Genomic DNA, 57,671 nt, shown 5'->3' on the forward strand with positions numbered 1-57,671 from the left:
TGCTGGCTGCCTATCTTCTCATCATAGCGTTCGGTAGTGATATCGGTGACGGTCAGATCCTTGAACCGCTCGCTTTGCGGATCCTGCGCCATTTTACCGATCCCCCATGAGAGGCAGGCCTGAGCGTTATCCTGTTCGCTGGCGAGCGCTGCGGCAGGGAACGTCGTTAGCAAAAAAATGATGGGGATTATTTTCATGACTCTTCATTATCCTTAATGAGCGTGACGTATCCGGTGATAATAACCGAATAGCGGAAATAAAAAACCCGCCCCTGACAGGCGGGAAGAACGGCAACTAAACCCTCTCTCTTCGCCATTGTCACCATAACTGCGTTGGCTGCATTCATTCACCCGAATCACTTACTATATGTAAGTGATTCGGGATTCATTCACTTGCCGCCTTGTTCTGGCACCAATGGCTTTGAGATGACTCTTTGATTAAACCCGCTCGAATACCGTCGCGATACCCTGACCTAAACCAATACACATCGTCGCCAGGCCGAACTGCGCGTCTTTGCGCTCCATCTGGTTGATCAATGTGGTACTAATGCGCGCGCCGGAACAGCCGAGCGGATGACCCAGGGCGATCGCGCCGCCGTTGAGGTTGATCTTCTCGTCGATCTGTTCCATCAGTCCCAGATCTTTAATGCACGGCAGGATCTGCGCGGCAAAAGCTTCGTTCATTTCGAACACATCGATATCGCTGGTGGAGAGCCCGGCTTTTTTCAGCGCCAGTTTTGACGCGGGAACCGGACCATAGCCCATTATTGACGGGTCGCAGCCGACGACAGCCATCGAACGCACGCGAGCGCGGGGCTTCAGGCCCAGTTCGCGGGCGCGGCTTTCGCTCATTAACAGCATGGCTGCGGCGCCATCGGAGAGGGCGGATGAGGTTCCCGCCGTCACGGTACCGGTTACCGGATCGAAAGCGGGTCTAAGCGCGGCCAGCGCTTCAACCGTTGTCTCCGGGCGAATCACTTCGTCGTAGCTGTAAGACTTCAGCACGCCGTCGGCGTCGTGACCGCCGGTCGGGACAATTTCCGCTTTGAATGCGCCGGATTGCGTCGCGGCCCAGGCGCGGGCGTGGGAGCGAGCCGCAAACTGGTCCTGCATCTCGCGGCTGATGCCGTGCAGGCGCGCCAGCATTTCTGCCGTCAGCCCCATCATTCCGGCGGCTTTGGCGACGTTACGGCTCAGGCCCGGATGGAAATCTACGCCGTGGCTCATCGGGACGTGGCCCATATGCTCTACGCCGCCAATCAGGCATACGCTGGCGTCGCCGGTCATGATCATGCGTGCCGCGTCGTGAAGCGCCTGCATGGAAGAACCGCACAGCCGATTGACCGTGGTGGCGGGTACCGAATGCGGGATTTCCGCCAGCAGTGCCGCGTTGCGGGCAATATTGAAGCCCTGTTCCAGAGTCTGCTGAACGCAGCCCCAGTAAATATCGTCAATCGTGCTGGCTTCAAGGGATGGGTTGCGTGAAAGCAGGCTACGCATCAGGTGCGCGGAGAGATCTTCTGCGCGCACGTGGCGAAAGGCGCCGCCCTTTGAACGGCCCATCGGGGTACGAACTGCATCGACAATGACAACCTGTTCCATTGTGACTCCTTAAGCCTTTTTCAGGTCGCCTGGCGCACGGGCAGGCTCAACCGGTGGATAGTACGGTTCGTTATGACGCGCTTTGCTGCGCAATCCTTCCGGCACGTCGTATAGCGGGCCGAGATGCTGATACTGCTGGGCCATATCGAGATATTTTGCGCTACCGAGCGTATCCAGCCAGCGGAACGCGCCGCCGTGGAACGGAGGGAAGCCCAGGCCATAAACCAGCGCCATATCGGCTTCTGCCGGGGTGGCGATAATGCCCTCTTCGAGACAGCGCACCACTTCGTTGACCATGGGGATCATCATGCGGGCGATAATCTCTTCATCGCTGAAATCACGCTTCGGCTGGCTGACTTCCGCCAGCAGGCTATCGACTGCGGTATCCTCTTCCTTCTTCGGCTTACCTTTACTGTCTTCTTTGTAGCGCCAGAAGCCGAGGCCATTTTTCTGGCCGAAACGGTTAGCGTCGAACAGCGCATCGATCGCATCGCGATAATCTTTCTGCATCCGCTGCGGGAAGCCCGCCGCCATGACCGCCTGCGCGTGATGCGCGGTATCAATGCCAACGACGTCCAGCAGATAGGCCGGGCCCATCGGCCAGCCAAACTGCTTCTCCATTACTTTATCGACTTTGCGGAAGTCCGCGCCGTCGCGCAGCAGCTGGCTGAAACCGGCGAAGTAGGGGAACAGCACGCGGTTAACAAAGAAACCGGGGCAGTCGTTGACCACAATCGGCGTTTTGCCCATTTTGCCGGCCCAGGCGACCACTTTCGCAATGGTTTCGTCCGAGCTTTTCTCGCCGCGAACGATCTCGACCAGCGGCATCCGGTGCACCGGGTTAAAGAAGTGCATACCGCAGAAGTTTTCCGGGCGCTTCAGTACGCTGGCCAACTCGCTGATGGGAATGGTGGAGGTATTCGAAGCCAGCACGGTATCCGGGCGGACTTTGTCTTCCGTTTCCGCCAGCACCGCTTTTTTCACTTTCGGATTCTCAACAACGGCTTCGACCACGACGTCCACGCGTTCAAAGCCGGCGTAATCCAGGGTTGGCTGAATAGTAGAAATGACGCCAGCCATCTTAAGACCGTCGATTTTGCCGCGCTCAAGCTGTTTATTCAGCAGCTTGGCCGCTTCGGTCATGCCCAGCGTCAGCGATTTGTCGTTGATATCTTTCATGACGACCGGCACGCCTTTCCAGGCTGACTGGTATGCAATGCCGCCGCCCATAATTCCCGCGCCCAGCACGGCCGCGTGTTTTGGCGTGTCGATATCTTTCGTCAGCTTCTTCGCTTTTGCTTTGACGTACTGATCGTTAAGGAAGATACCTACCAGCGCACGCGCCTCGTTGGTATGCGCCAGCGGGACGAAACTTTTATTTTCCAGATCCAGCGCTTCTTCGCGACCAAAGCGGGCGGCGGCTTCGATGGTTTTAACGGCGGTAATCGGGGCCGGGTAGTGCTTCCCGGCGGTTTGCGCCACCATGCCTTTGGCGATGGTAAAACTCATCGCGGCTTCAATTTTACTCAGATGCAGCGGCTCCAGCTTCGGCTGGCGCTTCGCCTTCCAGTCCAGGTCGCCTTTAATAGCCTGACGCAGAATCGCGACCGCGCCATCGATCAGTTTTTCATGCTTAACCACGCCATCGACGAGGCCGATTTTTAAGGCCTGTTCGGCGCCAACGTCTTTACCGGCGGCAATGATTTCCAGCGCGCTGTCCGCGCCAAGCATCCGCGGCATCCGCACCGAGCCGCCAAAGCCCGGCATGATGCCCAGCTTCGTTTCCGGCAGACCAATGCGCAGATCCGGCGTCGCCAGGCGATAATCGGTCGCCAGCACGCATTCGCAGCCGCCGCCCAACGCATAGCCGTTGACGGCGGAGATGGTCGGAACCGGCAAATCTTCCAGGCGATTAAATACGCTATTAGCGAAATGCAGCCACTGGCTGAGCTGTTCTTCGGGAACCAGGAACAGAGAAAGAAATTCGGTGATATCCGCGCCGACAATAAAAGCGGCTTTCTCGGAGCGTAGCAGCAGCCCTTGCAGATCTTTTTGTTTTTCGAGTACGTCCAGCGCTTCACCGAGGCTGGCTACGGTTGCGGTATCGAGCTTGTTGACCGAGCCGGGGGCATCAAATACCAGTTCGGCAATGCCGTCTTCCCGCCAGTCGAGGTACAGGGTGTCGCCTTTGTAGAGCATGTCAGTCTCCTGAATCCAGCAATATGATCTGGTCGTACCAGATGAGACGGAGTGTGGATTTTATGTTAAGAAATTGCAAATAAGACTTTAAATAAATGCTGGTCGGATCACACCCAGTAGAGATCACCCCGTTTGAGGTCATTGTGCTAAGATGCGAAGCATCACGATCTCATAAAATCAAAGGATAAATGATGGAATCCCTTGCCGGTCTCTATAAAAATCATATCGTTACCTTACAAGAACGCACCCGCGATGTTTTGGCCCGCTTTAAGCTGGATGCCCTGCTGATCCACTCCGGTGAACTGGTCAACGTCTTCCTTGACGATCATCCGTATCCGTTCAAGGTCAATCCCCAGTTCAAAGCCTGGGTGCCGGTTACGCAGGTCCCTAACTGCTGGCTGCTGGTGGACGGCGTCAATAAACCCAAACTGTGGTTCTATCTGCCGGTCGACTACTGGCATAACGTGGAACCGCTGCCGACCTCATTCTGGACCGAAGAGGTGGATGTGATTGCCCTGCCGAAAGCGGATGGTATCGGCAGCCAACTGCCCGCCGCGCGCGGCAATATTGCCTATATCGGGCCGGTGCCGGAACGTGCGTTGGGGTTAGATATCGCGGCGGATAAAATCAACCCGAAAGGGGCGATCGATTATCTGCACTACTATCGCTCTTATAAAACTGACTATGAGCTGGCCTGCATGCGCGAAGCGCAGAAGTCAGCGGTTAACGGTCATCAGGCCGCTCATGAAGCGTTCCTCTCCGGGATGAGCGAGTTTGATATCAACCAGGCCTATCTGACCGCGACCGGCCATCGCGACACCGATGTACCGTACAGCAACATTGTGGCGCTGAACGAACATGCCTCCGTGCTGCATTACACGAAGCTGGATCATCGCGCGCCGGCGGAATTGCGCAGCTTCCTGCTGGATGCGGGCGCGGAATATAACGGCTATGCGGCGGATCTGACGCGTACCTGGGCGGTGCATGGCGATAGTGACTATGCTCAACTGATTAAAGACGTTAATGAGGAACAGCTGGCGCTGATTAGCACCATGAAGGCGGGCGTGAGCTACGTGGATTATCATGTCCAGTTCCATCAGCGTATTGCCAAACTGCTGCGCAAACATCAGATAGTCAAAGATATGAGCGAAGAAGCAATGGTGGAAAACGACCTGACCGGACCGTTTATGCCGCACGGCATTGGTCATCCTTTAGGTCTGCAGGTTCATGATGTCGCGGGTTTTATGCAGGATGATTCGGGTACCCATCTGGCCGCGCCGGCAAAATATCCTTACCTGCGCTGCACGCGCGTACTGCAGCCGCGGATGGTATTGACGATTGAACCGGGCATCTACTTTATTGAATCGCTGCTGGCGCCGTGGCGCGAAGGGCAGTTCAGCAAACACTTCAACTGGCAGAAAATTGAAGCGCTGAAACCGTTTGGCGGTATTCGTATTGAAGACAACGTCGTGATCCACGAAAACAGTATTGAAAACATGACGCGCGATCTGAAACTGGCGTAATGGAAAGCTGGTTGATACCGGCCGCGCCGGCCACCTTTGTGGAAGAGATCAAAAAGAGCCGCTTTATCACGCTGTTGGCGCACACCGACGGCGTAGCGGCGGCAAAGGCGTTTGTCGAGTCAGTCAGGGCGGATCACCCGGATGCCCGTCACCACTGCGTGGCGTGGGTCGCCGGGCCTCCGAATGACTCGCAGCAGCTGGGGTTTTCCGACGATGGCGAACCGGCGGGGACGGCGGGTAAACCGATGCTGGCGCAGCTGATGGGTAGCGGCGTCGGCGAGATAACCGCTGTCGTCGTGCGCTACTACGGTGGTATTCTGCTGGGCACCGGCGGCCTGGTCAAAGCGTACGGCGGCGGTGTGCACCAGGCGCTTGCGCTGCTGACAACACAGCGCAAGACGCCGCTGACCGCGTATACTTTGCAGTGTGAATACGGGCAGTTGGCCGGGATTGAAACGCTGTTGGCTCAGTTCTCAGGGAAAATTGTCGAAAGCGAATATCAAGCGTCTGTTCAGCTGCGCGTGGCGCTTCCTCAGGCTGAAGTGGCGCTATTTTCAGCAAAACTGGCTGATTTTAGTCGCGGTTCGTTGCAATTACTGAAGATTGACGAATAATCCCCACCTGATTTTTTTGCATATCAAAGGAAGCGCCAGAGATGCATTTTCGCGCGATAACCCGAATCGTTGGACTGCTGGTCATTTTGTTTTCGGGGACAATGATCCTCCCGGGATTAATAGCCCTGATATATCGCGATGGTGCGGGGCGGGCGTTTACCCAGACCTTTTTTGTTGCCCTGGCGATCGGTTCGCTGCTGTGGTGGCCCAACCGTCATGAGAAGGGTGAACTGAAATCCCGCGAAGGGTTTCTCATCGTCGTGCTGTTCTGGACGGTGCTCGGAAGCGTCGGTTCGCTGCCCTTTATCTTCTCTGAACAGCCCAACCTGAGCATTACGGATGCCTTCTTTGAATCCTTCTCGGGTCTGACAACGACCGGGGCAACCACGCTGGTTGGGTTAGATTCGTTACCCCACGCCATTCTTTTCTATCGTCAGATGCTGCAATGGTTTGGCGGGATGGGGATCATCGTGCTGGCGGTAGCGATACTGCCGATACTGGGCGTCGGGGGGATGCAGCTGTATCGGGCGGAAATGCCCGGGCCGCTGAAAGATAACAAGATGCGGCCGCGCATTGCTGAGACGGCGAAAACGCTGTGGCTTATCTATGTCTTACTGACGGTGGCCTGTGCGCTGGCGCTGTGGTTTGCCGGCATGCCGGCGTTCGACGCCATCGGGCACAGCTTCTCGACGATTGCGATTGGCGGATTCTCCACCCATGACGCCAGCGTGGGCTACTTTAATAGCCCAACGATTAACTCCATTATTGCTATTTTCTTGCTGATATCGGGCTGTAACTACGGCCTGCACTTTTCATTACTCAGCGGGCGTAGCCTGAAAGTGTACTGGCGCGATCCCGAATTCCGCATGTTCATCGGCGTGCAGCTCACGCTGGTGGTGGTATGTACCCTGGTGCTGTGGCTGCATGACGTCTACAGTTCGGCGCTCATGACGGTGAATCAGGCGTTCTTTCAGGTTGTATCGATGGCGACAACGGCGGGCTTCACGACCGACAGCATTGCGCGCTGGCCGCTATTTTTACCGGTCCTCCTCCTCTGTTCGGCTTTTATCGGCGGCTGTGCCGGGTCGACTGGCGGTGGTTTGAAGGTTATCCGTATTCTTCTGCTTTTCAAGCAGGGTAACCGTGAGCTTAAACGGCTGGTACATCCTAACGCGGTATACAGTATTAAACTGGGGAACCGCGCGCTGCCGGAACGTATCCTGGAAGCCGTCTGGGGATTCTTCTCCGCCTATGCGCTGGTGTTTATCATTAGTATGCTGGCGATTATCGCCACCGGCGTGGATGATTTCTCGGCCTTTGCTTCGGTCGTTGCGACGCTGAATAACCTTGGCCCTGGGCTGGGCGTTGTGGCGGATAACTTTGCGACGATGAACCCTGTCGCAAAATGGATCTTGATTGCTAATATGCTGTTTGGTCGTCTGGAAGTGTTCACCTTGCTGGTGCTATTTACTCCGACTTTCTGGCGCGAATAACAGGAGTGCCTGTGAAAACTTTGATTCTCTTTTCTACCCGCGACGGACAGACGCGTGAAATCGCCTCCTATCTGGCATCTGAATTAAAAGAGCAGGGGATTGATGCGGACACGATCGATCTCAACCGCACCAATGAAGTGGAGTGGCCCTTATACGATCGTGTCGTCATCGGCGCATCAATCCGCTATGGTCATTTTCATCCCGCCTTAGAACGGTTTGTAAAAACGCATCTTCAGTCGCTGCAGGCGCTACCGGGCGCCTTTTTCTCGGTCAACCTTGTCGCGCGTAAGCCAGAAAAACGAACGCCGCAGACCAACAGCTACACCCGCAAGTTTCTGCTTAACTCGCCGTGGCAGCCGCAGCACTGCGCGGTGTTTGCCGGCGCGCTCCGCTATCCACGCTATCGTTGGTACGATCGGTTTATGATTCGCCTTATTATGAAGATGACCGGCGGCGAAACGGATGTCACTAAAGAAGTGGTGTATACCGACTGGCAGCAGGTGGGCAGATTTGCGCGGGAAATTGCGCAAATGACCAGCAAATAGCGCGTTAAATCACCCTGGTGATGGAAAGTTGAGCGAACGAAAAGTTTTTTGAAATTTCCCCTTGTCACTTCGGAATTACTCCCTATAATGCGCTCCCACTGACACGGAACAACGGCTTACAGCCCGCCGGGTCAGCGGGATTCAGCGATGAATACCGGCAGAGAAAAGCGAAAATAATCGCTTGACTCTGAATGAGGAAAACGTATTATACGGGACCTCGCGACAGAGCGCTGAAGCGCGTCGCAACTGCTCTTTAACAATTTATCAGACAATCTGTGTGGGCACTCAAAGTGACATGGATTCTTAACGTCCTCGGACGAAAAATGAATACCAAGTCTCAAAGAGTGAACACGTAATTCATTACGAAGTTTAATTCTACGAGCATCAAACTTAAATTGAAGAGTTTGATCATGGCTCAGATTGAACGCTGGCGGCAGGCCTAACACATGCAAGTCGAACGGTAGCACAGAGAGCTTGCTCTCGGGTGACGAGTGGCGGACGGGTGAGTAATGTCTGGGAAACTGCCTGATGGAGGGGGATAACTACTGGAAACGGTAGCTAATACCGCATAACGTCGCAAGACCAAAGAGGGGGACCTTCGGGCCTCTTGCCATCAGATGTGCCCAGATGGGATTAGCTAGTAGGTGGGGTAACGGCTCACCTAGGCGACGATCCCTAGCTGGTCTGAGAGGATGACCAGCCACACTGGAACTGAGACACGGTCCAGACTCCTACGGGAGGCAGCAGTGGGGAATATTGCACAATGGGCGCAAGCCTGATGCAGCCATGCCGCGTGTATGAAGAAGGCCTTCGGGTTGTAAAGTACTTTCAGCGGGGAGGAAGGCGATAAGGTTAATAACCTTGTCGATTGACGTTACCCGCAGAAGAAGCACCGGCTAACTCCGTGCCAGCAGCCGCGGTAATACGGAGGGTGCAAGCGTTAATCGGAATTACTGGGCGTAAAGCGCACGCAGGCGGTCTGTCAAGTCGGATGTGAAATCCCCGGGCTCAACCTGGGAACTGCATTCGAAACTGGCAGGCTGGAGTCTTGTAGAGGGGGGTAGAATTCCAGGTGTAGCGGTGAAATGCGTAGAGATCTGGAGGAATACCGGTGGCGAAGGCGGCCCCCTGGACAAAGACTGACGCTCAGGTGCGAAAGCGTGGGGAGCAAACAGGATTAGATACCCTGGTAGTCCACGCTGTAAACGATGTCGACTTGGAGGTTGTTCCCTTGAGGAGTGGCTTCCGGAGCTAACGCGTTAAGTCGACCGCCTGGGGAGTACGGCCGCAAGGTTAAAACTCAAATGAATTGACGGGGGCCCGCACAAGCGGTGGAGCATGTGGTTTAATTCGATGCAACGCGAAGAACCTTACCTACTCTTGACATCCAGAGAACTTAGCAGAGATGCTTTGGTGCCTTCGGGAACTCTGAGACAGGTGCTGCATGGCTGTCGTCAGCTCGTGTTGTGAAATGTTGGGTTAAGTCCCGCAACGAGCGCAACCCTTATCCTTTGTTGCCAGCGGTCCGGCCGGGAACTCAAAGGAGACTGCCAGTGATAAACTGGAGGAAGGTGGGGATGACGTCAAGTCATCATGGCCCTTACGAGTAGGGCTACACACGTGCTACAATGGCATATACAAAGAGAAGCGACCTCGCGAGAGCAAGCGGACCTCATAAAGTATGTCGTAGTCCGGATTGGAGTCTGCAACTCGACTCCATGAAGTCGGAATCGCTAGTAATCGTGGATCAGAATGCCACGGTGAATACGTTCCCGGGCCTTGTACACACCGCCCGTCACACCATGGGAGTGGGTTGCAAAAGAAGTAGGTAGCTTAACCTTCGGGAGGGCGCTTACCACTTTGTGATTCATGACTGGGGTGAAGTCGTAACAAGGTAACCGTAGGGGAACCTGCGGTTGGATCACCTCCTTACCTTAAAGAACCTGCCTTTGTAGTGCTCACACAGATTGTCTGATGAAAATGTAGCAGTAAAAAATCTCTGCAGGCTTGTAGCTCAGGTGGTTAGAGCGCACCCCTGATAAGGGTGAGGTCGGTGGTTCAAGTCCACTCAGGCCTACCAAATTCGCTCCCGTGCTGCGTTGTGAAATAACTCGCATACTTCAGTATGCTTCGTTCTTCCACGCCTTGCCCGGAATCGAATTACGGTAAATGAGATTAACTACGATGGGGCTATAGCTCAGCTGGGAGAGCGCCTGCTTTGCACGCAGGAGGTCTGCGGTTCGATCCCGCATAGCTCCACCATCTTTACTGCACAACACAAGAAAACTTCAGAGTGTACCTGAAAAGGTTCACTGCGAAGTTTTGCTCTTTAAAAATCTGGATCAAGCTGAAAATTGAAACGACACACTGTTTAAGTGTGTTCGAGTCTCTCAAATTTTCGCGACACGACGATGTTTAACGAAACATCTTCGGGTTGTGAGGTTAAGCGACTAAGCGTACACGGTGGATGCCCTGGCAGTCAGAGGCGATGAAGGACGTGCTAATCTGCGAAAAGCGTCGGTAAGGTGATATGAACCGTTACAGCCGGCGATGTCCGAATGGGGAAACCCAGTGCAATTCGTTGCACTATCGTTTGATGAATACATAGTCAAACGAGGCGAACCGGGGGAACTGAAACATCTAAGTACCCCGAGGAAAAGAAATCAACCGAGATTCCCCCAGTAGCGGCGAGCGAACGGGGAGCAGCCCGGAGTCTGAATCAGCTTGTGTGTTAGTGGAAGCGTCTGGAAAGTCGCAGGGTACAGGGTGATACTCCCGTACACTAAAACGCACAGGTTGTGAACTCGAAGAGTAGGGCGGGACACGTGGTATCCTGTCTGAATATGGGGGGACCATCCTCCAAGGCTAAATACTCCTGACTGACCGATAGTGAACCAGTACCGTGAGGGAAAGGCGAAAAGAACCCCGGCGAGGGGAGTGAAAAAGAACCTGAAACCGTGTACGTACAAGCAGTAGGAGCCCACTTGTTGGGTGACTGCGTACCTTTTGTATAATGGGTCAGCGACTTATATTCTGTAGCAAGGTTAACCGTATAGGGGAGCCGCAGGGAAACCGAGTCTTAACTGGGCGTTAAGTTGCAGGGTATAGACCCGAAACCCGGTGATCTAGCCATGGGCAGGTTGAAGGTTGGGTAACACTAACTGGAGGACCGAACCGACTAATGTTGAAAAATTAGCGGATGACTTGTGGCTGGGGGTGAAAGGCCAATCAAACCGGGAGATAGCTGGTTCTCCCCGAAAGCTATTTAGGTAGCGCCTCGTGAACTCATCTTCGGGGGTAGAGCACTGTTTCGGCTAGGGGGTCATCCGGACTTACCAACCCGATGCAAACTACAAATACCGAAGAATGTTATCACGGGAGACACACGGCGGGTGCTAACGTCCGTCGTGAAGAGGGAAACAACCCAGACCGCCAGCTAAGGTCCCAAAGTCATGGTTAAGTGGGAAACGATGTGGGAAGGCCCAGACAGCCAGGATGTTGGCTTAGAAGCAGCCATCATTTAAAGAAAGCGTAATAGCTCACTGGTCGAGTCGGCCTGCGCGGAAGATGTAACGGGGCTAAACCATGCACCGAAGCTGCGGCAGCGACACTATGTGTTGTTGGGTAGGGGAGCGTTCTGTAAGCCGTTGAAGGTGGCCTGTGAGGGTTGCTGGAGGTATCAGAAGTGCGAATGCTGACATAAGTAACGATAATGCGGGTGAAAAACCCGCACGCCGGAAGACCAAGGGTTCCTGTCCAACGTTAATCGGGGCAGGGTGAGTCGACCCCTAAGGCGAGGCCGAAAGGCGTAGTCGATGGGAAACAGGTTAATATTCCTGTACTCGGTGTTACTGCGAAGGGGGGACGGAGAAGGCTATGTTGGCCGGGCGACGGTTGTCCCGGTTTAAGCATGTAGGCGGATGTTCCAGGTAAATCCGGAACGTCACTAACGCTGAGGTGTGATGACGAGGCACTACGGTGCTGAAGTGACAAATGCCCTGCTTCCAGGAAAAGCCTCTAAGCATCAGGTAACATCAAATCGTACCCCAAACCGACACAGGTGGTCAGGTAGAGAATACCAAGGCGCTTGAGAGAACTCGGGTGAAGGAACTAGGCAAAATGGTGCCGTAACTTCGGGAGAAGGCACGCTGATGGTAGGTGAAGCGACTTGCTCGTGGAGCTGAAATCAGTCGAAGATACCAGCTGGCTGCAACTGTTTATTAAAAACACAGCACTGTGCAAACACGAAAGTGGACGTATACGGTGTGACGCCTGCCCGGTGCCGGAAGGTTAATTGATGGGGTTATCCGTAAGGAGAAGCTCTTGATCGAAGCCCCGGTAAACGGCGGCCGTAACTATAACGGTCCTAAGGTAGCGAAATTCCTTGTCGGGTAAGTTCCGACCTGCACGAATGGCGTAATGATGGCCAGGCTGTCTCCACCCGAGACTCAGTGAAATTGAACTCGCTGTGAAGATGCAGTGTACCCGCGGCAAGACGGAAAGACCCCGTGAACCTTTACTATAGCTTGACACTGAACACTGGTCCTTGATGTGTAGGATAGGTGGGAGGCTTTGAAGTGTGGACGCCAGTCTGCATGGAGCCATCCTTGAAATACCACCCTTTAATGGCTGGTGTTCTAACGTGGGCCCGTAATCCGGGTTGCGGACAGTGTCTGGTGGGTAGTTTGACTGGGGCGGTCTCCTCCTAAAGAGTAACGGAGGAGCACGAAGGTCAGCTAATCCTGGTCGGACATCAGGAGGTTAGTGCAATGGCATAAGCTGGCTTGACTGCGAGCGTGACGGCGCGAGCAGGTGCGAAAGCAGGTCATAGTGATCCGGTGGTTCTGAATGGAAGGGCCATCGCTCAACGGATAAAAGGTACTCCGGGGATAACAGGCTGATACCGCCCAAGAGTTCATATCGACGGCGGTGTTTGGCACCTCGATGTCGGCTCATCACATCCTGGGGCTGAAGTAGGTCCCAAGGGTATGGCTGTTCGCCATTTAAAGTGGTACGCGAGCTGGGTTTAGAACGTCGTGAGACAGTTCGGTCCCTATCTGCCGTGGGCGCTGGAGAATTGAGGGGGGCTGCTCCTAGTACGAGAGGACCGGAGTGGACGCATCACTGGTGTTCGGGTTGTCATGCCAATGGCATTGCCCGGTAGCTAAATGCGGAAGAGATAAGTGCTGAAAGCATCTAAGCACGAAACTTGCCCCGAGATGAGTTCTCCCTGACTCCTTGAGAGTCCTGAAGGAACGTTGAAGACGACGACGTTGATAGGCCGGGTGTGTAAGCGCAGCGATGCGTTGAGCTAACCGGTACTAATGAACCGTGAGGCTTAACCTTACAACGCCGAAGATGTTTTGGCGGACTGAGAAGACAACAATTTCAGCTTAGATTCAGAGTTGAGTACGCGATAAAGAATTGCGTACTGAGCACAAAGAATTTGCCTGGCGGCACTAGCGCGGTGGTCCCACCTGACCCCATGCCGAACTCAGAAGTGAAACGCCGTAGCGCCGATGGTAGTGTGGGGTCTCCCCATGTGAGAGTAGGGAACTGCCAGGCATCAAACAAGTGAAGAGCCCATCCTGACGGATGGGCTTTTTGCGTTTTTGTCGTTTAAAATTGCCAGATTTTAGGCACGGCATGGTACCTTCTCCCCCTGACAATCAGGAAGCCTTCCCTCGCTATATACGGTAAACTAATGCAGATTTTGCATCTGGAAGCCATTATGAGCCACTCACTTAAGCCCTGGAACACCTTCGGTATTGAGCGTTCTGCCAAAGCGATTGTACGCGCCGAAACTGAAAAACAGCTACTGGATGCCTGGCAAAATGCCACCGCAGAGCGCCAGCCAACCCTGATCCTTGGTGAAGGAAGCAATGTTCTGTTCCTGAAGGATTATTCCGGTACGGTCATTATCAACCGTATTATGGGGATAGAAGTGAGTGAAACATCTGACACGTGGCATTTGCATGTTGGTGCAGGAGAAAACTGGCATCAGCTGGTCCAGTTTGCGTTAAATAACGGAATGCCGGGCTTGGAAAATCTTGCTTTGATTCCTGGCTGCGCCGGCTCCTCGCCGATTCAAAATATTGGTGCTTACGGCGTTGAATTACAGAAAGTTTGCCGCTACGTCGACTGCATTGAGTTGGTCACGGGTGTGAAACAGCGTCTTTCCGCTGCTGAATGTCGCTTTGGCTACCGGGACAGTATTTTTAAACATGAATATCAGGACCGCTACGCCATTGTGGCGGTTGGTTTGACGTTGCCAAAAGCCTGGCAACCCGTTTTGACCTACGGTGATTTAACCCGGCTCGATCCGCAAACCGTTACCCCGCAGCAGGTATTTGACGCCGTCTGTCATATGCGCATGACCAAACTCCCCGATCCAAAAGTGAATGGAAATGCGGGGAGCTTCTTTAAGAACCCGGTCGTTAGCGCGGACAAGGCGCAAGCGCTGCTGGCGACCTATCCGGGTATCCCTCACTACCCTCAGCCGGATGGCAGTATGAAACTTGCCGCCGGCTGGCTTATCGATCAATGCCAGCTTAAAGGTAAAGTGATGGGTGGCGCAGCGGTGCATAGCCAGCAGGCGCTGGTATTGATCAATCAGCATCAGGCAACCAGTGAAGACGTGGTTGAGCTGGCTCATTACGTACGCCAGCAGGTTGGTGAGAAGTTTAATATCTGGTTACAGCCGGAAGTGCGCTTTATCGGTGAAACGGGTGAAGTTAATGCCGAGGAGACCATCGCATGAAAGACTACACCGTTCCTTTGACGCTAATATCGATCCTGGCCGACGCTGAATTTCACTCAGGTGAACAGCTTGGCGAGCGTTTAGGGATGAGTCGGGCAGCAATCAACAAGCATATTCAAACGTTACGCGATTGGGGAGTCGACGTATTTACCGTTCCGGGTAAAGGCTACAGTCTCCCTGAGCCTATCCAGCTTCTGGATGAAGAGCAGATCGCCAGGCAGATCGAGCATGGCCGGGTAACCGTACTACCGGTGATTGATTCCACGAACCAGTATCTTCTGGACAGACTTAGCGAACTGCAATCGGGTGATGCCTGCGTGGCTGAGTATCAGCAGGCAGGTCGCGGCCGCCGCGGGCGCAAGTGGTTCTCGCCGTTTGGTTCTAACCTTTACCTTTCAATGTACTGGCGACTGGAGCAGGGCCCTGCTGCGGCTATAGGTTTGAGTCTGGTCATTGGGATCGTCATTGCCGAGGTGCTGCAAAGCCTGGGGGCGGATAAAGTTCGGGTGAAATGGCCAAACGATCTCTATTTACAGGATCGGAAGCTGTCCGGGATCCTGGTGGAACTGACGGGGAAAACCGGCGATGCTGCGCAGATAGTCAGCGGCGCGGGGATCAACCTCATGATGCGCCGGGTGGAGTCTGATGTTGTCAATCAGGGTTGGATCAGCCTCCAGGAGGCAGGGATCTCTATCGATCGTAATACGTTAGCGGCTTGTCTGATTAAAGAGCTGCGGGCGGGGTTTAAACTTTTTGAGAATGAAGGTCTGGCACCCTATCTGACTCGCTGGGAAAAGCTCGATAACTTTATTAATCGACCGGTTAAACTTATTATTGGCGATAAAGAGATCTTTGGTATTTCGCGAGGTATTGATGCTCAAGGCGCATTATTACTGGAGCAGGACGGGGTAGTAAAACCCTGGATTGGCGGTGAGATATCATTGCGCAGCGCTGAATAAAAAAAGGGGAGCTAACGCTCCCTTTTTTATTTTCTTAAACGCACCTGATTCACCGAGTGGTTTGCGCTTTTGGTCATTATAAGGCTGGCTCGCTCACGCGTTGGTAGAATGTTCTCTTTTAAATTCAAAAGATTAATCTCATTCCACAGCGATGTGGCAATATCAATTGCTTCATCTTTAGACAGCTGAGCATAGCTATGAAAATAGGAGTCCGGATCGGTAAACGCGCCTTCGCGGAATTTCAGAAAACGATTGATATACCAGTTTTTTAGCAGTTCTTCAGGCGCATCAACGTAAATTGAAAAATCAACGAAGTCCGAAACAAATACATGATGCGGATCGTGTGGATAATCCATGCCGCTCTGCAGAACATTTAATCCCTCAAGAATTAATATATCAGGCTGCGTGACGGTTTTATCCCCATCAGGAATGACGTCGTAAATCAGATGTGAATAGACCGGCGCCGTAGCGTCAGGAACGCCGGATTTCAGGTCTGAGACGAATTTAACCAGGCGATGCATGTCATAAGACTGCGGGAAGCCCTTCTTCTTCATCAGGCCGCGTTCTTTCAATACCGCGTTAGGGTGCAGAAAACCATCCGTCGTGATTAATTCTACGTGTCGATGTTCAGGCCAGCGGCTCAGCAATGCTTGCAGCACGCGCGCGGTAGTGCTCTTCCCGACCGCCACGCTACCCGCAATGCTAATGATGTAAGGAATACGTTGGCCGTTGGTGCCAAGGAATTGTTCCAGTACAGCCTGGCGGCGCAGATTAGAGCTGATATAGAAATTGAGTAAACGCGACAGCGGCAAATAAATTTCCGCTACTTCTTCCAGGGAAAGATCTTCGTTGATGCCTTTTAACCGCGTGATTTCTTCTTCTGTTAGCGTCATCGGAACGGAATCACGAAGCGCAGCCCATTGGTCGCGGTTAAATTGTAGATACGGTGTCATTAACGTTTGCTCTTTTAGGCTCATAAGCATGCTCTTGCAACCGCCGAATTACATGAAGGCGGGGTGCTTCACACTAGTTAATCAGGACAATGGGCAGGAGGGTAACACCAGATTGCGAGGAATAATAAGAAAAAAACTCATTGAATGATGCTTTCTAAAGGTAGCATCACAGAGATGAATGGTTTGGTAAGGGGATATAAAGTTCTCAGCAGAGACCCGTGGGTTATTCATTGAATCGGGTGGTCAGGTGATGGGGTATCGATGCCGCTTTAGCGACTTCACTCTACTCTTTGCCCTCCTCGGCAACCCTATCCGTGAGGATGATTGGCGTATTTTTGTCCTGCTCTGTTTGAAATTACACCATTTTTTCTCGTTTGAGCACAAAATGTGAGCAATAGAACATTTTCTGCAATTTTTTAGTTGCATGAACTCGCAGGTCTCCCTAGAATGCGCGCTACTTGATGCCGACTTAGCTCAGTAGGTAGAGCAACTGACTTGTAATCAGTAGGTCACCAGTTCGATTCCGGTAGTCGGCACCATCAAGTGCCTGGTGGGGTTCCCGAGCGGCCAAAGGGAGCAGACTGTAAATCTGCCGTCATCGACTTCGAAGGTTCGAATCCTTCCCCCACCACCATCTTTCGGCAACGCTTTGCGGAGCCAGAGTTGATTGGTTAAACTGGTCAGCTCAAACAAAAAAAGAGACGCTTCTCTTTTTTTTGTTATAGAAAGAACTGGGTAGCCGAGTTTCAGGATGCGGGCATCGTATAATGGCTATTACCTCAGCCTTCCAAGCTGATGATGCGGGTTCGATTCCCGCTGCCCGCTCCAAACGTGCTGATATGGCTCAGTTGGTAGAGCGCACCCTTGGTAAGGGTGAGGTCCCCAGTTCGACTCTGGGTATCAGCACCACTTCTTTATCTCTCCTCCCCTGTTTCTCTCTTGTTTATTGCATTCAACAAGTCGGGCATGTTGCCCGGTTGATGTGGTGATATCACCGATTTATCCGTGTCTTAGAGGGACAATCGATGTCTAAAGAAAAGTTTGAACGTACAAAACCGCACGTTAACGTCGGTACTATCGGCCACGTTGACCATGGTAAAACAACGCTGACCGCTGCAATCACTACCGTTCTGGCTAAAACCTACGGTGGTTCTGCTCGCGCATTCGACCAGATCGATAACGCGCCGGAAGAAAAAGCTCGTGGTATCACCATCAACACTTCTCACGTTGAATATGACACCCCGACTCGCCACTACGCGCACGTAGACTGCCCGGGCCACGCCGACTATGTTAAAAACATGATCACCGGTGCTGCGCAGATGGACGGCGCGATCCTGGTTGTTGCTGCGACTGACGGCCCGATGCCGCAGACTCGTGAGCACATCCTGCTGGGTCGTCAGGTAGGCGTTCCGTACATCATCGTGTTCCTGAACAAATGCGACATGGTTGATGACGAAGAGCTGCTGGAACTGGTTGAAATGGAAGTTCGTGAACTTCTGTCTCAGTACGATTTCCCGGGCGACGACACTCCGATCGTTCGCGGTTCCGCTCTGAAAGCGCTGGAAGGCGACGCAGACTGGGAAGCGAAAATCATCGAACTGGCTGGCTACCTGGATTCTTACATCCCGGAACCAGAGCGTGCGATTGACAAGCCGTTCCTGCTGCCGATCGAAGACGTATTCTCCATCTCCGGTCGTGGTACCGTTGTTACCGGTCGTGTAGAGCGCGGTATCATCAAAGTTGGCGAAGAAGTTGAAATCGTTGGTATCAAAGAGACTGCGAAGTCTACCTGTACTGGCGTTGAAATGTTCCGCAAACTGCTGGACGAAGGCCGTGCTGGTGAGAACGTCGGTGTTCTGCTGCGTGGTATCAAGCGTGAAGAAATCGAACGTGGTCAGGTACTGGCTAAGCCGGGCTCTATCAAGCCGCACACCAAGTTCGAATCTGAAGTGTACATTCTGTCCAAAGACGAAGGCGGCCGTCATACTCCGTTCTTCAAAGGCTACCGTCCGCAGTTCTACTTCCGTACAACTGACGTGACTGGCACCATCGAACTGCCGGAAGGCGTAGAGATGGTAATGCCGGGCGACAACATCAAAATGGTTGTTACCCTGATCCACCCAATCGCGATGGACGACGGTCTGCGTTTCGCAATCCGTGAAGGTGGCCGTACCGTTGGCGCGGGCGTGGTTGCTAAAGTTCTCGGCTAATTGCTGATAACATTTGACGCAATGCGCAATAAAAGGGCATCATTTGATGCCCTTTTTGCACGCTTTCACACCAGAACCTGGCTCATCAGTGATTTTTTGGGTCATAATCATTGCTGAGACAGGCTCTGAAGAGGGCGTTAAGTCCGAAACGCAGCAGAGCATTTCGGTTTGGTCGCCTCGCATTTCATGCGGGGTGAAGTTATTTGTCTGAATTCTTGTGACAGGTTGGTTTATGAGTGCGAATACCGAAGCTCAAGGGAGCGGGCGCGGCCTCGAAGCGATGAAGTGGACAATCGTAGTCGTGCTGCTGGTTGTGGCCATCGTCGGCAACTTCCTTTATCGTGACATTATGCTGGCAGTGCGTGCGCTGGCTGTAGTGATTCTGATCGCTGCAGCGGGCGGTGTCGCGCTGTTAACGACAAAAGGTAAGGCGACAGTCGCCTTCGCTCGTGAAGCGAGAACCGAAGTCCGCAAGGTGATCTGGCCGACTCGCCAGGAAACGTTGCATACCACGCTGATTGTTGCCGCAGTGACTGCCGTAATGTCACTGATCCTGTGGGGACTGGATGGTATTCTGGTTCGCCTGGTATCCTTTATCACTGGCCTGAGGTTCTGAGATGTCTGAAGCTCCTAAAAAACGCTGGTACGTCGTTCAGGCGTTTTCCGGTTTTGAAGGTCGCGTAGCTACCTCGTTGCGTGAACATATCAAATTACACAATATGGAAGAGTTGTTTGGCGAAGTCATGGTGCCGACCGAAGAAGTGGTCGAAATCCGCGGCGGCCAGCGTCGTAAAAGCGAACGCAAATTCTTCCCGGGCTACGTGCTGGTCCAGATGGTGATGAACGACGCGAGCTGGCACCTGGTGCGCAGCGTACCGCGTGTGATGGGTTTCATTGGCGGTACATCTGACCGTCCGGCACCGATCAGCGACAAAGAAGTCGACGCGATCATGAACCGTCTGCAGCAGGTTGGCGATAAGCCGCGGCCGAAAACGCTGTTTGAGCCGGGTGAAATGGTTCGCGTTAGCGACGGTCCATTTGCCGACTTTAACGGTGTGGTTGAAGAAGTGGACTACGAGAAGTCTCGTCTGAAAGTGTCCGTTTCTATCTTCGGTCGTGCAACGCCGGTTGAGCTGGACTTCGCTCAGGTAGAAAAAGCCTAACAGCCGATCAAAAAAGCAACGTTTTAATCGTTGCATGAGGCGCGGAATTGACATACAATTTCGCGCCTTTTGTTTTTATGGGTCTGATTCCCATAAAGCGATATTTATCACGGGGAGCCTTTTTAGGCGCTACACCCAAACGAGGAAATTTACATGGCTAAGAAAGTACAAGCCTATGTCAAGCTGCAGGTTGCAGCTGGTATGGCAAACCCGAGTCCGCCGGTTGGTCCAGCACTGGGTCAGCAGGGTGTGAACATCATGGAATTCTGCAAAGCGTTCAACGCAAAAACTGAATCCCTGGAAAAAGGTCTGCCGATCCCGGTTGTTATTACCGTTTACGCTGACCGTTCTTTCACCTTCGTTACCAAAACTCCGCCGGCAGCAGTTCTGCTGAAAAAAGCGGCTGGTATCAAGTCTGGTTCCGGTAAACCGAACAAAGACAAAGTAGGTAAAATTTCCCGCGCTCAGCTGCAGGAAATCGCGCAGACCAAAGCTGCCGACATGACTGGTTCCGACATTGAAGCGATGACTCGCTCCATTGAAGGTACTGCACGTTCCATGGGCCTGGTAGTGGAGGACTAAGAAATGGCTAAACTGACCAAGCGCATGTCCGTGATTCGTGACAAAGTTGATGCGACCAAACAGTACGACATCAACGAAGCCATCTCTCTGCTGAAAGAACTGGCTACTGCTAAGTTCGTTGAAAGCGTTGATGTTGCCGTTAACCTCGGCATCGACGCGCGTAAATCTGACCAGAACGTCCGCGGCGCGACCGTACTGCCGCACGGTACTGGCCGTTCAGTTCGCGTAGCCGTATTTGCCCAGGGCCCGAACGCTGAAGCAGCTAAAGCTGCTGGCGCAGAGCTGGTAGGTATGGAAGATCTGGCTGACCAGATCAAAAAAGGCGAAATGAACTTTGACGTTGTTATTGCTTCCCCGGATGCAATGCGCGTTGTTGGCCAGCTGGGCCAGGTTCTGGGTCCGCGCGGCCTGATGCCAAACCCGAAAGTGGGTACCGTAACGCCGAACGTTGCTGAAGCGGTTAAGAACGCTAAAGCAGGTCAGGTTCGTTACCGTAACGACAAAAACGGCATCATCCACACCACCATCGGTAAAGTGGATTTTGACGCTGATAAACTGAAAGAAAACCTGGAAGCTCTGCTGGTTGCGCTGAAAAAAGCAAAACCGACTCAGGCTAAAGGCGTGTACATCAAGAAAATCAGCATCTCCACCACCATGGGTGCTGGCGTTGCCGTTGATCAGGCTGGTCTGAGCGCTTCTGCGAACTAAGATTAGCTTTACGTGGGCGGTGAATTTGTCTACAATCTTACCCCCACGTATTCTGCTTATAGCAGACGTATAGCCGAGATATTCAGGCTGTGGCAAGGCGACAACTGAGTGAATCGCCTGGAGCATAGTTAACTATGTGACTGGTGTGAACGAAGGTAGTCAATGCCGCCACAGATTGAATAGCGACGGATAGACAAGATTTGTTCGTTGGAGCCTGGCCTATCCAGGCCTCCGTCGAAGACCGCAGGTGTTTCGCAAGAGACTTAATGCCCTGCGTAGACGGTGACAGAACGCTAAGATTATTTTTGGATACTCTGGCTTGTTTCTGCTCACCGTATTAAGACGCTCTTCTCTTTGAGTCGAGTGAAGTGAGTTCCGGAGCATGAGCTCTGGCAAACATCCAGGAGCAAAGCTAATGGCTTTAAATCTTCAAGACAAACAAGCGATTGTTGCTGAAGTCAGCGAAGTAGCCAAAGGCGCGCTGTCTGCAGTAGTTGCGGATTCCCGTGGCGTGACTGTAGACAAAATGACTGAACTGCGTAAAGCAGGTCGTGAAGCTGGCGTATACATGCGTGTTGTTCGTAACACCCTGCTGCGCCGCGTCGTTGAAGGTACTCCTTTCGAGTGCCTGAAAGACACGTTTGTTGGTCCGACCCTGATTGCATACTCTATGGAACACCCGGGCGCTGCCGCTCGTCTGTTCAAAGAGTTCGCGAAAGCGAATGCAAAATTTGAGGTCAAAGCCGCAGCCTTTGAAGGTGAGCTGATCCCGGCGTCGCAAATCGACCGCCTGGCAACTCTGCCGACCTACGAAGAAGCAATTGCACGCCTGATGGCAACCATGAAAGAAGCTTCGGCTGGCAAACTGGTTCGCACTCTGGCTGCTGTACGCGATGCGAAAGAAGCTGCTTAATCGCAGTTGTCTTTGTAAAGCATTCGCTTACGTATAAACTTATTCTGATATTCAGGAACAATTTAAATGTCTATCACTAAAGATCAAATCATTGAAGCAGTATCCGCTATGTCCGTAATGGACGTTGTTGAGCTGATCTCTGCAATGGAAGAAAAATTCGGTGTTTCCGCTGCTGCTGCTGTAGCTGTAGCTGCTGGCCCGGTTGAAGCTGCTGAAGAAAAAACTGAATTCGACGTAATTCTGAAAGGTATCGGCGCTAACAAAGTTGCCGTTATCAAAGCAGTACGTGGCGCAACTGGCCTGGGTCTGAAAGAAGCTAAAGACCTGGTAGAATCTGCTCCGGCCGCTCTGAAAGAAGGCGTGAGCAAAGATGACGCTGAAGCACTGAAAAAATCTCTGGAAGAAGCTGGCGCTGAAGTTGAAGTTAAATAAGCCAACCTTTCCGGTTGCAGCCTGAGAAATCAGGCTGATGGCTGGTGACTTTTTAGTCACCAGCCTTTTTGCGCTGTAAGGCGCCAGTAGAATTTCACACTGTTTGACTACTGGTTGTCCTGACAATGCTTGTTTCTATAGACGACTTAATATACTGCGACAGGTTAGGGCTCCTGAGCTGTGTAAATCGCAATGAAATGGTTTAAGCGTGATAGAAACAGGTATTGCGGAAAGTGTTCCATTTTCCGGTCAACAAAATAGTGTTGCATAAAAAACTGCCTTATGTGGGCAGATGGGTCGACTTGTCAGCGAGCTGAGGAACCCTATGGTTTACTCCTATACCGAGAAAAAACGTATTCGTAAGGATTTTGGTAAACGTCCGCAGGTTCTGGACATACCTTATCTCCTTTCTATCCAGCTTGACTCGTTTCAGAAGTTCATCGAGCAAGATCCTGAAGGGCAGTATGGTCTGGAAGCAGCTTTCCGTTCCGTATTCCCGATTAAAAGCTACAGCGGTAACTCTGAGCTGCAGTACGTCAGCTACCGTCTGGGCGAACCGGTTTTTGACGTTAAAGAATGTCAGATCCGTGGCGTGACCTACTCGGCACCGCTGCGCGTCAAACTGCGTCTGGTGATCTACGAGCGCGAAGCGCCGGAAGGCACCGTTAAAGACATTAAAGAGCAAGAAGTCTACATGGGCGAAATTCCGCTCATGACCGACAACGGTACCTTCGTTATCAACGGTACCGAGCGCGTTATCGTTTCTCAGCTGCACCGTAGCCCGGGCGTCTTCTTTGACAGTGACAAAGGTAAGACCCACTCTTCCGGTAAGGTCCTGTATAACGCACGTATCATTCCTTACCGTGGCTCCTGGCTGGACTTCGAGTTCGACCCGAAAGACAACCTGTTTGTCCGTATCGACCGTCGTCGTAAGCTGCCGGCTACCATCATCCTGCGCGCGCTGAATTACACCACTGAGCAGATCCTTGACCTGTTCTTCGAGAAAGTGGTCTTTGAAATTCGCGATAACAAGCTGCAGATGGAACTGGTACCGGAGCGTCTGCGCGGCGAAACGGCCTCCTTCGACATCGAAGCGAACGGTAAAGTGTACGTTGAGAAAGGGCGTCGCATCACCGCACGTCACATTCGCCAGCTGGAAAAAGACGATATCAAACATATCGAAGTTCCGGTTGAGTACATCGCTGGCAAAGTTGCCTCTAAAGACTATGTTGATGAATCTACTGGCGAGCTGATCTGCCCGGCGAACATGGAGCTGAGCCTGGATCTGCTAGCCAAGCTGAGCCAGTCTGGCCATAAGCGTATCGAAACGCTGTTCACCAACGATCTGGATCACGGTCCGTACATCTCTGAGACTGTACGCGTCGACCCGACCAACGACCGTCTGAGCGCGCTGGTAGAAATCTACCGCATGATGCGCCCAGGTGAGCCGCCGACTCGTGAAGCGGCTGAAAGCCTGTTCGAGAACCTGTTCTTCTCCGAAGACCGCTACGATCTGTCCGCGGTAGGTCGTATGAAGTTCAACCGTTCTCTGCTGCGCGACGAAATCGAAGGTTCCGGTATCCTGAGCAAAGAAGACATCATCGAAGTGATGAAGAAGCTCATCGATATCCGTAACGGTAAAGGCGAAGTCGATGATATCGACCACCTCGGCAACCGTCGTATCCGTTCCGTTGGCGAAATGGCGGAAAACCAGTTCCGCGTTGGCCTGGTCCGCGTAGAGCGTGCGGTGAAAGAGCGTCTGTCTCTGGGCGATCTGGATACCCTGATGCCTCAGGATATGATCAACGCCAAGCCGATTTCTGCGGCAGTGAAAGAGTTCTTTGGCTCCAGCCAGCTGTCTCAGTTTATGGACCAGAACAACCCGCTGTCTGAGATTACGCACAAACGTCGTATCTCCGCACTCGGCCCGGGCGGTCTGACCCGTGAACGCGCAGGCTTTGAAGTTCGAGACGTACACCCGACCCACTACGGTCGCGTATGTCCAATCGAAACGCCTGAAGGTCCGAACATCGGTCTGATCAACTCCCTGTCCGTGTACGCACAGACGAACGAATACGGTTTCCTCGAGACCCCGTACCGTAAAGTGACTGACGGTGTTGTAACCGACGAAATTCATTACCTGTCTGCTATCGAAGAAGGCAACTACGTTATTGCTCAGGCGAACTCCAACCTGGATGACGAAGGCCACTTTGTAGAAGATCTGGTTACCTGCCGTAGTAAAGGCGAATCCAGCTTGTTCAGCCGCGACCAGGTTGACTACATGGACGTATCCACCCAGCAGGTGGTATCCGTCGGTGCGTCCCTGATCCCGTTCCTGGAACACGATGACGCCAACCGTGCATTGATGGGTGCGAACATGCAACGTCAGGCCGTTCCGACTCTGCGCGCTGATAAGCCGCTGGTTGGTACCGGTATGGAACGTGCTGTTGCCGTTGACTCCGGTGTAACTGCGGTCGCTAAACGTGGCGGTACCGTTCAGTACGTGGATGCTTCCCGTATCGTTATCAAAGTTAACGAAGACGAGATGTACCCGGGCGAAGCCGGTATCGACATCTATAACCTGACCAAGTACACCCGTTCTAACCAGAACACCTGCATCAACCAGATGCCGTGTGTCTCTCTGGGTGAGCCGATTGAGCGCGGTGACGTGCTGGCTGACGGCCCGTCTACCGACCTCGGTGAACTGGCGCTCGGTCAGAACATGCGCGTCGCGTTCATGCCGTGGAACGGTTACAACTTCGAAGACTCCATCCTCGTTTCCGAGCGCGTTGTCCAGGAAGACCGTTTTACCACCATCCACATTCAGGAACTGGCGTGCGTGTCTCGTGACACCAAGCTGGGGCCGGAAGAGATCACCGCCGACATCCCGAACGTGGGTGAAGCTGCGCTCTCTAAACTGGATGAATCCGGTATCGTTTATATCGGCGCGGAAGTGACCGGTGGCGATATTCTGGTTGGTAAGGTAACGCCGAAAGGTGAAACCCAGCTGACGCCGGAAGAGAAACTGCTGCGTGCGATCTTCGGTGAGAAAGCGTCTGACGTTAAAGACTCTTCCCTGCGCGTACCAAACGGTGTCTCCGGTACCATTATCGACGTTCAGGTCTTTACCCGCGACGGCGTAGAAAAAGACAAACGCGCGCTGGAAATCGAAGAGATGCAGCTCAAACAGGCGAAGAAAGACCTGTCTGAAGAACTGCAGATCCTCGAAGCTGGCCTGTTTGGTCGTATCTACGCGGTGCTGGTCTCCGGCGGTATCGAAGCTGAGAAGCTTGATAAGCTGCCGCGCGATCGCTGGCTGGAACTGGGCCTGACCGACGAAGAGAAACAGAATCAGCTGGAACAGCTGGCTGAGCAGTACGACGAACTGAAACACGAGTTCGAGAAAAAACTCGAAGCGAAACGCCGCAAAATCACTCAGGGCGACGATCTGGCACCGGGCGTGCTGAAGATTGTCAAAGTGTATCTGGCCGTTAAACGTCAGATTCAGCCTGGTGACAAAATGGCAGGCCGTCACGGTAACAAGGGTGTTATCTCTAAGATCAACCCGATCGAAGATATGCCTTACGATGAAAACGGCACGCCGGTTGACATCGTACTGAACCCGCTGGGCGTACCGTCTCGTATGAACATCGGTCAGATCCTGGAAACTCACCTGGGTATGGCTGCGAAAGGTATTGGCGAGAAAATCAACGCCATGCTGAAACAGCAGCAGGAAGTCGCCAAACTGCGCGAATTCATCCAGCGTGCCTACGATCTGGGCACCGACGTGCGTCAGAAGGTTGATCTGAATACCTTCACTGACGAAGAAGTTATGCGTCTCGCTGAAAACCTGAAAAAAGGTATGCCGATCGCAACGCCGGTCTTCGACGGTGCGAAAGAGTCTGAAATCAAGGAACTGTTACAGCTTGGTGGCCTGCCGACTTCCGGCCAGATCACCCTGTTCGATGGTCGTACCGGTGAGCAATTCGAGCGCCAGGTTACCGTTGGCTACATGTACATGCTGAAACTGAACCACCTGGTTGATGACAAGATGCATGCGCGTTCTACCGGTTCTTACAGCCTGGTTACTCAGCAGCCGCTGGGTGGTAAGGCGCAGTTCGGTGGTCAGCGCTTCGGGGAGATGGAAGTGTGGGCGCTGGAAGCATATGGCGCAGCATACACCCTGCAGGAAATGCTCACCGTTAAGTCTGATGACGTGAACGGCCGTACTAAGATGTATAAGAACATCGTGGACGGCAACCATCAGATGGAACCGGGCATGCCGGAATCCTTCAACGTATTGTTGAAAGAGATTCGCTCGCTGGGCATCAACATCGAACTGGAAGACGAGTAACTCTCGCTCAAACAGGTCACTGGTGCCGGGGTAAGACCCGGCGCCAGATTGTGCTAACTCCGACGGGAGCAAATCCGTGAAAGACTTATTAAAGTTTCTGAAAGCGCAAACTAAAACCGAAGAGTTTGATGCGATCAAAATTGCTCTGGCATCGCCAGACATGATCCGTTCATGGTCTTTTGGTGAAGTTAAAAAGCCGGAAACCATTAACTACCGTACGTTCAAACCTGAGCGTGACGGCCTTTTCTGTGCGCGTATTTTCGGGCCAGTAAAAGACTACGAGTGCCTGTGCGGTAAGTACAAGCGCCTGAAACACCGCGGTGTGATCTGTGAGAAGTGCGGCGTTGAAGTGACCCAGACTAAAGTGCGCCGTGAGCGTATGGGCCACATCGAGCTGGCGTCTCCGACCGCCCACATCTGGTTCCTGAAGTCTCTGCCGTCCCGTATCGGCCTGCTGCTCGATATGCCGCTGCGCGATATCGAACGCGTGCTGTACTTCGAATCCTATGTGGTTATCGAAGGCGGTATGACCAACCTGGAACGCCAGCAGATCCTGACTGAAGAACAGTATCTGGATGCGCTGGAAGAGTTCGGTGACGAATTTGACGCGAAGATGGGTGCGGAAGCTATCCAGGCCCTGCTGAAGAGCATGGATCTGGAGCAAGAGTGCGAAACTCTGCGCGAAGAGCTGAACGAAACCAACTCCGAAACCAAGCGTAAGAAGCTGACCAAGCGTATCAAACTGCTGGAAGCGTTCGTACAGTCTGGCAACAAGCCGGAGTGGATGATCCTGACCGTTCTGCCGGTTCTGCCGCCAGATCTGCGTCCGCTGGTTCCGCTGGATGGCGGTCGTTTCGCGACTTCTGACCTGAACGATCTGTATCGTCGCGTCATTAACCGTAACAACCGTCTGAAACGTCTGCTGGATCTGGCTGCGCCGGACATCATCGTACGCAACGAAAAACGTATGCTGCAGGAAGCGGTCGACGCCCTGCTGGATAACGGTCGTCGCGGTCGTGCGATCACCGGTTCTAACAAACGTCCTCTGAAATCTTTGGCCGATATGATCAAAGGTAAGCAGGGTCGTTTCCGTCAGAACCTGCTCGGTAAGCGCGTTGACTACTCCGGTCGTTCTGTTATCACCGTAGGTCCATACCTGCGTCTGCATCAGTGCGGTCTGCCGAAGAAAATGGCGCTGGAGCTGTTCAAACCGTTCATCTACGGCAAGCTGGAACTGCGTGGCCTCGCCACCACCATTAAAGCCGCTAAGAAAATGGTTGAGCGTGAAGAAGCTGTCGTTTGGGATATCCTGGACGAAGTGATCCGCGAACACCCGGTACTGCTGAACCGTGCACCAACCCTGCACCGTCTGGGTATCCAGGCATTTGAGCCGGTACTGATCGAAGGTAAAGCTATTCAGCTGCACCCGCTGGTTTGTGCGGCATACAACGCCGACTTCGATGGTGACCAGATGGCTGTTCACGTACCGCTGACGCTGGAAGCCCAGCTCGAAGCGCGTGCGCTGATGATGTCTACCAACAACATCCTGTCTCCGGCGAACGGCGAACCAATCATCGTTCCGTCTCAGGACGTTGTACTGGGTCTGTACTACATGACCCGTGACTGTGTTAACGCCAAAGGCGAAGGCATGGTGCTGACTGGCCCGAAAGAAGCTGAGCGTATTTATCGCGCTGGCCTGGCCTCTCTGCATGCGCGCGTTAAAGTGCGTATCACCGAATACGAAAAAGATGAAAACGGCGAGTTCGTTGCGAAAACCAGCCTGAAAGATACGACCGTTGGTCGTGCCATTCTGTGGATGATCGTACCGAAAGGTCTGCCTTTCTCCATCGTCAACCAGGCGCTGGGTAAGAAAGCCATCTCTAAGATGCTCAATACCTGCTACCGTATTCTGGGCCTGAAACCGACCGTTATTTTTGCGGACCAGACGATGTACACCGGCTTTGCTTATGCAGCGCGCTCAGGTGCATCCGTTGGTATCGATGACATGGTCATCCCGGAGAAAAAATACGAGATCATCAGCGAAGCGGAAGCGGAAGTTGCTGAGATTCAGGAGCAGTTCCAGTCGGGTCTGGTTACCGCTGGCGAACGCTACAACAAAGTTATCGATATCTGGGCCGCGGCGAACGATCGTGTATCCAAAGCGATGATGGACAACCTGCAAACTGAAACCGTTATTAACCGTAACGGCGAAGAAGAGCAGCAGGTCTCCTTCAACAGCATTTACATGATGGCCGACTCCGGTGCGCGTGGTTCTGCTGCACAGATTCGTCAGCTTGCCGGTATGCGTGGTCTGATGGCGAAGCCGGATGGCTCCATCATCGAAACGCCAATCACCGCGAACTTCCGTGAAGGTCTGAACGTACTCCAGTACTTCATCTCCACGCACGGTGCGCGTAAAGGTCTGGCGGATACCGCACTGAAAACGGCGAACTCCGGTTACCTGACTCGTCGTCTGGTTGACGTTGCGCAGGACCTGGTCGTGACTGAAGACGACTGTGGCACCCTGGAAGGCATCACCATGACCCCGGTTATCGAGGGTGGCGATGTTAAAGAGCCGCTGCGCGATCGCGTACTGGGTCGTGTGACCGCTGAAGACGTTCTGAAGCCGGGTACGGCGGACATTCTGGTTCCACGCAACACGCTGCTGCACGAGCACTGGTGCGATCTGCTGGAAGAGAACTCCGTTGACTCCGTCAAAGTGCGTTCCGTTGTATCCTGTGACACCGACTTTGGTGTATGTGCGCACTGCTACGGTCGTGACCTGGCGCGTGGCCACATCATCAACAAAGGTGAGGCTATCGGCGTTATCGCGGCACAGTCCATCGGTGAGCCGGGTACACAGCTGACGATGCGTACGTTCCACATCGGTGGTGCGGCATCTCGTGCGGCTGCTGAGTCCAGCATCCAGGTGAAAAACAAAGGTAGCATCCGTCTGAGCAATGCGAAGTCGGTTGTGAACTCCAGCGGTAAGCTGGTTATTACTTCCCGTAATACCGAGCTGAAGCTGATCGACGAATTCGGTCGTACCAAAGAGAGCTATAAAGTGCCTTACGGCTCCGTTATGGCGAAAGGTGATGGCGAGCAGGTTGCCGGCGGTGAAACCGTAGCAAACTGGGATCCGCACACCATGCCGGTTATCACCGAAGTGAGTGGTTTTGTCCGCTTCACTGACATGATTGACGGCCAGACCATTACTCGTCAGACCGACGAGCTGACCGGTCTGTCTTCTCTGGTGGTTCTGGATTCTGCAGAGCGTACCACTGGCGGTAAAGATCTGCGTCCGGCGCTGAAAATCGTTGATGCTCAGGGCAATGACGTTCTGATCCCTGGCACCGATATGCCTGCGCAGTACTTCCTGCCGGGTAAAGCGATTGTTCAGCTGGAAGATGGCGTCCAGATCAGTTCTGGTGACACCCTGGCGCGTGTACCGCAGGAATCCGGCGGTACCAAGGACATCACCGGTGGTCTGCCGCGCGTTGCCGACCTGTTCGAAGCGCGTCGTCCGAAAGAGCCGGCAATCCTGGCTGAAATCAGCGGCATCATTTCCTTCGGCAAAGAAACCAAAGGGAAACGTCGTCTGGTTATCACCCCGGTAGACGGTAGCGATCCGTACGAAGAGATGATTCCTAAGTGGCGTCAGCTCAACGTGTTCGAAGGTGAACGCGTAGAACGTGGTGACGTGGTTTCCGACGGTCCGGAAGCGCCGCACGACATTCTGCGTCTGCGTGGCGTGCATGCTGTGACTCGTTACATCGTTAACGAAGTTCAGGACGTGTACCGTCTGCAGGGCGTTAAGATTAACGATAAGCACATCGAAGTTATCGTTCGTCAGATGCTGCGTAAAGCGACCATCGAAAGCGCCGGTAGCTCCGACTTCCTGGAAGGCGAACAGGTTGAATACTCTCGCGTTAAGATTGCTAACCGCGATCTGGAAGCGAACGGCAAAGTGGGTGCAACATTCTCCCGCGATCTGCTGGGTATCACCAAAGCGTCCCTGGCAACCGAATCGTTCATCTCTGCCGCATCGTTCCAGGAGACCACCCGTGTCCTGACCGAAGCAGCCGTTGCGGGTAAACGCGACGAACTGCGTGGCCTGAAAGAGAACGTTATCGTGGGTCGTCTGATCCCGGCCGGTACCGGTTATGCGTACCACCAGGATCGTATGCGCCGTCGCGCAGCGGGCGAACTGCCAGCAGCGCCGCAGGTCAGCGTGGAAGAAGCTTCTGCTAACCTGGCAGAACTGCTGAACGCGGGTCTGGGCGGTTCTGACAACGATTAATCGTTGATTCGCTAAACGCTCAAAAAGCCAGTCAGGTCACCTGACTGGCTTTTTTATTGCCTGCCAGTTTATTCCGTCTACTTTTTTATTACATTTTATTGATGTAATAGCTGCAATTAATTAGCAAATATAAACCACTCCTATAATGATTTATTTCCATGACTGTTTTTCATCTTCAATGAAAGGGTGAAAATTCTACGCGTGTCAAAAAATAAGCACCGCAAACGCTATATAGTCAAAAAACTAAAATAATCATGTGATTACTTTCCCGGTTCTTTTCGGTTTACCGCAGCCGAGGGGATTGTTACGCCTGTTAAAAGGCGATGGAGGAGGTGAACTAATAAAAACAAAGCGGAGAGTATTGTCGTTATTTAATGGATAGCTTCTGGGGGATGTATGGAATTTGCTATACAACTTATCATTATCTTAATGTGTTTGTTCTATGGTGCGAGAAAGGGCGGCATTGCGCTCGGTCTTTTAGGCGGCATTGGGCTAGTTATCCTGGTCTTTGTTTTTCACCTGAAGCCTGGAAAACCGCCCGTCGATGTCATGCTGGTCATTATCGCCGTCGTGGCGGCATCGGCGACGCTGCAGGCTTCTGGTGGTTTAGACGTGATGCTGCAGATTGCCGAGAAACTCCTGCGGCGAAACCCGAAATATGTCTCGATCGTCGCGCCATTCGTCACCTGTACGCTGACGATTCTTTGCGGCACGGGGCACGTGGTATATACCATTCTGCCGATTATTTATGATGTCGCTATCAAAAATAACATCCGTCCGGAGCGACCCATGGCCGCCAGCTCGATCGGCGCGCAGATGGGGATTATCGCCAGCCCGGTTTCCGTGGCGGTTGTCTCGCTGGTGGCAATGCTTGGCAACTTTACCTTTAACGGCAAGCACCTTGAATTTCTCGACCTGCTGGCGATAACCATTCCGTCCACGCTGCTGGGGATTCTGGCCATTGGTATCTTCAGCTGGTTTCGCGGCAAAGACCTCGATAAAGACGAAACCTTCCAGGCCTTTATTGCGGTACCGGAAAACCGTCACTACGTGTACGGGGACACGGCCACGCTGCTGGATAGAAAGCTTCCGACCAGCAACTGGATTGCGATGTGGATTTTTCTGGCCTCAATCGCGGTTGTCGCCCTGCTCGGCGCCTTCTCCGAACTGCGTCCGGCATTCGACGGTAAGCCGCTGTCGATGGTGCTGGTGATCCAGATGTTTATGCTGCTCTCTGGGGCGCTCATCATCATCATTACGAAAACGAATCCGGCTTCGATCTCCAAAAATGAGGTGTTCCGTTCCGGGATGATCGCTATCGTTGCCGTGTACGGCATCGCGTGGATGGCGGAAACGATGTTCGGCGCGCACATGACCGAGATTAAAGGCGTGCTCGGGGAGATGGTGAAGGAGTACCCGTGGGCCTACGCTATCGTTCTGCTGCTGGTATCGAAGTTTGTCAACTCCCAGGCGGCTGCGCTGGCGGCGATCGTTCCGGTGGCGTTGGCGATCGGCGTCGATCCGGCCTACATCGTCGCTTCCGCGCCCGCCTGCTACGGCTATTACATTCTGCCGACCTACCCAAGCGATCTGGCGGCGATTCAGTTCGACCGCTCAGGTACCACGCATATCGGCCGCTTTGTGATTAACCATAGCTTTATTCTGCCAGGGCTCATCGGTGTCAGCGTCTCTTGCGTCTTTGGCTGGGTATTTGCGGCGATGTACGGATTTCTTTAAGAGGATACGGGCGCCGGTAGCGGCGCCTGTTAAGTCGTTGACGTTATTGTGCGAGCGGAATTCGGCGATAGAGCTCAATCATGTCGGTAGCCAGATCCTGAATGACCATCGCGTTCATCAGGTGGTCCTGAGAGTGTACGGTAATCAGGTTAACCGGAAGCTTGCCGCTGCCTTCATCCATGCCAATCAGCTGGGTCTGGATTTTATGCGCATGCTTGACGAATTCATGGGATTCCGCCATTGCCTGTTCGGCCGCAGCAAAATCGCCTTTACGCGCCAGCTGCAGAGCGGTTAACGCCGAGCTGCGCGCAGAACCGGCGTTAACCAGCAGCTCCATGATGATTGTTTCTAAATCTTCCATCTCTTACTCCATCAGCTTCAGGGCTTTATCAAGCACGGCATCGCCTTTCATCATGCCGTAATCCATCATATCGATGACGGCGACTTTTTTACCAAACGGGTCGGCCATTGCCTGTAGCTTGGCCTGCTCGTACTTCACCTGAGGGCCGAGCAGGATAATATCGGCAGCGGCAAGATTATCTTTAAACTCGGCAACCGGTACGGCTTTGATGGAGACTTCCACGCCTTTTTGTTGCGCAGCGGCCTGCATACGTTGAACCAGCATGCTGGTGGACATTCCTGCGGCACAGCATAAAACGATATTCTTCATAATTGTTGGCCCTTATGTTCCTTGATGTACCATCTTTATCGCGGGCAGGCGGGCGGGACAACCGCTTTACGGTGATTGTGTGTAAGTCATCACAAAATAATGAAACCGGTTTCGGTTCTGGGGGAGAAAACGCTAAAAGCCGCGTCCGACAGGCCTGAAACGGTGGGCTCTGTTAAGCGCGGACGATGCGATTCTTGCCCTGCTGCTTGGCTTTATACAGCGCTTCATCAACGCGTACGACAAGCTGCTCCAGGGGCTCCATATTCCATTCCCCCAGTCCCGCGCTGAAGGTGACCGTTAGCCCTTCTTCACGCCAGGAGCGCAGCGCAACGCGGGCCCGCCAGCTCTCCAGCAGCATCAGGGCGTCATCGCTATGTCCGGTGGTAAAGATCACCGCAAACTCTTCGCCGCCGTAGCGGTAAAGCGAAATTTGCAGGGGCTGGAGGATTTGCAGCCCTTCCCGGGCGACATTGCGCAGCACGATATCGCCGTTGAGGTGACCCCAGGTGTCGTTTATCGTTTTGAAGTTATCAATATCAACCAGCGCAAGAGAGAAGGGCTGATGATCGTTCATCAGCGCGGCGATTCTTGCAGCCGGTTAGCGCGTCGATGGTCGCCTGGCGAACGTAGGTTAACTCACGCTGCTTATTGCTCTCGATGGCTTTGCTGAGCATCGCTTCCAGCCGCGGGGCGCGCTGAACATCCCCGGTTTTAATCGCATTAATGATGTTCATCAACACCGTACGTGAAGCATGGCGCAGATACAGCCCAAACAGCACGATAACGATCGCGGCCAGGGCAAAGCTCCAGGCGACGATATCCGTTTCATGGCGCGTTAAGTTGACCAGCGTCGAGTTATCGACCCGATAAATAACAAACCAGTCGGGGTTGGTAAAGGAGTAGTAATAGTACCAGGTGTCCGTATTGGTATCGTAAAGCTGGCCTTCGCCGCTGGTCATTCTGTCCATCAAGGCTTCACTGACGTAGGGTTTAAATAAAGCGCCGGGGTCGGGATGGAGAACGACTTTACCATCGCGTTGCACCACAAAAAATTCCCCCTGGACGGGTGCAACCATCTGCCGTAACGCGTAGCCCATTGAGGTGAGATCGAGATGAAACGCGAGACTGCCCTTTAGCCGTCCCTCCGGAGAAATTATGGGTTTGTAGACGGTAATCGTCGGATGATGCGTGAAGTAGTCGTTGTACGGGCTGGTATACAGACTGAAGGTACTGGCTTCCGCTTGCTTAATAAACCACGGCCTTGTTTTGGCATCGAAGGACTGGCTGTCTTCGGTTTCCAGAACCTCGGGCGCGCGCAGATAGTGCCCATTGGTATCCGCCAGCGAGATGGACGAAACGGTCTGCATCATATTTTGCAACTGCATAAGCTGCATCAACCCTTTTTCCGGATTGACGTTAACTGCCTCATTCAGCGCATCGTTGCGGGCAAAGAAAGTGGCGGCACGGGTGAGGATAAAGTCGTTGCCCTGCAGCAGCGTCTCCGTGTAGTTGGTCGCCATATTGTGGGTAAAATTGCGATTAATATGATGATAATCTTCGAGAAAATCGTTCCTCTGCGTCGTCGTGGCAAACACCGCTATCAGCAAGAAGCTGAATAAAATACCCGCAAATCCGATGATAATCGGCGTGGTGAAAGAGAGCTTTCTATTATGACGAGCCATGAGTCGTAAATCGTTCCAGAAGCGTTAAACCGTGGGTGGAGACGCAGGTTTAGCCAGCATGCCTGCTGAGCGAATCAGATAAAACTCCGGTAATTATAACGCTGACGTTGTGATATGGACTGATTAATATTCGATATTGATGGAATTACCGTTGCCGCAAAGAGGCGGGAGCAGGGCGAAAAGGAGGAAGAGTGAATATTCGCCCTGGTCAGCGTCCGCTGCTGACAGGGGCAGAATAGAGAAACGGGAACAGGGCCACAATCTCCCGTTTCTCTTATTACGATCGTGCATGAAGAACGTTTAAGAAATTACATTCGTTATCATGACGATTGGGAGGCGCGTCCCAGCCAGCTGTCCCAATCCTTCCATACCGGCTGTAGACCGCTGGCCACCAGCGCGCTGGCGACCTCTTCCGGACGGCGGTCATCGTGAGGCGCGAACTGCTCCAGCTCCGGATGGTTATCGGCATACCCGCCGGGCTGGGTTTTCGAAAAGGCGCTGACGTTGTTGATGGCCAGCGGGATCACCCGATCGCGGAACCAGGGGGATTCGCGGGTGGAGAGCGAGAGTTCCACTTCCGGAGCCAGCAGGCGGAAGGCGCAAATAGTTTGCACCAGCTGCCGTTCATCCATTAATGAGGCGGGCTCGATACCCCCCGCGCAAGGCCGCAGTCGTGGGAAGGAGATGGAGTAGCGGCTGCGCCAGTAATGCTGCTGGAGCCACAGCAGATGCTCCGCCACCATAAAGCAGTCCACCCGCCAGCTGTCGGAAAGGCCAATAAGTGCGCCAAGGCCAATTTTATCAATCCCCGCCTGCCCAAGCCTGTCCGGCGTATCCAGCCGCCAGAAGAAGTCCTGCTTTTTCCCTTTCAGATGGTGTTTCGCATACATGCTTTCATGATAGGTCTCCTGATAGACCATCACCCCGTCCAGACCGAGGGTTTTCAGCTCGGCGTACTCTTCCATCGCCAGCGGCTGGACCTCCATATGCAGCGAGGCGAACTGGCGGCGAATCGCGGGCAGATGTTGACGAAAGTAGTCCATGCCGACCTTGCCCTGATGTTCGCCGGTCACCAGCAGCAGATGCTCAAAGCCCATTTCGCGGATCGCCGCGCATTCACGGGCTATTTCCGCCTCATCCAGAGTCTTGCGCTTGATGCGGTTACTCATTGAGAAACCGCAGTAGGTACAGTCGTTGGCGCAGAGATTAGAGAGATACAGCGGGACATAAAAGCTGACGGTATTACCAAAACGCTGGCGAGTCAGGCGCTGAGCGCGCTGGGCCTGAGGCTCCAGATAGTCCGCGGCGGCGGGGGAGAGCAGGGCCATCATATCGTCACGGCTGAGCTGTTTTGCCGCCAGGGCGCGTTCAACGTCGGCGGGGGTTTTCCCGTTGATTCGCAGGCGAATATCATCCCAGTCCAGCTGTCGCCAACGGTCAGTGAAGGTGTTCATATCCGCGCCTCCAGAAAGCCGGTAAGCGGGCTGGTGGCCTGCGCCTGCGCGCTGCGCGCGCCCGGGCCTGCCTGTTGGGCCAGCAAGCCGGCATCGATCGCTAAACGGAAGGCCCGCGCCATGGTTACCGGATCGTCGGCAACGGCGATGGCGGTATTCACCAGTACCGCGTCAGCACCCATTTCCAGCGCCTGCGCCGCGTGGCTCGGCACGCCAATACCCGCGTCAACGACTACCGGCACCGTGGCCTGCGCGATAATAATCTCCAGCATCGCTTTAGTTTCCAGCCCCTGATTGGAGCCGATGGGCGCGCCGAGCGGCATCACCGCCGCGCAGCCCGCTTCTTCAAGGCGCTTGCACAGCACCGGGTCGGCGCCGCAGTAGGGCAGCACCACGAAGCCTTCCCGTACCAGAATCTCCGCCGCTTTCAGCGTTTCGATCGGATCGGGGAGCAGCCAGCGGGCGTCCGGATGAATTTCCAGCTTCAGCCAGTGGGTGCCCAGCGCCTCCCGCGCCAGGCGGGCGGCAAATACCGCCTCTTCCGCCGTTTTAGCGCCGGAGGTGTTGGGCAGCAGGCTGACGCCGGCCGCCAGCAGCGGCGCGAGGATCGCGTCATTATGCTGACGGAGATCGACGCGCTTCATCGCCAGCGTCACCAGCTGGCTGCCGGAGGCGCGAATGGCCTCCACCATGACGTCGGGGGCGGCGAATTTACCGGTGCCGGTGAAAAGATGTGACTCAAAGGTTTTATCCGCAATACGTAACATGTCAGCCTCCAGCGATAACCTGAAAAAGCAGGATTTGATCGCCTTCCTGTAAGAGATGATCTTCCCACCGTTCACGCGGCAGGATGCGTTGATTGAGCGCCAGCGCGACGCCCGGCTGCTGCTGTTCCAGCTGCGTGAGCAGATCGGCGACGGAGGTCGCTTCGGCGCACTGCAACGGTTCATCGTTAAACCATATCCGCATGCTGCCCTCCGCATACCGGACAGCCCTGAGCCCGCTGGAGCGCGAGAGTACGCCAGCTGCTGGTTCGGGCATCGAACAGGCGCAGCGTGTTCCGCGGGGCCATCATGCCGGCGAGCAGCTTGATGGCCTCCAGCGCCTGTAGGGTACCCATCATGCCAACCACCGGACCGATAATGCCCGCCGTACGGCAGTTGCGCTCAGGCTCGTTAGCGTCCGGCCACAGACAGCGATAGCAGCCCTGCTCCCACGGCGGCGTCAGTACCATCAGCTGCCCCCCAAGCCCGACGGCGCTGGCGGTAATCAGCGGCGTTTTAAGCGCGACGCAGGCGGCGTTGATCGCCTGTCGGGTCGCCATGTTATCGGTGCAATCCAGTACCACATCGGCCTTCGCCACTTCATCCCGCAGGGCCTTTCCGCCTAACCGCTGCTTCAGCGCAATCAGTTCAATCTGCGGATTTAACTGAGCCAGCCGGGCCCTGGCGGCCGTGGTTTTAGGCTGAGCGATATCCTCGCTGGTGAACAAAATTTGTCGCTGCAGGTTACTGACGTGCACGTCGTCGTCATCGACCAGCACCAACGTGCCGACGCCAGCGCCGGCAAGATAGAGCGCGGCGGGAGAGCCCAGCCCGCCGAGACCCACGATCAACACCCGGCTGGCCAGCAGCATTTGCTGGCCTTCAATGGCGATATCCTCCAGCAGCAGCTGGCGGCTATAGCGCATAAAATCGCTGTCATTCATCACCGGCTCCCGCTATCTCGAGCAGCCGGGCCGTTGCCTGTCGCCAGTCGGCCGCCTGAGTAATGGCGCTGACCACCGCAACGCTGCCGACGCCGGTCGCCAGTACCGCCGGGGCGCGCTCAAGGCTGATGCCGCCAATCGCCACGGTTGGATAATCCCCGAGTCGCTGAATATGCTGCGCCAGCTGATCCAGCCCCTGAGGGGCGGAAGGCATCTGCTTGGTTTGCGTTGGAAAAACGTGCCCAAGCGCGATGTAAGAGGGACGCGCCGCCAGCGCGATATCAATTTCCATATCGTCATGCGTCGAAACGCCAAGACGCAGCCCGGCGTTGCGGATGGCGCTGAGGTCGGTCGTTTCCAGATCCTCCTGGCCTAAATGCACGCCGTAAGCCTGATGTTTGATGGCCAGGCGCCAGTAATCGTTAATAAACAGCCGCGCATGGTATTTGCGTCCCAGGGCGATAGCGGCAACGACATGCTCTTCAACCTCACTATCGCGTTTATCCTTGATGCGCAGCTGGAGAGTGCGAACGCCCGCGACCAGCAGGCGTTCGATCCACGCGACGCTATCGACGACTGGATAAAGCCCCAGGCGGAAAGGGACGGATGGAAAATCGGGTTGATACATCAGGCTTCCTCCTTACGTAGATAGATTTCACCGCCGCGGGCGCGAAAGTTATCCGACATATCGGCCATCCCCACTTCGATGGTCTGCGCGGCGGCGTAGTCGCGAACTTCCTGGCTTATCTTCATTGAGCAGAATTTAGGGCCGCACATGGAGCAGAAGTGGGCCACTTTGCCTGACTCCTGCGGCAGGGTTTCGTCGTGGTAAGCGCGTGCGGTGAACGGGTCGAGCGCCAGATTAAACTGATCTTCCCAGCGGAACTCGAAGCGCGCTTTCGACATGGCGTTATCGCGGATCTGCGCGCCGGGGTGGCCTTTGGCGAGATCGGCGGCGTGGGCGGCAATTTTGTAGGTAATCAGACCCTGCTTAACGTCTTCTTTATTCGGCAGGCCGAGGTGCTCTTTTGGCGTCACGTAGCAGAGCATCGCGCAGCCGAACCAGCCGATCATGGCGGCGCCAATTCCCGAGGTGAAATGGTCATAGCCCGGCGCGATATCGGTGGTTAGCGGCCCTAAGGTGTAGAACGGCGCTTCGTGGCAGTGCTCCAGCTCTTCGGTCATATTGCGCTGAATCATCTGCATCGGCACGTGGCCCGGGCCCTCGATCATCACCTGTACGTCGTACTCCCAGGCGATTTTGGTCAGTTCGCCCAGGGTGTGCAGTTCGGCGAACTGCGCTTCGTCGTTGGCATCCTGAATCGAGCCGGGACGCAGACCGTCGCCCAATGACAGCGAGACGTCATAGGCGGCGCAGATTTCGCAGATTTCGCGGAAATGCTGGTAGAGGAAATTCTCTTTGTGATGGGACAGGCACCATTTCGCCATGATTGAGCCGCCGCGGGAGACGATGCCGGTCAGGCGCCTGGCGGTCATCGGCACGTAGCGCAGCAGCACGCCCGCATGGATGGTGAAGTAGTCCACCCCCTGTTCCGCCTGCTCGAGCAGCGTATCGCGGAAGGCTTCCCAGGTGAGATCTTCGGCGATCCCGTTGACCTTCTCCAGCGCCTGGTAGATCGGCACCGTACCGATCGGTACCGGACTATTGCGCAGGATCCACTCGCGGGTCTCGTGAATATAGCGGCCGGTGGAGAGGTCCATGACCGTATCCGCTCCCCAGCGCGTCGCCCACACCAGCTTCTCGACCTCTTCTTCAATCGACGAAGTGACCGCCGAGTTGCCGATATTGGCGTTAACCTTCACGAGGAAGTTGCGGCCAATAATCATCGGTTCGGATTCCGGATGATTAATATTGGCCGGGATAATCGCGCGCCCGGCGGCGACTTCAGCGCGCACAAACTCCGGGGTGATATTCTCCGGCAGCCGCGCGCCAAACCCAACGCCCGGATGCTGCTGGCGCAGCACTTCGCCACGAATACGCTCGCGGCCCATATTCTCGCGAATGGCGATGAACTCCATTTCCGGGGTGACAATCCCCTGACGGGCGTAGTGCAGCTGCGTCACGCATTTCCCGACGATGGCGCGCCTGGGCGTGAGCAGGCCGGTAAAGCGCAGTTCGTTGAGGCCATCATCCGCCAGCCGCTCTCTGGTATAGGCCGAGCTGCGATCGCTGAGTGCTTCGCAGTCGCGGCGCGCATCAATCCACGGCTGACGCAGTTTTGCCAGACCCTGCTGAACGTTAATCGCGACGTGCGGATCGCCATAGGGGCCGGAGGTGTCATAGACCGGAATAGCTTCGTTCGCTTCGTACTGAGGATTATCTTTGCTGCCGCCGATAAGCGTCGGGCTCAGCTGAATTTCGCGCATCGGTACGCGAATATCTTCCTGCAAACCGGGGATATAGATGCGCTGCGAATTGGGAAATGCGGTACCTTCCAGGGTGTCGATAAAGCGCTGGGCGCGTTCGCGTTGCTCTCGACGCGTGAGTTTGGTTGTAGACATAGCTCATTCCAGTTAAACAGGATATGGCTTGCCAGACGACGGATGGAGTAACAGATGCGATCGGCCCTGAAGAGGCAGATGCTAAACGCAGTTTACTCTTGTTCCCTTCGCAGGTATTAGCCTGATCAGGTTCCGCGGATCCCGAATTAACGGTCTCAGCCTTTTCCAGTGTGGAAAATGGGCACTCCGACAAGATGACATCCCCTCTCCGTGAGGGGGAATGTATGTAAACTACGCGTTAATGGCTCACAACTCAAGCGGTCGGCGCGATATTGTCGCTGACGTTGTCTTTGCGGCTGTGGGCGACGGCGAGGGCGATCAGGTTATCTTCCAGCGCAAAGCGCGCTTCCAGCGCTTCGCCGATATCCGACAGCGCCTGCTGGAACTCAAGGTAGTTATCGTGATCGATGGCGTTTTCGAGGCAGGAGTCGTAATAATCCATGATCTGCTGGGTATTGGCCTGCAGCTGTGGATAAATCTTAGTGGCGGCTAAAAGTGGCGTATCGCCTTCCAATTCGCCGATAAAGCGTTCATAAATATTAAAATGGCCGGAGGAGAGGTAGTCCACCAGGCTTTGACAAAAATCATCCAGCGCTTTCTCATTAAGCCGCATAAATGATTCTTTGCCGGGCTTCAGGCCAACCAGGTTGTAGTAAGCCACAAGCAAATGCTTACGTACTTGTAGCCAGCGATCGACCAGTTTATTGCTGCCTCCAACACGTTCCGTCAGGTTTTCCAGCTGGTTTAACATGGTTGACTCCGCAAGGTTTTAAGAGAAATACGTTGCTCACCAAAATGTAAATTTAATGTTAAAAGTGCCAGTAAAATAAAGGTAGTGCAATAGATATGGATCGTATTATTGAAAAATTAGATCGCGGCTGGTGGATCGTCAGCCACGAACAGAAATTATGGTTGCCCGACGGAGAATTGCCCTACGGCGAAGCGGTAAATTTTAATCTTGCGGGGCAGCCCGCGCTGCGAATCGGAGAATGGCAGGGCGATCCGGTGTGGCTGGTACGCCAGGATCGCCGGCATGAGATGGGATCGCTGCGCCAGGTGCTCGATCAGGATGCTGGCCTTTTTCAACTGGCAGGACGCGGGATCCAGCTGGCGGAGTTCTACCGCTCGCATAAATTCTGCGGCTACTGCGGCCATCCGATGCACCCAAGCAAAACCGAGTGGGCAATGCTGTGCAGCCACTGCCGCGAACGCTACTACCCGCAAATCGCCCCGTGCATTATCGTCGCCATCCGTCGGGATGATTCTATCCTGCTGGCGCAGCATACTCGCCATCGTAATGGCGTGCATACGGTGCTGGCCGGGTTTGTCGAAGTCGGCGAAACCCTGGAGCAGACCGTTGCCCGCGAGGTGATGGAGGAGAGCGGCATTAAGGTGAAAAACCTGCGCTACGTGACCTCTCAGCCCTGGCCGTTCCCACAATCGCTGATGACCGCGTTTATGGCCGAGTACGATAGCGGCGAGATTGTCATCGACAAGAAAGAGCTGCTGGAGGCGGGATGGTATCGCTATGACAATCTGCCGCTTTTGCCGCCGCCGGGCACCGTGGCGCGCCGTCTGATTGAAGATACCGTGGCGATGTGTCGGGCAGAGTATGAGTGACATGTTACATACACTTTATCCTTCAAATTGCCTCTTTGTTGGCTGCTTTCACTTGCCCCAGTCACTTACTTGAGTAAGCTCCTGGGGTTCATTCAATTGCCGCCTCGATCCACTTTGAATGATTTTGTGTATAAACTTGGCGCATCAACGCTAAAGGAATGTAAAAATGACCGAACTGAAGAACGATCGCTACCTGCGCGCGCTGCTACGCCAGCCGGTTGATGTCACCCCGGTATGGATGATGCGTCAGGCGGGCCGCTATTTACCGGAATATAAGGCCACCCGCGCCGAGGCGGGCGATTTTATGTCGCTGTGTAAAAACGCCGAGCTTGCCTGTGAAGTGACGCTGCAGCCGCTGCGCCGCTATAAGCTGGATGCGGCTATCCTCTTCTCGGACATTCTCACCATCCCGGATGCGATGGGGCTGGGGCTCTATTTCGAAGCCGGGGAGGGCCCGCGTTTTACCTCACCCATTACCGGCAAAGCGGATGTCGATAAATTACCCGTCCCCGACCCGGAAGATGAGCTTGGCTACGTGATGAACGCCGTGCGCACCATCCGCCGTGAGCTGAAGGGAGAAGTGCCGCTGATTGGCTTTTCCGGCAGCCCGTGGACGCTGGCGACCTACATGGTGGAAGGCGGCAGCAGCAAAGCGTTTACGGTGATCAAAAAGATGATGTACGCCGAGCCGCAGGCCCTGCACGCGCTGCTCGATAAGCTGGCGAAAAGCGTCACGCTGTATCTGAATGCGCAAATCAAAGCGGGCGCGCAGTCGGTGATGATCTTTGATACCTGGGGCGGGGTGCTGACCGGCCGGGATTATCAGCAGTTCTCGCTCTATTACATGCATAAAATCGTTGATGGGCTGCTGCGTGAGAATGATGGCCGCCGCGTGCCGGTGACGCTGTTTACCAAAGGCGGCGGGCAGTGGCTGGAAGCGATGGCGGAAACCGGCTGCGATGCGCTGGGGCTCGACTGGACGACCGATATCGCCGATGCGCGGCGTCGAGTCGGCCATAAAGTCGCCCTGCAGGGCAATATGGATCCCTCGATGCTCTATGCCCCTCCGGCGCGCATCGAAGAAGAGGTGGCGACCATTCTCGCCGGATTTGGCCAGGGCGAAGGCCATGTCTTTAACCTTGGGCACGGCATTCATCAGGACGTCGACCCGGAACATGCGGGCGTATTTGTGGAGGCAGTGCACCGGTTGTCGGCGCCATACCACCGTTAAGGAGTGAATATGGATTTGTCATCGCTACGCACCCAGCAGCTCAGCCTGGCGGCATCGGTTGAACGAGGCGATCGGCTGGACCAGGATCCGCCGACGCTGATCGGCGGAGCGGATGTTGGATTTGAGCAAGAGGGAGAGGTGACCCGGGCGGCGATGGTGCTGCTGAGCTATCCATCCCTGGTGCTGGTGGAGTATCAGGTCGCGCGCGTCGCGACCACGATGCCCTATATCCCCGGCTTCCTCTCCTTTCGCGAAACCCCCGCGCTGCTGGCGGCCTGGGAGCAGCTTTCGCAGAAGCCAAATCTCTTATTTGTTGATGGCCACGGTATTTCCCACCCGCGCCGCCTCGGCGTCGCCAGCCATTTTGGTCTGCTGGTGGATGTGCCGACCATCGGCGTGGCGAAAAAACGGCTGTGCGGTAAGTTCGAGCCGCTGGGCGATGAGCCCGGCGCGCTGGCGCCGTTGTTAGATAAAGGCGAGCAGCTGGCGTGGGTTTTGCGCAGTAAAACGCGCTGTAATCCCCTGTTTGTGAGTACCGGGCACCGCGTGGGCCTGGATAGCGCGCTGATGTGGGTGGAGCGCTGCCTGAAAGGCTACCGCCTGCCTGAACCGACGCGCTGGGCTGATGCCGTGGCGTCCCGGCGTCCGGCGTTTGTGCGTTGGCAAGCAAATCACGACTGATTCAGGTACACTGCGGCTAATTTCTGACTTCGAGATTTCATCATGTTACAAAACCCGATTCATCTGCGTCTGGAGAAGCTGGAAAGCTGGCAGCACGTGACCTTTATGGCCTGCCTGTGCGAGCGGATGTACCCCAACTACGCCATGTTCTGTCAGCAAACTGAGTTCGCCGATGGCCAGCTTTATCGCCGTATTCTCGATCTGATCTGGGAAACGCTGACGGTAAAAGATGCGAAGGTGAATTTCGACAGCCAGCTGGAAAAGCTGGAAGAGGCGATTCCGGCCGCTGATGATTACGACCTGTACGGCGTCTATCCGGCCATTGATGCATGCGTGGCCTTGAGTGAGCTGATTCATTCGCGGCTGAGCGGCGAAACGCTCGAACATGCTATTGAAGTCAGCAAGAGCTCGATCACCACCGTTGCGATGCTGGAAATGACCCAGGCTGGTCGCGAAATGACCGACGAAGAGCTCAAGGAAAACCCGGCAGTCGAACAAGAATGGGATATTCAGTGGGAAATTTTCCGTCTTCTGGCCGACTGCGAAGAACGCGATATTGAACTGATCAAAGGGCTGCGTGCAGACCTTCGCGAGGCCGGTGAGAGCAATATTGGTATAAATTTTCAGCAATGAGACCAGAAAACGTGATTTACCGCCTGAATTGTAGCGTCTGAAGGCTTCCATTCCGCCCCCCGTCTGGTCTACATTTGGGGGGCGAAAAAACGTGGCTATCGGTGCGTGTATGCAGGAGAGTGCTTTTCAGGCATTTCCGTCGCACTCGATGCTTAGCAAGCGATAAACACATTGTAAGGATAACTTATGAACAAGACTCAACTGATTGATGTAATTGCGGACAAAGCTGACCTGTCCAAAGCACAGGCGAAAGCTGCCCTGGAATCTACCCTGGCTGCAATTACCGAGTCTCTGAAAGAAGGTGATGCTGTTCAACTGGTTGGTTTCGGTACCTTCAAAGTGAACCACCGCGCTGAGCGTACTGGCCGCAACCCGCAGACCGGTAATGAAATCAAAATCGCCGCAGCAAACGTACCGGCATTTGTTTCTGGTAAAGCTCTGAAAGACGCAGTTAAGTAAGACCGCGTGGCAGTGTACAGTTTTATCGAAGGGGCTTGTCGGCCCCTTTTGTCTACCTGGCGCCGCACGCTGGCGCTGGTAGGCGTATTGCTGCTCACTGCCTGCAGCCATGATTCCTCTCTCCCGCCGTTTACCGCCAGCGGATATGCGGATAACCAGGGGGCGATGCGTATCTGGCGCAAAGATTCTAACGGCGAGGTCCATCTCCTTGCCGCCTTCAGTCCATGGCGTCATGGTAATACTTCGACCAGCGAGTACCGCTGGCAGGATGGCCAGCTCGCGCTGATTGAACTCAACGTCTACGGTAAACCGCCGGAACATATTCGCGCCCGGTTTGATGCGCAGGGCGAACTCAGCTTTATGCAGCGTGAAATCGATGGGCAGAAGCAGCAGCTTTCCAGCGATCAGGTCGCGCTATACCGCTATCGCGCTGAGCAAATACGCCAGACCAGCGACGCTCTGCGTCAGGGACGCGTTATGCTGCGCCAGGGGCGCTGGCATGCCAACAGGACGGTGACCACCTGTGAAGGTCAGACCGTGAAGCCTGACCTCGATACGCAGGCGCTGGCGCATATTGAGCGACGTCAGAATCACTCATCTATTGAGGTCAGCGTGGCGTGGCTGGAAGCGCCTGAAGGCTCTCAGCTGCTGCTGGTGGCAAACGAAGATTTCTGCACCTGGCAGCCGACCGAAAAAAGCTTCTGAGCCTTACCAGTGGCTCATCCCCATATGACCGCGGCCTCCGCCGCAGCTCCCTGGTCCCATACCCACACCGCGAGAAATACCCGCCTGCGCTAACGCGAGATCGAACTTCACCCGCTGCTGGGCCAGCTGTTGACCGAGAACCTCCATCTCCTGGGCAATGGATTCGACTTTCGCGCTGTCAGGCTTATCCGCGGTTAACAGCGCATGGTATTCGTAGCGTTTTGATTGAAGCTGCTGACGTAAAACGCGGGTTTGTTCATAGAAATCGTTATGCAGCTTCCGGGCAGTGGCCTGCTGATCGGCGGTGAGCTGGCTGTAGCCCTGGGGGCCCATTCCGCTGCCGTTATTCCAGTGGTGCCTTGCCCAGGCTGAACTGCTGCCGAAAGTCAGCGCGGCGAGGGCAATCAGCGTCAGCGTCATTTTTTTGTTCCGTTTCATAGTTTATTCTCCTGGCTTATGGTTTCTCAATGATTTGCATCTTCTGTGCCAGAATGGAAAGGCCGCAGGATATCGGGCATTGAGCGCCTTCCAGCCAGACGAGAGCGAGTAAAAATGACTCGCGGTCAAGGAGGCTGCGGGTCATTTTTACTCGATCGCCTTCCCGGTTTGCGCATGAGAAGCGGTTAGACGGGACGGAAAAATGGCATGATTTCTGCTGAGCGATACGGTGTCTGAGGAAAGGGAGTTGTCATGAACGCGATGCGGTTGTCTAAGGATTCCGTCGCCGTCTGGCTGAGCTGGTTGTTAACCGGCCTTATCTTGCTGCTGGTGTGCCTGTTCTCTGCGTTAATCGTGCGTGATTATGGCCGTGAAAATGAAGCCGCGCGCCAGACTATCCAGGAAAAGGGCAGCGTGCTGATTCGCGCCCTTGAGTCCGGCGCCCGGGTGGGCATGGGAATGCGTATGCATCATTCCCAACTGCAGGCGTTGCTGGAGGAGATGGCCTGGCAGCCAGGCGTGCTGTGGTTCGCTGTGACGGATGAGAGCGGTAAAATCATTGCCCATAGCGACCCGCAGCGGGTTGGTGAGTCGCTCTACCCTGCCAACACTCTGCGTGAGCTGAATATTGGGAGCGAGGAGCGCTGGCGCCGGCTCGAAAAACCGGAACCGGCGCTGGAGATTTATCGTCAATTTCGCCCGCTTAACGGCGGCGGGCATCATATGCGCATGATGATGCGTCGCGAAGCTGCCGGGCTACGTACCCAGGCTCCCCAGGTTATTTTTATTGCTTTTGATACCCGCGAGCTGGATGCCGACCATGCCCGTAGCCTGCGTAATATGGTTATCATGCTCTGCGCGGCGGGCGTAGTGATGGCGGCAACGTTGCTGGCGCAGTTCTGGTTCCGCCGCTATCAACGTTCGCGCAAGCAGCTGCAGGAGGCGACGGCGCGTAAAGAAAAGCTGGTGGCGCTTGGTCATCTGGCCGCGGGCGTCGCCCATGAGATCCGCAACCCGCTGTCATCTATAAAAGGGCTGGCAAAGTATTTTGCCGAGCGAACCCCAGCCGATGGCGAAGCGCATCAGCTGGCCCAGGTGATGGCGAAGGAAGCCGATCGCCTGAACAGGGTCGTCAGCGAGCTGCTGGAACTGGTGCGTCCGGCGCATTTAACGTATCAATCGGTTGATTTGAATGACGTGATTATGCACTCGCTTCAGCTAATTAGCCAGGATGCCGCCAGCCGGGCAATAACGCTCGCGTTCACCGCGCAGCCCGCGCTATGCCGCATTCAGGCCGATCCGGATCGTTTGAAACAGGTGCTGCTGAACCTTTATCTCAATGCCGTCCACGCTATTGGCCGCGATGGCGTGATTACGGTGGCGGTGAGGGAATGCGGCGACGGGCGAGTAAAGGTGAGCGTTGCGGACAGCGGCAAGGGGATGACGGCGGAACAGCTACAGGCCATTTTTACCCCGTACTTCACGACCAAGGCCGACGGCACCGGGCTGGGCCTGGCGGTGGTGCAGAACATTGTCGAGCAGCACGGCGGAACGATTCACGCCGAGAGCGCCCCCGGCGAAGGCGCGCTATTTACTCTCTATTTGCCGGTCAACGGGCAACAAAAGGATGAACAAGGATGAGTGGCGAGCAGATCGATATTCTGGTGGTGGACGATGACATCAGCCACTGCACTATCTTACAGGCGCTGTTGCGGGGCTGGGGATACCGGGTTGCGCTGGCCTACAACGGTGTACAGGCGCTGGAACAGGTGCGCCAGACGGTGTTTGATCTGGTGCTTTGCGATATCCGCATGGCCGAGATGGACGGCATCGAAACGCTGAAAGAGATCAAAACCTGGAATCCGTCGATTCCGGTATTGATCATGACCGCATACTCCAGCGTCGATACCGCCGTGGAGGCGCTGAAATCCGGTGCGCTGGACTACCTGATTAAGCCGCTGGACTTTGACAAGCTGCAGCAGACGCTGTCTGAGGCGTTGGCCCATACGCGGCTGAGCGAGTCACCCGTCGCGGGTAGTCCCCCCGCGGCCCAGTTTGGCATGGTGGGCGATAGCCCGGCGATGCGGGCGCTGCTGAATAATATTGCCCTGGTTGCCCCCTCTGATGCGACGGTATTAATTCACGGCGAGTCGGGCACCGGGAAAGAGCTGGTCGCGCGGGCGCTGCACGCCAGCAGCGCCCGCAGCCGCAGGCCGCTGGTGATCCTCAACTGTGCCGCACTCAACGAGTCGTTGCTGGAGTCGGAGCTGTTTGGTCACGAGAAAGGCGCCTTTACCGGCGCGGACAAACGGCGAGAAGGGCGTTTTGTTGAAGCGGACGGCGGTACGCTCTTTCTCGATGAGATTGGCGATATTTCACCGCTGATGCAGGTGCGCCTGCTGCGGGCGATTCAGGAGCGTGAAGTGCAGCGCGTGGGCAGCAATCAGACCCTTTCGGTAGATGTACGGCTAATTGCCGCCACCCACCGGGATTTAGCTGAAGAGGTCAGCGCCGGACGTTTTCGTCAGGATCTCTACTATCGCCTGAACGTCGTGACTATCGATATGCCGCCGCTGCGTCAGCGCAAGGAGGATATCCCTCAGCTGGCGCGCTATTTCCTGCAGCGTTATGCCGAGCGTAACCGCAAAGCGGTGCAGGGGTTTACGCCGCAGGCGATGGACTTACTGATTCACTACGCATGGCCGGGGAATATTCGCGAACTGGAAAATGCGGTAGAGCGGGCGGTGGTCCTGCTGACCGGAGAGTATATCTCGGAACGCGAGCTGCCGCTGGCGATTGCCGGTACGTCGGTTTCGGACGCGCCGCACGGCGAGGATATTATTCAGCCGCTGGTGGAAGTCGAGAAAGAAGCGATCCTGGTGGCGCTCGAAAAAACGGGCGGCAACAAAACTGAAGCCGCCCGTCAGCTGGGCATTACGCGCAAAACGCTGCTGGCAAAGCTCAGCCGTTAGCTGTTTTGCTCACGCTCAATAGCGCGCCAGCCGATGTCGTTACGGCTAAAGCTGCCGTCCCAGCGGATATCGCTCATCAGGGCGTAAGCGCGCTTTTGCGCTTCAGCGACGGTGTGACCCAGCGCGGTAGCGCAGAGCACCCGGCCGCCGCTGGTCAGCACGCGATCGTCATCAGCGAGTCTGGTACCGGCGTGGAAGACCTTGCCGTCAGCCGCTTCTTCCAGCGGCAGGCCGTGGATCTCATCACCGGTGCTGTAGTTGCCCGGATAGCCACCGGCGGCGATCACCACGCCCAGCGAGGCGCGTTCGTCCCACTCGGAGGTTTTCTCATTCAGCTTGCCGTCGCAGGCGGCGAGGCACAGATCTACCAGATCCGATTTCATGCGCAGCATGATCGGCTGGGTTTCCGGATCGCCAAAGCGGCAGTTGAACTCGATAACCTTCGGGTTTCCCTGTTTATCGATCATCAGGCCCGCATAGAGGAAACCGGTGTAGGTGTTCCCTTCCGCTGCCATACCTTTTACGGTTGGCCAGATAATGCGTTCCATGGTGCGCTGGTGAACCTCATCGGTTACCACCGGCGCCGGTGAGTAAGCGCCCATACCGCCCGTGTTCGGGCCGGTATCGCCATTGCCCACGCGTTTGTGATCCTGGCTGGTGGCCATCGGCAGGACGTGCTCGCCGTCGACCATCACGATAAAGCTCGCCTCTTCGCCGTCGAGGAACTCTTCAATGACGATGCGGTGTCCGGCGTCGCCAAAGGCGTTACCTGCCAGCATGTCGTGAACGGCGGCTTCCGCTTCTTCCTGCGTCATGGCAACAATCACGCCCTTGCCGGCGGCCAGGCCGTCGGCCTTGATGACGATCGGCGCGCCTTTCTCACGCAGGTACGCCAGCGCGGGCTCGACTTCGGTGAAGTTCTGGTATTCCGCCGTCGGGATGTTATGACGCGCGAGGAAATCTTTGGTGAAGGCTTTGGAGCCTTCAAGCTGCGCCGCGCCTTCCGTTGGGCCGAAGATTTTCAGCCCTGCGGCACGGAACGCATCGACAACGCCAATTACCAGCGGCGCTTCCGGGCCAACGATGGTCAGGTCAATCTTCTCGCTCTGCGCAAAGCTCAGCAGCGCCGGAATATCGGTGACGCCGATAGCCACGTTCTGCAGCGCCGGTTCCAGCGCGGTGCCCGCGTTACCCGGGGCGACAAAAACGGTATCAACCTGCGGTGACTGTGCGGCCTTCCAGGCCAGCGCGTGTTCGCGTCCGCCGTTGCCAATAACTAATACTTTCATCGTCTGCTCCGTGAATTAATGGCGGAAGTGGCGCATGTCGGTGAAGATCATCGCGATGCCGTGCTCATCGGCGGCGGCAATCACCTCTTCGTCGCGAATAGAACCACCGGGCTGAATGACGCAGCTCACGCCAACGGCAGCAGCGGCATCAATACCGTCGCGGAACGGGAAGAAAGCGTCGGACGCCATAGCCGAACCTTTCACTTCCAGACCTTCATCACCGGCTTTAATCCCGGCGATTTTGGCGGAGTAAACGCGGCTCATCTGGCCTGCGCCTATCCCGATGGTCATATTCTCTTTGGCGTACACAATGGCGTTGGATTTAACGAATTTCGCCACTTTCCAGCAGAACAGCGCATCGCGCAGTTCCTGCTCGGTCGGCTGGCGTTTGGAAACCACGCGCAGTTCGCCTTCCGTAACCATACCCAGATCGCGATCCTGAACCAGCAGGCCGCCGTTAACGCGTTTGAAGTCCAGACCAGGTACGCGCTGCGTCCACTGACCGCAGGTCAGGACGCGGACATTCTGTTTCGCGGCAGTGATCTTCAGGGCTTCTTCCGTCGCAGACGGCGCGATGATCACTTCAACAAACTGGCGGGAGATGATCGCCTGCGCGGTTTCGGCATCCAGTTCGCGGTTAAACGCGATAATGCCGCCGAAGGCAGAGGTCGGGTCAGTTTTGTACGCGCGGTCGTAGGCTTCCAGAATAGAGGTGCTTACCGCTACGCCACATGGGTTGGCGTGCTTCACAATAACGCAGGCCGGCTCGCTGAATTCTTTGACGCATTCCAGCGCGGCATCGGTGTCAGCGATATTGTTATAGGAGAGCGCTTTACCCTGAACCTGCTGTGCAGTGGCGACAGAGGCTTCTTTGACTTCTTCTTCTATATAGAAGGCCGCCTGCTGGTGGCTGTTTTCACCATAGCGCATATCCTGCTTCTTAATGAAGTTCAGATTCAGGGTGCGCGGGAAGCGACCCGCGGCTTCTTTGCTCTCGCCGTGATAGGCCGGAACCATGCTGCCGAAGTAGTTGGCAATCATGCTGTCGTAGGCGGCGGTGTGTTCGAATGCCTTAATGGCGAGGTCGAAGCGGGTGTCGAGGGTCAGGGAGCCTTCGTTGGCATCCATCTCTTTAATAATGGCATCGTAGTCGCTGCTCTTCACCACGATGGCGACGTCTTTATGGTTCTTCGCCGCTGAGCGAACCATGGTTGGGCCGCCGATATCAATGTTTTCTACCGCATCTTCCAGCGAGCAGCCCTCGCGGGCAACGGTTTGAGCAAACGGATACAGGTTAACCACCACCATATCAATAGGCGCGATACCGTGTTGTTCCATAATACCGTCATCCTGGCCGCGGCGACCGAGAATACCGCCGTGAACTTTCGGATGCAGGGTCTTCACGCGTCCGTCCATCATTTCCGGGAAACCGGTGTAGTCAGAGACTTCGGTAACCGGCAGACCTTTCTCAGCCAGCAGGCGTGCGGTACCACCCGTAGACAGTAGCTCGACACCACGAGCGGAAAGCGCCTGCGCGAATTCGACGATACCGGCCTTGTCAGAAACACTGAGCAGGGCGCGGCGGACTGGACGACGTTGTTGCATGGTATTAAATCCCCAGGATTTGAATATTACAGAGAGCGTTAGGTGAATTTTTGTCTAAAAACTCACCTAACGCACCCAACCGGGCATCCTTGTTATAGCGCGGCATTGTAACGAAAACGTTTGCGCAACGCTCGCGAATTTTTATCTTTCTCTTTTTAGCCCAGGATCGCGCCCTATAGAGAGAAGAGAGCGGGCCTTTATAAGAGGGTATCGGCCGCCACCTGTGGATAATTCTGTGCGTAACAGGGTATAAAGCGGGGTTTTGCTGGGGAATGCAGCAGTCAGTCATTTTTCTGCAATTTTACTATTGCGGATGCTCGGGAACTCCCTATAATGCGCCTCCATCGACACGGCAGATGTGAATCACTTCACAAACAACCCGGTCGGTTGAAGAGAAAAAATCCTGAAATAACGGGTTGACTCTGAAAGAGGAAAGCGTAATATACGCCACCTCGCAACGGTGAGCGAAAGCCGCGTTGCACTGCTCTTTAACAATTTATCAGACAATCTGTGTGGGCACTCAAAGTGACATGGATTCTTAACGTCGCAAGACGAAAAATGAATACCAAGTCTCAAAGAGTGAACACGTAATTCATTACGAAGTTTAATTCTACGAGCATCAAACTTAAATTGAAGAGTTTGATCATGGCTCAGATTGAACGCTGGCGGCAGGCCTAACACATGCAAGTCGAACGGTAGCACAGAGAGCTTGCTCTCGGGTGACGAGTGGCGGACGGGTGAGTAATGTCTGGGAAACTGCCTGATGGAGGGGGATAACTACTGGAAACGGTAGCTAATACCGCATAACGTCGCAAGACCAAAGAGGGGGACCTTCGGGCCTCTTGCCATCAGATGTGCCCAGATGGGATTAGCTAGTAGGTGGGGTAACGGCTCACCTAGGCGACGATCCCTAGCTGGTCTGAGAGGATGACCAGCCACACTGGAACTGAGACACGGTCCAGACTCCTACGGGAGGCAGCAGTGGGGAATATTGCACAATGGGCGCAAGCCTGATGCAGCCATGCCGCGTGTATGAAGAAGGCCTTCGGGTTGTAAAGTACTTTCAGCGGGGAGGAAGGCGATAAGGTTAATAACCTTGTCGATTGACGTTACCCGCAGAAGAAGCACCGGCTAACTCCGTGCCAGCAGCCGCGGTAATACGGAGGGTGCAAGCGTTAATCGGAATTACTGGGCGTAAAGCGCACGCAGGCGGTCTGTCAAGTCGGATGTGAAATCCCCGGGCTCAACCTGGGAACTGCATTCGAAACTGGCAGGCTGGAGTCTTGTAGAGGGGGGTAGAATTCCAGGTGTAGCGGTGAAATGCGTAGAGATCTGGAGGAATACCGGTGGCGAAGGCGGCCCCCTGGACAAAGACTGACGCTCAGGTGCGAAAGCGTGGGGAGCAAACAGGATTAGATACCCTGGTAGTCCACGCTGTAAACGATGTCGACTTGGAGGTTGTTCCCTTGAGGAGTGGCTTCCGGAGCTAACGCGTTAAGTCGACCGCCTGGGGAGTACGGCCGCAAGGTTAAAACTCAAATGAATTGACGGGGGCCCGCACAAGCGGTGGAGCATGTGGTTTAATTCGATGCAACGCGAAGAACCTTACCTACTCTTGACATCCAGAGAACTTAGCAGAGATGCTTTGGTGCCTTCGGGAACTCTGAGACAGGTGCTGCATGGCTGTCGTCAGCTCGTGTTGTGAAATGTTGGGTTAAGTCCCGCAACGAGCGCAACCCTTATCCTTTGTTGCCAGCGATTCGGTCGGGAACTCAAAGGAGACTGCCAGTGATAAACTGGAGGAAGGTGGGGATGACGTCAAGTCATCATGGCCCTTACGAGTAGGGCTACACACGTGCTACAATGGCATATACAAAGAGAAGCGACCTCGCGAGAGCAAGCGGACCTCATAAAGTATGTCGTAGTCCGGATTGGAGTCTGCAACTCGACTCCATGAAGTCGGAATCGCTAGTAATCGTGGATCAGAATGCCACGGTGAATACGTTCCCGGGCCTTGTACACACCGCCCGTCACACCATGGGAGTGGGTTGCAAAAGAAGTAGGTAGCTTAACCTTCGGGAGGGCGCTTACCACTTTGTGATTCATGACTGGGGTGAAGTCGTAACAAGGTAACCGTAGGGGAACCTGCGGTTGGATCACCTCCTTACCTTAAAGAACCTGCCTTTGTAGTGCTCACACAGATTGTCTGATAGATGTAAAGAAGCAAGACGGCTGCGAAGTCGCGACACCTCGTGTCCCCTTCGTCTAGCGGTTAGGACTCCGCCCTTTCACGGCGGCAACAGGGGTTCGAATCCCCTAGGGGACGCCACTTGCTGGCTGTGAGTGAAAGGCACAACCAACCGATATCTCAAAACTCATCTTCAGGTGATGTTTGAGATATTTGCTCTTTAAAAATCTGGATCAAGCTGAAAATTGAAACGACACATTTTAAGTGTGTTCGAGTCTCTCAAATTTTCGCGACACGACGATGTTTTACGAAACATCTTCGGGTTGTGAGGTTAAGCGACTAAGCGTACACGGTGGATGCCCTGGCAGTCAGAGGCGATGAAGGACGTGCTAATCTGCGAAAAGCGTCGGTAAGGTGATATGAACCGTTACAGCCGGCGATGTCCGAATGGGGAAACCCAGTGCAATTCGTTGCACTATCGTTTGATGAATACATAGTCAAACGAGGCGAACCGGGGGAACTGAAACATCTAAGTACCCCGAGGAAAAGAAATCAACCGAGATTCCCCCAGTAGCGGCGAGCGAACGGGGAGCAGCCCGGAGTCTGAATCAGCTTGTGTGTTAGTGGAAGCGTCTGGAAAGTCGCAGGGTACAGGGTGATACTCCCGTACACTAAAACACACAGGTTGTGAACTCGAAGAGTAGGGCGGGACACGTGGTATCCTGTCTGAATATGGGGGGACCATCCTCCAAGGCTAAATACTCCTGACTGACCGATAGTGAACCAGTACCGTGAGGGAAAGGCGAAAAGAACCCCGGCGAGGGGAGTGAAAAAGAACCTGAAACCGTGTACGTACAAGCAGTAGGAGCCCCACCACCAAAGCGTTTCGCTTTGCGTGGTACGCAAAATGCGTAACGACAGTGCGATGGACGGTTAACGGAGCGTAAGCGACGTTCAACATCAAAATCAGGCAGTGGAGCGTTTTGGGGTGGGGTGACTGCGTACCTTTTGTATAATGGGTCAGCGACTTATATTCTGTAGCAAGGTTAACCGTATAGGGGAGCCGCAGGGAAACCGAGTCTTAACTGGGCGTTAAGTTGCAGGGTATAGACCCGAAACCCGGTGATCTAGCCATGGGCAGGTTGAAGGTTGGGTAACACTAACTGGAGGACCGAACCGACTAATGTTGAAAAATTAGCGGATGACTTGTGGCTGGGGGTGAAAGGCCAATCAAACCGGGAGATAGCTGGTTCTCCCCGAAAGCTATTTAGGTAGCGCCTCGTGAACTCATCTTCGGGGGTAGAGCACTGTTTCGGCTAGGGGGTCATCCCGACTTACCAACCCGATGCAAACTACGAATACCGAAGAATGTTATCACGGGAGACACACGGCGGGTGCTAACGTCCGTCGTGAAGAGGGAAACAACCCAGACCGCCAGCTAAGGTCCCAAAGTCATGGTTAAGTGGGAAACGATGTGGGAAGGCCCAGACAGCCAGGATGTTGGCTTAGAAGCAGCCATCATTTAAAGAAAGCGTAATAGCTCACTGGTCGAGTCGGCCTGCGCGGAAGATGTAACGGGGCTAAACCATGCACCGAAGCTGCGGCAGCGACACTATGTGTTGTTGGGTAGGGGAGCGTTCTGTAAGCCGTTGAAGGTGGCCTGTGAGGGTTGCTGGAGGTATCAGAAGTGCGAATGCTGACATAAGTAACGATAATGCGGGTGAAAAACCCGCACGCCGGAAGACCAAGGGTTCCTGTCCAACGTTAATCGGGGCAGGGTGAGTCGACCCCTAAGGCGAGGCCGAAAGGCGTAGTCGATGGGAAACAGGTTAATATTCCTGTACTCGGTGTTACTGCGAAGGGGGGACGGAGAAGGCTATGTTGGCCGGGCGACGGTTGTCCCGGTTTAAGCATGTAGGCGGATGTTCCAGGTAAATCCGGAACGTTATCAACGCTGAGGTGTGATGACGAGGCACTACGGTGCTGAAGTGACAAATGCCCTGCTTCCAGGAAAAGCCTCTAAGCATCAGGTAACATCAAATCGTACCCCAAACCGACACAGGTGGTCAGGTAGAGAATACCAAGGCGCTTGAGAGAACTCGGGTGAAGGAACTAGGCAAAATGGTGCCGTAACTTCGGGAGAAGGCACGCTGATGGTAGGTGAAGTGACTTGCTCATGGAGCTGAAATCAGTCGAAGATACCAGCTGGCTGCAACTGTTTATTAAAAACACAGCACTGTGCAAACACGAAAGTGGACGTATACGGTGTGACGCCTGCCCGGTGCCGGAAGGTTAATTGATGGGGTTATCCGTAAGGAGAAGCTCTTGATCGAAGCCCCGGTAAACGGCGGCCGTAACTATAACGGTCCTAAGGTAGCGAAATTCCTTGTCGGGTAAGTTCCGACCTGCACGAATGGCGTAATGATGGCCAGGCTGTCTCCACCCGAGACTCAGTGAAATTGAACTCGCTGTGAAGATGCAGTGTACCCGCGGCAAGACGGAAAGACCCCGTGAACCTTTACTATAGCTTGACACTGAACACTGGTCCTTGATGTGTAGGATAGGTGGGAGGCTTTGAAGTGTGGACGCCAGTCTGCATGGAGCCATCCTTGAAATACCACCCTTTAATGGCTGGTGTTCTAACGTGGGCCCGTAATCCGGGTTGCGGACAGTGTCTGGTGGGTAGTTTGACTGGGGCGGTCTCCTCCTAAAGAGTAACGGAGGAGCACGAAGGTCAGCTAATCCTGGTCGGACATCAGGAGGTTAG

Annotated in this window: 40 protein-coding genes, 7 tRNA genes, 5 rRNA genes, 1 pseudogene and 1 riboswitch (2 of these 54 only partly in view); of the genes and pseudogenes, 36 read left to right on the plus strand and 17 right to left on the minus strand. The window is 54.6% G+C overall.

Features of this window, described 5'->3' with window-relative positions:
- The 3 genes from MKleb_RS01330 to fadB all read right to left on the minus strand — a co-directional run.
- On the minus strand, positions 1 to 197 hold the 5' portion of the coding sequence (locus MKleb_RS01330) for a hypothetical protein (RefSeq protein WP_025108389.1). The gene continues 115 nt to the left of window position 1, outside the view; the window shows 197 of its 312 coding nt (coding positions 1-197); its start codon is at positions 195 to 197; its stop codon lies beyond the left edge, outside the window.
- A gap of 240 nt (positions 198 to 437) precedes the next feature.
- Positions 438 to 1,601, minus strand: coding sequence for an acetyl-CoA C-acyltransferase FadA (gene fadA, locus MKleb_RS01335; RefSeq protein ID WP_004097616.1), 1,164 nt, complete (start codon positions 1,599 to 1,601; stop codon positions 438 to 440).
- Between the two features lie 9 nt (positions 1,602 to 1,610).
- A complete protein-coding gene (fadB, locus tag MKleb_RS01340; protein WP_025108388.1) occupies positions 1,611 to 3,800 on the minus strand; it encodes a fatty acid oxidation complex subunit alpha FadB in 2,190 nt (729 codons plus the stop codon).
- Between the two features lie 191 nt (positions 3,801 to 3,991).
- Between fadB and pepQ the strand changes: the two genes are divergently transcribed.
- The 11 genes from pepQ to birA all read left to right on the plus strand — a co-directional run bounded on the left by pepQ (position 3,992) and on the right by birA (position 15,694).
- Complete coding sequence (gene pepQ, locus MKleb_RS01345; protein WP_025108387.1) at positions 3,992 to 5,323, plus strand: Xaa-Pro dipeptidase; 1,332 nt, start codon at positions 3,992 to 3,994, stop codon at positions 5,321 to 5,323.
- A complete protein-coding gene (locus MKleb_RS01350; protein ID WP_014227487.1) occupies positions 5,323 to 5,937 on the plus strand; it encodes an IMPACT family protein in 615 nt (204 codons plus the stop codon). The genes pepQ and MKleb_RS01350 overlap by 1 nt, the downstream gene beginning before the upstream one ends.
- Before the next feature lie 41 nt (positions 5,938 to 5,978).
- On the plus strand, positions 5,979 to 7,430 hold the full coding sequence (trkH, locus tag MKleb_RS01355; RefSeq protein ID WP_025108386.1) for a Trk system potassium transporter TrkH: 1,452 nt from the start codon (positions 5,979 to 5,981) through the stop codon (positions 7,428 to 7,430).
- 11 nt (positions 7,431 to 7,441) lie between these two features.
- Positions 7,442 to 7,975, plus strand: coding sequence for a menaquinone-dependent protoporphyrinogen IX dehydrogenase (hemG, locus tag MKleb_RS01360; RefSeq protein WP_025108385.1), 534 nt, complete (start codon positions 7,442 to 7,444; stop codon positions 7,973 to 7,975).
- Between the two features lie 392 nt (positions 7,976 to 8,367).
- Positions 8,368 to 9,907, plus strand: a 16S ribosomal RNA gene (locus MKleb_RS01365).
- A 71-nt stretch (positions 9,908 to 9,978) separates the two neighbouring features.
- A tRNA-Ile gene (locus MKleb_RS01370) sits at positions 9,979 to 10,055 on the plus strand.
- Between the two features lie 106 nt (positions 10,056 to 10,161).
- A tRNA-Ala gene (locus MKleb_RS01375) sits at positions 10,162 to 10,237 on the plus strand.
- A gap of 178 nt (positions 10,238 to 10,415) precedes the next feature.
- Positions 10,416 to 13,321: ribosomal RNA gene (locus MKleb_RS01380) — 23S ribosomal RNA — on the plus strand.
- Between the two features lie 103 nt (positions 13,322 to 13,424).
- Positions 13,425 to 13,540 (plus strand): 5S ribosomal RNA (gene rrf / locus MKleb_RS01385).
- Together the 16S, 23S and 5S rRNA genes with 2 tRNA genes alongside form the textbook arrangement of a ribosomal RNA operon.
- Before the next feature lie 166 nt (positions 13,541 to 13,706).
- Positions 13,707 to 14,735: a UDP-N-acetylmuramate dehydrogenase gene (gene murB, locus MKleb_RS01390; RefSeq protein ID WP_025108459.1), complete on the plus strand. Its 1,029-nt coding sequence runs from the start codon at positions 13,707 to 13,709 to the stop codon at positions 14,733 to 14,735.
- Positions 14,732 to 15,694 (plus strand): bifunctional biotin--[acetyl-CoA-carboxylase] ligase/biotin operon repressor BirA, encoded by a 963-nt coding sequence (gene birA / locus MKleb_RS01395; protein WP_004097632.1) that lies wholly within the window; start codon positions 14,732 to 14,734, stop codon positions 15,692 to 15,694. The genes murB and birA overlap by 4 nt, the downstream gene beginning before the upstream one ends.
- Before the next feature lie 26 nt (positions 15,695 to 15,720).
- Here the strand turns inward: birA and coaA are convergent, their stop codons facing one another.
- Entirely contained in the window at positions 15,721 to 16,671 is a 951-nt protein-coding gene (coaA, locus tag MKleb_RS01400) for a type I pantothenate kinase (protein WP_014227490.1), read from the minus strand.
- Between the two features lie 439 nt (positions 16,672 to 17,110).
- Between coaA and MKleb_RS01405 the strand changes: the two genes are divergently transcribed.
- The 14 genes from MKleb_RS01405 to dcuB all read left to right on the plus strand — a co-directional run bounded on the left by MKleb_RS01405 (position 17,111) and on the right by dcuB (position 33,046).
- A tRNA-Thr gene (locus MKleb_RS01405) sits at positions 17,111 to 17,186 on the plus strand.
- A gap of 10 nt (positions 17,187 to 17,196) precedes the next feature.
- A tRNA-Tyr gene (locus MKleb_RS01410) sits at positions 17,197 to 17,281 on the plus strand.
- Positions 17,282 to 17,400: 119 nt separating this feature from the next.
- Positions 17,401 to 17,475, plus strand: a tRNA-Gly gene (locus MKleb_RS01415).
- Positions 17,476 to 17,480: 5 nt separating this feature from the next.
- Positions 17,481 to 17,556, plus strand: a tRNA-Thr gene (locus tag MKleb_RS01420).
- A 116-nt stretch (positions 17,557 to 17,672) separates the two neighbouring features.
- On the plus strand, positions 17,673 to 18,857 hold the full coding sequence (gene tuf / locus MKleb_RS01425) for an elongation factor Tu (protein WP_004097636.1): 1,185 nt from the start codon (positions 17,673 to 17,675) through the stop codon (positions 18,855 to 18,857).
- A 232-nt stretch (positions 18,858 to 19,089) separates the two neighbouring features.
- Positions 19,090 to 19,473 (plus strand): preprotein translocase subunit SecE, encoded by a 384-nt coding sequence (gene secE, locus MKleb_RS01430; protein ID WP_004097638.1) that lies wholly within the window; start codon positions 19,090 to 19,092, stop codon positions 19,471 to 19,473.
- Position 19,474: 1 nt separating this feature from the next.
- Entirely contained in the window at positions 19,475 to 20,020 is a 546-nt protein-coding gene (nusG, locus tag MKleb_RS01435) for a transcription termination/antitermination protein NusG (RefSeq protein ID WP_002438628.1), read from the plus strand.
- Positions 20,021 to 20,173: 153 nt separating this feature from the next.
- On the plus strand, positions 20,174 to 20,602 hold the full coding sequence (gene rplK, locus MKleb_RS01440) for a 50S ribosomal protein L11 (protein ID WP_004097640.1): 429 nt from the start codon (positions 20,174 to 20,176) through the stop codon (positions 20,600 to 20,602).
- Positions 20,603 to 20,605: 3 nt separating this feature from the next.
- Positions 20,606 to 21,310: a 50S ribosomal protein L1 gene (rplA, locus tag MKleb_RS01445; RefSeq protein WP_004097642.1), complete on the plus strand. Its 705-nt coding sequence runs from the start codon at positions 20,606 to 20,608 to the stop codon at positions 21,308 to 21,310.
- A 415-nt stretch (positions 21,311 to 21,725) separates the two neighbouring features.
- Positions 21,726 to 22,223, plus strand: a complete 498-nt coding sequence (rplJ, locus tag MKleb_RS01450) for a 50S ribosomal protein L10 (RefSeq protein ID WP_004097644.1) — start codon at positions 21,726 to 21,728, stop codon at positions 22,221 to 22,223.
- Positions 22,224 to 22,289: 66 nt separating this feature from the next.
- The gene (gene rplL / locus MKleb_RS01455; RefSeq protein WP_004097645.1) at positions 22,290 to 22,655 is read left to right on the plus strand and encodes a 50S ribosomal protein L7/L12; all 366 of its coding nucleotides are present in this window, start codon (positions 22,290 to 22,292) and stop codon (positions 22,653 to 22,655) included.
- 325 nt (positions 22,656 to 22,980) lie between these two features.
- Positions 22,981 to 27,009, plus strand: a complete 4,029-nt coding sequence (rpoB, locus tag MKleb_RS01460) for a DNA-directed RNA polymerase subunit beta (RefSeq protein WP_004097647.1) — start codon at positions 22,981 to 22,983, stop codon at positions 27,007 to 27,009.
- 76 nt (positions 27,010 to 27,085) lie between these two features.
- Positions 27,086 to 31,309 (plus strand): DNA-directed RNA polymerase subunit beta', encoded by a 4,224-nt coding sequence (rpoC, locus tag MKleb_RS01465; RefSeq protein ID WP_004097649.1) that lies wholly within the window; start codon positions 27,086 to 27,088, stop codon positions 31,307 to 31,309.
- Between the two features lie 396 nt (positions 31,310 to 31,705).
- The gene (gene dcuB / locus MKleb_RS01470) at positions 31,706 to 33,046 is read left to right on the plus strand and encodes an anaerobic C4-dicarboxylate transporter DcuB (protein ID WP_064378463.1); all 1,341 of its coding nucleotides are present in this window, start codon (positions 31,706 to 31,708) and stop codon (positions 33,044 to 33,046) included.
- A 43-nt stretch (positions 33,047 to 33,089) separates the two neighbouring features.
- Here dcuB and MKleb_RS01475 read toward each other — a convergent pair whose 3' ends face one another.
- The 10 genes and pseudogenes from MKleb_RS01475 to MKleb_RS01520 form a co-directional block, all read right to left on the minus strand.
- Positions 33,090 to 33,407, minus strand: coding sequence for a PTS lactose/cellobiose transporter subunit IIA (locus MKleb_RS01475; protein ID WP_004097651.1), 318 nt, complete (start codon positions 33,405 to 33,407; stop codon positions 33,090 to 33,092).
- A gap of 3 nt (positions 33,408 to 33,410) precedes the next feature.
- Positions 33,411 to 33,716 carry a PTS sugar transporter subunit IIB gene (locus MKleb_RS01480; RefSeq protein ID WP_004097653.1) on the minus strand — a complete coding sequence of 102 codons (306 nt, stop codon included), beginning with the start codon at positions 33,714 to 33,716 and terminating at the stop codon, positions 33,411 to 33,413.
- A 172-nt stretch (positions 33,717 to 33,888) separates the two neighbouring features.
- Positions 33,889 to 35,398 (minus strand): annotated as a pseudogene (locus MKleb_RS01485) (diguanylate cyclase).
- A gap of 320 nt (positions 35,399 to 35,718) precedes the next feature.
- Complete coding sequence (gene thiH / locus MKleb_RS01490; RefSeq protein WP_217076406.1) at positions 35,719 to 36,852, minus strand: 2-iminoacetate synthase ThiH; 1,134 nt, start codon at positions 36,850 to 36,852, stop codon at positions 35,719 to 35,721.
- Entirely contained in the window at positions 36,849 to 37,619 is a 771-nt protein-coding gene (gene thiG, locus MKleb_RS01495; protein ID WP_049083967.1) for a thiazole synthase, read from the minus strand. Before thiG ends, thiH begins: the two co-directional genes overlap by 4 nt.
- Position 37,620: 1 nt before the next feature.
- Positions 37,621 to 37,821: a sulfur carrier protein ThiS gene (gene thiS, locus MKleb_RS01500; protein WP_025107534.1), complete on the minus strand. Its 201-nt coding sequence runs from the start codon at positions 37,819 to 37,821 to the stop codon at positions 37,621 to 37,623.
- Positions 37,805 to 38,560 (minus strand): HesA/MoeB/ThiF family protein, encoded by a 756-nt coding sequence (locus MKleb_RS01505; protein ID WP_032747403.1) that lies wholly within the window; start codon positions 38,558 to 38,560, stop codon positions 37,805 to 37,807. Before MKleb_RS01505 ends, thiS begins: the two co-directional genes overlap by 17 nt.
- Entirely contained in the window at positions 38,553 to 39,188 is a 636-nt protein-coding gene (gene thiE / locus MKleb_RS01510; protein WP_049083965.1) for a thiamine phosphate synthase, read from the minus strand. The genes MKleb_RS01505 and thiE overlap by 8 nt, the downstream gene beginning before the upstream one ends.
- Positions 39,188 to 41,083 carry a phosphomethylpyrimidine synthase ThiC gene (thiC, locus tag MKleb_RS01515; protein WP_163586443.1) on the minus strand — a complete coding sequence of 632 codons (1,896 nt, stop codon included), beginning with the start codon at positions 41,081 to 41,083 and terminating at the stop codon, positions 39,188 to 39,190. The genes thiE and thiC overlap by 1 nt, the downstream gene beginning before the upstream one ends.
- Before the next feature lie 85 nt (positions 41,084 to 41,168).
- A riboswitch (TPP riboswitch) is annotated at positions 41,169 to 41,282 on the minus strand.
- 54 nt (positions 41,283 to 41,336) lie between these two features.
- A complete protein-coding gene (locus MKleb_RS01520) occupies positions 41,337 to 41,834 on the minus strand; it encodes an Rsd/AlgQ family anti-sigma factor (protein WP_014837106.1) in 498 nt (165 codons plus the stop codon).
- 95 nt (positions 41,835 to 41,929) lie between these two features.
- Between MKleb_RS01520 and nudC the strand changes: the two genes are divergently transcribed.
- From nudC to MKleb_RS01550, 6 genes are all read left to right on the plus strand, one after another.
- Positions 41,930 to 42,703 carry an NAD(+) diphosphatase gene (nudC, locus tag MKleb_RS01525; protein ID WP_004097667.1) on the plus strand — a complete coding sequence of 258 codons (774 nt, stop codon included), beginning with the start codon at positions 41,930 to 41,932 and terminating at the stop codon, positions 42,701 to 42,703.
- Positions 42,704 to 42,869: 166 nt separating this feature from the next.
- A complete protein-coding gene (gene hemE, locus MKleb_RS01530; RefSeq protein ID WP_014227501.1) occupies positions 42,870 to 43,934 on the plus strand; it encodes a uroporphyrinogen decarboxylase in 1,065 nt (354 codons plus the stop codon).
- A gap of 9 nt (positions 43,935 to 43,943) precedes the next feature.
- Complete coding sequence (nfi, locus tag MKleb_RS01535; protein WP_163586444.1) at positions 43,944 to 44,615, plus strand: deoxyribonuclease V; 672 nt, start codon at positions 43,944 to 43,946, stop codon at positions 44,613 to 44,615.
- A gap of 42 nt (positions 44,616 to 44,657) precedes the next feature.
- Positions 44,658 to 45,248, plus strand: coding sequence for a YjaG family protein (locus MKleb_RS01540; protein ID WP_004097673.1), 591 nt, complete (start codon positions 44,658 to 44,660; stop codon positions 45,246 to 45,248).
- Positions 45,249 to 45,434: 186 nt separating this feature from the next.
- Positions 45,435 to 45,707, plus strand: coding sequence for a nucleoid-associated protein HU-alpha (gene hupA / locus MKleb_RS01545; protein ID WP_004097675.1), 273 nt, complete (start codon positions 45,435 to 45,437; stop codon positions 45,705 to 45,707).
- Positions 45,708 to 45,719: 12 nt separating this feature from the next.
- On the plus strand, positions 45,720 to 46,412 hold the full coding sequence (locus MKleb_RS01550) for a DUF1481 domain-containing protein (protein WP_004097677.1): 693 nt from the start codon (positions 45,720 to 45,722) through the stop codon (positions 46,410 to 46,412).
- Between the two features lie 3 nt (positions 46,413 to 46,415).
- On the opposite strand, the gene zraP is transcribed toward MKleb_RS01550, so the two are convergent.
- The gene (zraP, locus tag MKleb_RS01555) at positions 46,416 to 46,850 is read right to left on the minus strand and encodes a zinc resistance sensor/chaperone ZraP (RefSeq protein WP_048263778.1); all 435 of its coding nucleotides are present in this window, start codon (positions 46,848 to 46,850) and stop codon (positions 46,416 to 46,418) included.
- 252 nt (positions 46,851 to 47,102) lie between these two features.
- On the opposite strand from zraP, the gene zraS reads away from it, so the two are divergent.
- Both zraS and zraR read left to right on the plus strand, forming a co-directional pair.
- Complete coding sequence (gene zraS, locus MKleb_RS01560; protein WP_163586445.1) at positions 47,103 to 48,491, plus strand: two-component system sensor histidine kinase ZraS; 1,389 nt, start codon at positions 47,103 to 47,105, stop codon at positions 48,489 to 48,491.
- Positions 48,488 to 49,822 carry a sigma-54-dependent response regulator transcription factor ZraR gene (gene zraR / locus MKleb_RS01565; RefSeq protein ID WP_032721071.1) on the plus strand — a complete coding sequence of 445 codons (1,335 nt, stop codon included), beginning with the start codon at positions 48,488 to 48,490 and terminating at the stop codon, positions 49,820 to 49,822. Before zraS ends, zraR begins: the two co-directional genes overlap by 4 nt.
- Here the strand turns inward: zraR and purD are convergent.
- The gene (purD, locus tag MKleb_RS01570; protein ID WP_025107527.1) at positions 49,819 to 51,111 is read right to left on the minus strand and encodes a phosphoribosylamine--glycine ligase; all 1,293 of its coding nucleotides are present in this window, start codon (positions 51,109 to 51,111) and stop codon (positions 49,819 to 49,821) included. The genes zraR and purD overlap by 4 nt on opposite strands.
- Before the next feature lie 15 nt (positions 51,112 to 51,126).
- Positions 51,127 to 52,716: a bifunctional phosphoribosylaminoimidazolecarboxamide formyltransferase/IMP cyclohydrolase gene (purH, locus tag MKleb_RS01575; protein WP_064375746.1), complete on the minus strand. Its 1,590-nt coding sequence runs from the start codon at positions 52,714 to 52,716 to the stop codon at positions 51,127 to 51,129.
- 627 nt (positions 52,717 to 53,343) lie between these two features.
- Here purH and MKleb_RS01580 point away from each other — a divergent pair.
- From MKleb_RS01580 to MKleb_RS01590, 3 genes are all read left to right on the plus strand, one after another.
- Positions 53,344 to 54,883, plus strand: a 16S ribosomal RNA gene (locus tag MKleb_RS01580).
- Positions 54,884 to 54,970: 87 nt separating this feature from the next.
- A tRNA-Glu gene (locus MKleb_RS01585) sits at positions 54,971 to 55,045 on the plus strand.
- Between the two features lie 188 nt (positions 55,046 to 55,233).
- Positions 55,234 to 57,671: ribosomal RNA gene (locus MKleb_RS01590) — 23S ribosomal RNA — on the plus strand (it continues 581 nt past the right edge of the window).

This window comes from Klebsiella sp. PL-2018, from assembly GCF_019048985.1.
In the GTDB taxonomy this organism is placed as follows: domain Bacteria; phylum Pseudomonadota; class Gammaproteobacteria; order Enterobacterales; family Enterobacteriaceae; genus Klebsiella; species Klebsiella michiganensis.

Excerpts from the sequence above, each read along its gene's own strand:
- fadA (WP_004097616.1), bottom strand. The coding sequence starts at position 1,601 with ATGGAACAGGTTGTCATTGTCGATGCAGTTCGTACCCCGATGGGCCGT.
- fadB (WP_025108388.1), bottom strand. The coding sequence starts at position 3,800 with ATGCTCTACAAAGGCGACACCCTGTACCTCGACTGGCGGGAAGACGGC.
- pepQ (WP_025108387.1), top strand. The coding sequence starts at position 3,992 with ATGGAATCCCTTGCCGGTCTCTATAAAAATCATATCGTTACCTTACAA.
- MKleb_RS01350 (WP_014227487.1), top strand. The coding sequence starts at position 5,323 with ATGGAAAGCTGGTTGATACCGGCCGCGCCGGCCACCTTTGTGGAAGAG.
- trkH (WP_025108386.1), top strand. The coding sequence starts at position 5,979 with ATGCATTTTCGCGCGATAACCCGAATCGTTGGACTGCTGGTCATTTTG.
- murB (WP_025108459.1), top strand. The coding sequence starts at position 13,707 with ATGAGCCACTCACTTAAGCCCTGGAACACCTTCGGTATTGAGCGTTCT.
- birA (WP_004097632.1), top strand. The coding sequence starts at position 14,732 with ATGAAAGACTACACCGTTCCTTTGACGCTAATATCGATCCTGGCCGAC.
- coaA (WP_014227490.1), bottom strand. The coding sequence starts at position 16,671 with ATGAGCCTAAAAGAGCAAACGTTAATGACACCGTATCTACAATTTAAC.
- tuf (WP_004097636.1), top strand. The coding sequence starts at position 17,673 with ATGTCTAAAGAAAAGTTTGAACGTACAAAACCGCACGTTAACGTCGGT.
- secE (WP_004097638.1), top strand. The coding sequence starts at position 19,090 with ATGAGTGCGAATACCGAAGCTCAAGGGAGCGGGCGCGGCCTCGAAGCG.
- nusG (WP_002438628.1), top strand. The coding sequence starts at position 19,475 with ATGTCTGAAGCTCCTAAAAAACGCTGGTACGTCGTTCAGGCGTTTTCC.
- rplK (WP_004097640.1), top strand. The coding sequence starts at position 20,174 with ATGGCTAAGAAAGTACAAGCCTATGTCAAGCTGCAGGTTGCAGCTGGT.
- rplA (WP_004097642.1), top strand. The coding sequence starts at position 20,606 with ATGGCTAAACTGACCAAGCGCATGTCCGTGATTCGTGACAAAGTTGAT.
- rplJ (WP_004097644.1), top strand. The coding sequence starts at position 21,726 with ATGGCTTTAAATCTTCAAGACAAACAAGCGATTGTTGCTGAAGTCAGC.
- rplL (WP_004097645.1), top strand. The coding sequence starts at position 22,290 with ATGTCTATCACTAAAGATCAAATCATTGAAGCAGTATCCGCTATGTCC.
- rpoB (WP_004097647.1), top strand. The coding sequence starts at position 22,981 with ATGGTTTACTCCTATACCGAGAAAAAACGTATTCGTAAGGATTTTGGT.
- dcuB (WP_064378463.1), top strand. The coding sequence starts at position 31,706 with ATGGAATTTGCTATACAACTTATCATTATCTTAATGTGTTTGTTCTAT.
- MKleb_RS01475 (WP_004097651.1), bottom strand. The coding sequence starts at position 33,407 with ATGGAAGATTTAGAAACAATCATCATGGAGCTGCTGGTTAACGCCGGT.
- MKleb_RS01480 (WP_004097653.1), bottom strand. The coding sequence starts at position 33,716 with ATGAAGAATATCGTTTTATGCTGTGCCGCAGGAATGTCCACCAGCATG.
- thiH (WP_217076406.1), bottom strand. The coding sequence starts at position 36,852 with ATGAACACCTTCACTGACCGTTGGCGACAGCTGGACTGGGATGATATT.
- thiG (WP_049083967.1), bottom strand. The coding sequence starts at position 37,619 with ATGTTACGTATTGCGGATAAAACCTTTGAGTCACATCTTTTCACCGGC.
- thiS (WP_025107534.1), bottom strand. The coding sequence starts at position 37,821 with ATGCGGATATGGTTTAACGATGAACCGTTGCAGTGCGCCGAAGCGACC.
- MKleb_RS01505 (WP_032747403.1), bottom strand. The coding sequence starts at position 38,560 with ATGAATGACAGCGATTTTATGCGCTATAGCCGCCAGCTGCTGCTGGAG.
- thiE (WP_049083965.1), bottom strand. The coding sequence starts at position 39,188 with ATGTATCAACCCGATTTTCCATCCGTCCCTTTCCGCCTGGGGCTTTAT.
- thiC (WP_163586443.1), bottom strand. The coding sequence starts at position 41,083 with ATGTCTACAACCAAACTCACGCGTCGAGAGCAACGCGAACGCGCCCAG.
- MKleb_RS01520 (WP_014837106.1), bottom strand. The coding sequence starts at position 41,834 with ATGTTAAACCAGCTGGAAAACCTGACGGAACGTGTTGGAGGCAGCAAT.
- nudC (WP_004097667.1), top strand. The coding sequence starts at position 41,930 with ATGGATCGTATTATTGAAAAATTAGATCGCGGCTGGTGGATCGTCAGC.
- hemE (WP_014227501.1), top strand. The coding sequence starts at position 42,870 with ATGACCGAACTGAAGAACGATCGCTACCTGCGCGCGCTGCTACGCCAG.
- nfi (WP_163586444.1), top strand. The coding sequence starts at position 43,944 with ATGGATTTGTCATCGCTACGCACCCAGCAGCTCAGCCTGGCGGCATCG.
- MKleb_RS01540 (WP_004097673.1), top strand. The coding sequence starts at position 44,658 with ATGTTACAAAACCCGATTCATCTGCGTCTGGAGAAGCTGGAAAGCTGG.
- hupA (WP_004097675.1), top strand. The coding sequence starts at position 45,435 with ATGAACAAGACTCAACTGATTGATGTAATTGCGGACAAAGCTGACCTG.
- zraP (WP_048263778.1), bottom strand. The coding sequence starts at position 46,850 with ATGAAACGGAACAAAAAAATGACGCTGACGCTGATTGCCCTCGCCGCG.
- zraS (WP_163586445.1), top strand. The coding sequence starts at position 47,103 with ATGAACGCGATGCGGTTGTCTAAGGATTCCGTCGCCGTCTGGCTGAGC.
- zraR (WP_032721071.1), top strand. The coding sequence starts at position 48,488 with ATGAGTGGCGAGCAGATCGATATTCTGGTGGTGGACGATGACATCAGC.
- purD (WP_025107527.1), bottom strand. The coding sequence starts at position 51,111 with ATGAAAGTATTAGTTATTGGCAACGGCGGACGCGAACACGCGCTGGCC.
- purH (WP_064375746.1), bottom strand. The coding sequence starts at position 52,716 with ATGCAACAACGTCGTCCAGTCCGCCGCGCCCTGCTCAGTGTTTCTGAC.